The sequence below is a fragment of the Streptomyces sp. NPDC020845 genome, assembly GCF_044334165.1.
Classification (GTDB): Bacteria; Actinomycetota; Actinomycetes; order Streptomycetales; family Streptomycetaceae; genus Streptomyces.
The window spans coordinates 402656-460326 of sequence record NZ_JBIRSJ010000004.1 but is presented as its reverse complement, the minus strand read 5'-3'; the positions used below and the strand labels follow the sequence as shown (position 1 = coordinate 460326).

The window sequence follows — 57671 nt, the reverse complement described above, 5'->3', positions numbered from 1 at the left end:
CGACATCGAGGATCACGTCATAGCCCGCGGGGGCGTCGGCGCCACCGTGGCCGGAGCGGTCCAGCACATCCGTCGCGCCCAGTCGGCGCAGGCGCTCTCCGCGCTCGGCCGACGACGTGGTCACCGCCACCGCGGAGGCGCCTTTACGGGCCGCCAGTTGCACCGCCATGATGCCGATGCTGCCTGCCGCGCCGCGCACGAGCACCGCGTCGCCAGGGGCGAAGTGGGCGTGTGCCAGGCCGAAGTGCGCAACGGCTCCGGGGCTGCCAACAGCGACCGCATGGGCCGGCGACAGCCCTGGGGGCAATGGCAGAACCTGCTCGAGCGGCGCGCACGCCTGCTCCACGTAGCCTCCTCCCGTGCCGGTGAAGGCCCACACCCGGCGGCCGACCCAGGACGCGTCAACCCCCTGTCCGACGGCCGTGACCGTGCCCGCCACCTCACTGCCGGGGACAAAGCCTTCCTCGAAGCCGTAAGCGGCCAGTGCTCCCCTGCGGATCAAGACGTCCACACCGGCGACCCCCACCGCCTCGACAGCGATGACGACCTCCCCCTCGGTGGGGACGGGCGTCGGCAGGTCGACAAGGGCCAGTCCCTCAGGACCTCCGAAGGTCCGGATCTGCACGGCCTTCACGGGTACCTCCACACACGCGATGTCTCGTTCGGACACTTACGCCCCCTGAACCGCCCCACATCGCACCCCGAGGGGTTTGACCTGGCCGGTTCTGCCTCGGACGTTAACGGACGCCCCCGTCCGGTTAACCTAAAGTGAGAGCGTGACCCACGATTTGCCTCACTCTCTGCGATCCGACGCGCGGGACAACCATGAACGGCTCCTCGAGGCCGCCCGGGCGCTGTTCTCGCGGGAGGGCCTGAGCGTTCCGATGCGGGAGATCGCGCGGCGCGCCGACGTCGGACCCGCCACCTTGTACCGGCACTTCCCGACCAAGGAGTCTCTGGTCGCCGCGGCCTTTGCCGACCAACTGCGTGCCTGCCAGGACATCGTCGACCAGGCGAGCGCCGACCCTGATCCATGGCACGGCCTGTGCCAAATGATCGAGAACGTCTGTGAACTGCACGCACGCGATCGAGGCTTCACCGAGGCGTTCCTGTCGGCCTACCCCCGAGCCGCCGGCCTGACCACCAGCCGCGAACACATGCTCAAGGCCATCGCCGACATGGCCGGCCGAGCCAAGCGAACGGGACATCTGCGCCCCGACTTCGTCCTGGACGACCTCGTCCTCATGCTGATGGCCAACAAGGGCATCCAAACGGCATCCCCCACCACCCAGGTAGCAGCTTCCCGACGCTTCGCAGCCTTCGTGATCCAGGCGCTCACCAACGGCCCGCACAACGCACCGCTGCCTCCGCCGGCACGTCTCACCTCAACGGGGGTGGACAACGGACAAAGATGAACGCATTTCCGCGAGCAGAAAGGGCCGCGGCTGACGCTGGTGTACGAACCGGTGCGGGTCCGGGGGCCCGCGCCACGGGGGCCGCTCTCTGTGAGTTTCTGTGAACTACCGGCTGACCAACTCCCGCGACCTGCCGCGTTCCATCGGACGGGACTACCGGTTCGCATGACGCACCCAGACTCGTGCAGATCTGTCCCAGAACAGCGCATCACCGTGAAGGCTCAGGCGATCTCGACCACATAAGGGTCCAGAGAGAAGGCAGAGCGCTTCATGCATGACAGCAGCGTGGGCAGCGTCGACACCAGCAGCGAACAGCCCAGCACCAGAGTGCCCGGCAGCGAACAACACACGAGTTGGAACGGGCGGCTCGTCGGCCAGGTGGCCATCCTGATTTTGGTGAACGCCATGGTGGACACGGTGGTCACGGCGCCGCTCCTCGTCCTTCCGGAGATGCTCGACCACTTCGGCACCGATCAGTCGGCGTGGATCGACGCCAGTTCGCTGCTCGCGGGAGCGATGTGGGCGCCACTGCTCGGAAAGAGTGCCGATATCCACGGCAAGCGCAAAGTGCTGGTCATGACGTTGCTCACCGCCTTGGCGGGCGCCCTGGTGTGCCTTGTCGCGCCCAGCCTCTGGGTGCTCGTCCTCGGGCGCCTGCTGCAGGGAGCGGCCGTGGGGGCCGTCTTCCTCACGGTCGCCCTCATCCGGGACATATGCGCACCGGACATGGCGATGATCGCCACCGGCATCGTGACCTCGGGCTCCGCGCTTCTCAGCATCGGGATGCCCGTTCTCTTCGAGATAACGGCCGCGGAGTTCGGCTGGCGGAGTGTGTTCGTCGCGTCGGCGGTGTTCGCGGCCGTCGCGGCCGTTCTCGTGCACAGGCTCCTTCCCGCGTCCACGCTCAGGACACCGGGCAAGGTCGACATCGCCGGGGCCCTGCTTCTCGGCGGAGGTCTGGCGGCGGTGCTCAGCTATATCAGTCTCGGGTCGGACTTCGGCTGGTTCGCCGTGGGGCCGCTCGCCCTGCTCGTGGCCGGCGCCGCGGCACTGGCCAGGTGGTTCCTGGTGGCGAGCCGGGTTCCCGAGCCTGTGATCGACATCAGGAACCTCGGCAGGCCACTGGTGCTCACGCTTCTCGTGGTCGTCTTCGGTACCGGCGCGTACCAGAGCATGCTCACGCTCTTCGGCCTCATCGCCAAGGTCCCGGCGGATCAGCACCTCGGGTACGGACTCGCCGCCCCGGGAGCGCTGGGCCTGCTGTACGGCGTACCGGCGATCGGAATCGTGCTCGGCGGCACCCTGGCCGGGGCGCTGGGAACACGCTTCGGGCCGGCCGTGACCCTCGCCGGCGGCGTAGCGCTCGGGACGGCGGGCACCGTCGGGATGTTCCTCGGGGACTCCCTGCTGCCTCTCGCGGTGGTGTGCTCCTTCCTGCTGAGCCTCACCGCGGGAACGCTCGTGACATCCGGCTTCAACATGGCGGCGACGCTCGCGCCCCCGGAGCGACAGGGCGTCGTGTCCAGCATGGTGATGGTCATGGTCGCGACCGGGGCGGTGATCCTGAAGTTCGTGGGTTCGGCCGTGCTCAAGTCCACCAACATGGTCATCGACGGCGAAACGGTGAACTCGGCCGCGGGGGTCCACGGTTACATCGCGATGGCGACCGGCGCGTTCGTGGCCGCCGCCGTGCTGACCGTCATCCTGCTGCGAACCCGCCACAGCGCGGCAGAAGATAAGATTCACGCAATTACGGCCATGAACGAGAGTTGAACAATGACGTCGATGGACGACATCCTGAGGGAAATCACCGACCTTCGGGAGGTTATGACGAACCGTTTCAGGCAGGTTGAGGCGCTGACGAATCTCTACGCGATCGTTCCCGTCAAGCACGCGATGCCACAACCCACAAAGTGGACGGCCTCGCCCGACCTCCTGCTGTTCCTGATCTCGCAGATCCAGAAGCAGCGTCCGGTCTCCATCCTGGATATAGGAAGCGGCGCCACAACGGTCTGGATGGCAAACGCGCTTCGCCATTTCGAAATCCCCGGGAAGATCGTCTCGATCGACCACGATGAAAACTTCGGCGCCGAGACAGCCGCCACGTTGCAGCAGCAGGGGCTGGACGCGTATGCACAGGTGCGTATCGCCCCACTGGTCGAGGTGGACATCAAGGGAGAGCGTCGGCACTGGTACGACCCGAAGCGGCTGGACGATGTCGAGAGCTGCGACATGGTGGTGGTCGACGGACCTCCGGGGTTCATGTATCCACTTTCCAGGTACCCGGCACTTCCCCTGCTGGAATCGAAAGTGAGCAGCGAGGCAAGGATAATCATGGACGATGCGAGTCGTCCCGACGAGCGGGAGATAGTCGAGCGCTGGTGCCGCGAGTATCCGGATTGGTCCTCCGAATTCATCGAGCATGAGAAGGGGACGGCTGTTCTCACGCGGCACTGAAGTGCTCGGTCCCGGCGGGGCGGAATACCGGCGATCGGTATCCCGCCCCAGCCTGATCAGAGGAAGCTGACGCCCTGGGCGAGGGCGAGTTCGCTGGAGTAGTTGATGGTGTTGGTGGCCGCGCGCATATAGGACTTCCAGGCGTCGGACCCGGACTCCCGGCCGCCGCCGGTGTCCTTTTCGCCGCCGAAGGCGCCGCCGATTTCGGCTCCTGAGGTGCCGATGTTGACGTTGGCGATGCCGCAGTCGGAGCCGGCGGCGGAGAGGAAGATCTCGGCTTCCTGCTGGTCGCGGGTGAAGATGCTGGACGACAGGCCCTGGGGGACGTCGTTGTGCAGCGCGATCGCCTCGCCGAGGGTGTCGTAGGTGAGTACGTACAGGATCGGTGCGAAGGTCTCCTCCCGTACGACATCGGTCTGTTCGTCGACGCGGACGAGGACCGGCTCGGTGTAGGCCGCCGAGGGCGCGGCCTCCGTCAGGCGCCGGTTTCCGCCGGCCAGGATCTTGCCGCCCTGGGCCTGGACGCGGGTGAGGGCGCCCAGCATGGCATCGAGGGCCGCGGTGGAGATGAGCGGGCCGACGAGCGTGGTGTCGTTGAACGGATTGCCAATGGGGAGCCTGTGGTAGGCGGCGGTCAGCCGCTCGATGAGGGTGCCGGCGATATCGCGGTGGACGATGAGGCGGCGCAGCGTCGTACAGCGCTGGCCTGCGGTGCCGACCGCGGCGAAGACGATGCCCTGGATGGCGAGGTCCAGGTCGGCGGAGGGGGCCACGATCGCCGCGTTGTTGCCGCCGAGTTCCAGCAGGCTGCGGCCGAAGCGGGCCGCGACGCGGGGGCCGACCTCGCGGCCCATGCGGGTGGAGCCGGTGGCGCTGACGAGCGCCACGCGCGGGTCGTCGACCAGCTTCTCACCGATGGCGCGGTCGCCGAGCACGAGGCGGTGTACGTCGCGGGGCGCGCCCACCTCCTCGGCGGCTCGGACGAGCAGGTGGTCGCAGGCCAGGGAGATCAGTGGGGTGAGTTCCGAGGGCTTCCAGATCACGGTGTCGCCGCAGACGAGGGCGATGGCGGTGTTCCAGGACCATACGGCGGCGGGGAAGTTGAAGGCGGAGATGACACCGACCACGCCGAGGGGGTGCCAGGTCTCGGCCAGGCGGTGGCCGGGGCGTTCGGAGGCGATCGTGCGGCCGTAGAGCTGGCGGGACAGGCCGACGGCGAAGTCGCAGATGTCGATCATTTCCTGGATCTCGCCAAGCGCCTCGGAGCGGATCTTGCCTGCCTCGATGGTGACGAGGTCGCCCAGGTCGCTCTTGTGCTCGCGCAGCAACTCGCCGAGTCGGCGGACAAGTTCACCGCGGCGCGGAGCGGGCGTGGTGCGCCAGGTGAGGAAGGCCGTACGGGCGGCGGCGATGGCCTCTTCGGTGTCGGCGTCGGTGGCGGCCGTCAGCCCGAAAAGGCTCTCGCCGGTGATGGGGGTGCGGGCGTGGAAGTCGTTGCCCTCGGGCACGTCGACGCCGATGTTCTGGAGGCTGCTACGGGCGCGGGCGCGCAGGTCGTCCGTGGTGGGCAGGGCTGTGCTGGTCATGGCGGTCCTTGGGGGTGTGAGGGGTCGGGGGTCAGCCGAGGACGCCCGTGAGGTCCAGCTCGCGGGCGACCTGTGCGAGGGAGCGGTTCTGCTGCTGCTCGTAGAGGGCGAACGGATCCAGCACGTCGTGGCCGATCGCGCCGGAGAGCCAGGCGGCGTCGTAGGCGGTGCCTTCGTGCTCGTTGTTGCGGGTGCCCTCGCCGCTGAGGTTGGACTGGAAGATGCCGGCGGCGGAGCGGGGCAGGAAGTCCTCGTAGACGATGGGCTCGGCGCACACCCAGCCCTGTTGCACCAGTTCGCTGACGCTGGTGGGGGGCCGACTGCCGTCGCGTGGCCGGTCCGGGTTGAGCCGGTAGGTGAAGTAGGCGAGTCCCGCTGCGGCGAGTTCCCGTTCGCTGCCGGGCAGGTGCCGCTCCCATACGGCGCGCGCGATATCACTGCGCGCTGCCGAGGGGTTCTGGGACACCTGCTCGTCGATGTGGCCCAGGAGTTCGTCGTGGAGGGCGCGGCCCTTGCGGGTGAGGGCGATGCCGCGGGCCTCGACCTCACCGAAGCGGACTCGTAGGGCGCCGCTGACGACGCTGCCGTCCGGGGTGCGCATCGCGCGGGGTTCGGCCAGCGCCCGGAAGGAGGTCTGCCGCAGCAGGACGTCGGGGCCCTGCCACTTCGGCGGGCCCTGGATGGTGTCGATCATCTCGATGCCGCGCTCGGTCATCCGCCGGTACAACTCGTCGATGTCCAGGACGCGCGGGGTGAGGTGGTTGATGTGGGTGCTGCGGACCCCGCCGATGTCCGCGGCGACGGCGGAGATCCGCTCCAGGGTCTCGTACCACGCCTGGTCTACGGGCTCGGGCGACAGCTCGAAGGCGTGCACGGCGAGTCGCAGCAAGCGCTCGGCCTCCGCCTCGGGCAGCTCCCGCTCCGCCGTGGCACGGTCGGCCAGTGCGAGCAGTTCGGCGGGGAAGAGTTCGCGGTCCGCGAGGAAGGCTTCCACGCGTGAGCGCAGGTCGGCGTCGAAGAAGCGGGGGTCGGCCGGGGTGAGCATGGAGGTGAACACCCGGAAGGGGTTGCGGGCCAGTTCCTCGCCGTCGACCGGCCGGAAGGCGGTGGAGATGACGGGGACGGCGCTGGCGGCGGCCTCCCGCAGATCGTAGAAGCCGACCGGGTGCATGCCCAGGGCGGAGAAGATACGGGCGACCTGCCGCAGTTCCTTCGGCGTGCCGACGCGGATGGCTCCGTGCCGCTCGGCGGTCACCCGGCTGATGGACCCCAGGCGTTCGGCATCGGCTCCCCGCGCGCGCAGGACGTCCTCGTTGACCTCGCGCGAGACGTCCACGAGCGTGGTGTAGGCGGGAACCTCCTGCCCGTACATCTCCGACAGCCGCGCCGCGAATGCGGCCCGCAGCTGCCACTGAGTGATCGTTGACATGGTTCGGCCTTTCGGTCGGGTTCACACCACGTGGGCTTCGGGGCGGATATCGGCGCCGTCGCGGAACCGGTCGGCGCTGAGCGGGGAGATGTCGGTGAACGGCTCGCGCTCCAGGTACAGGTCGCGCATGACCTCGCCGGTCGCGGGCGCCTGAAGGAAGCCGTGGCCGGAGAACCCGGCGGCGTAGAGGAAGTTGGGCAGTTCGCCGGAACGGCCGATCAGCGCGTTGTGGTCCGGCGTGTTCTCGTACAGGCCGGCCCAACCGCTGACGGTCTCCATATCGGCCAGGGCCGGGGCGCGGTGGCGGGCGACGGTACGGAACAGCTCCAGCCACTCCGGGGTCCAGGTGGTGTCGAAGCCGTCTTCCTGGTCGGGGTCGGCCAGTCCGAACAGCAGCCCGTCGTCGCTGTTGTGGAAGTAGCCGGACGAGGCGAAGTCGATGGTGAACGGGATGCGCGGGGCGGGCGGCGCGAGTGGCGCGGTGAACGCCAACTGCCGCCTCACGGGCCGGATCGGGAGGTTGATCCCGACCATGTCGCCGATCTGCGCCGACCAGGCTCCCGCCGTGCAGATGACGGTGGAGCAGGCGATGCTGCCGTGGCTGGTGTGCACCCCGGTGACGCGGTCCTCCGCCGTGTGGATACCGGAGACGGCGGTGTGGGTGGCGAAGACAACGCCGGCCCGGGCCGCGGCCCGCGCGTACCCCTGGACGACCAGTCCGGGGCGGGCATGCCCGTCGGCCGGGGAGTACGCGGCGGCCAGGAGGCCGTCGGTACGGATGTAAGGACACAGGCGCCGGGCCTCGGAGGGGCTGATCATACGGCTCGGCACGCCGAGGCTGTTCTGGAGTTCGGCGCCGGTCTCGAAGTCGCTCACCTGCTGTTCGCTGTCGAGCAGGAAGAGGTAGCCGACGGTGTCGAGCCCGATGTCGGCGCCGGGGCGGTGGGGAAACTCCTGGTAGGCACGCAGGCTGCGGCTGCCGAGCTCGATATTGAGCGGATCGGAGAACTGGGCGCGTACGCCTCCGATCGGCTTGCCCGAGCTGCCGCAGCAGAGGTCGCCGCGCTCGACGACGACGATGTTCTTCACCCCGGCCTCGGCGAGGTGAAACGCGGTGCTCACACCCATGACGCCGCCACCGATGATCACAACATCGGCGGAGGTCGGAACGGTGCGGAAGGCGGAGAAGGACAACGGGCCACTCCCTTCCAGAGGCCACCCCGCCGGACGGACACGGATCGGACGAAGACGAGTCGGATGAAGACGGGTCGGAGAAGGCGGGTCCGTTTCCAGGGGGCGGCGGGGCCGTCAGTACAGAGCGATGCCGAGCACAACCTCCGCGTCATCGTGCAGCAATCCGACCGTTGACGTCCATCTCCTGCGGTGGGTGGGACACCGCACCGCGCGCTCCCCCGCCCCTCGCCTGATGGGGGAGGCATGGGCTCGTTCTAGGATCTTCGGCATGGCGAAGCGCGCGGTACATCGGCGGGCCCGGAAGATCCTGGGCGAGGACCCCGTGGCTCTGGTCTGGTGTGAGATCCACAAGCCCATCCCCACACCGCCCAAAGACGTGCACCGCGCCGCCGGCAGGAATCGACTCAAGCCGGGCCATCACTGGCTGCTGTACGTCGGGGCTGTGGTGTTCTTCTTCGTCGTCATCCCGATCATGCTGATCGACAAGCTGGGCGACCGACTCGACCGGCTGCTCCAGGGGCGACGGCGCCGCGGACCGCGGGCCGGGGGGCCGCAAACTCCGCCGGAGGACCGCTCCTCTGCCTCCAGCCGCGACCGTGCCCGCGATCGTGGGCAGGATCCCACCAACGGTATCTTCGACGGCGACTGGAGCCTGACCGCAGGCCAGTTGCTGTTGCGCTGGTACGGGCACTCCCCCAACCCGAAACGCCTGGTCATGCTGGCCCGCGAGCGTGTCTGCATCGCCACGTCCCCTCGCCGTCGGCTGTCGCCCACGAAGGCCGATGACTTCCGGACCGTCGTGGAGTTTCCCCTCGATCAGGTCCGTGTCGAAGGCGAGGCGGGCCAGCCGCGCGGATTCGCCACTTTCCAGCTCCGCTTCACCGACGGGTCCTGGCTGGAAGTAGGACGGCTGGGCGAACCTGAGGACGCCGACCATTTCCTCCGCACCATCAGCGGCTGAGCACCCCGTCCAGGAGCACCGCTTCCGGGAGCAGCCTGGCGGGTGCCACATTGGACACACCGCATGTCTCTGTACCATTATGTGCATATGAACGCACGCATGCATCAATCAGATGCGGAAGGTTCACACCCGCATGGTTCGTACCCCGCACCGTTCACCCGCGCCGCCCGGGTCGGCGGATGCCGGTGAATGACGAGCAGGCGACCCCGACCAGGTCGCATACGCATCCCAGCGGCGCGGCGCAGTTCTCCACGGCCGCCCATGTCTTCTCGCTGCTCTCCGACCCGACCCGGCTGCATCTGGTGTGGTCCCTCGCCCGGGGCGAGGCCGATGTCAACACCCTCACCGAGGCCAGCGGGGCGGCCCGCCCCGCGGTGAGCCAGCACCTGGCCAAGCTGCGGCTTGCCGGGCTGGTCCAGGTGCGCAAGGAGGGGCGCCGCTCGGTGTACTCGCTGCACGACGGCCATCTGCGACGTCTGGTCATCGAGGCCGTCAACCACGCCGATCACATGGTCACCGGGGCCCCGCCGCACGACTGAGACCCGCCGGGGGGCGGTGGACGGTCATGCGCCACGGCGTACGGCGACGACCTTGGGCTCGGTCATGGCCTCCACGGCGTACCGCACACCCTCACGGCCGACGCCCGACCGTTTGGGCCCGCCGAAGGGCATGGCGTCGATCCGGAAGTCACTGCTGTCGTTGATCATCACCGCGCCCACCCGGAGCCGTTCCGCGATGTCCAGGGCGGTGTCCAGCGCGGTGGTGAAGATACCGGCCTGGAGGCCGTAGCGGGTGTCGTTGGCGCGGGCGACGGCTTCGTCCACCGTGTTGATCGGCTCGACCACCAGCACCGGGCCGAAGATCTCCTCGGTCATCACCTTCGCGTCCGCCGGGACGTCCGTGAGCACGGTCGGCCAGTGGAATGCGCCGTCCCGGCGGCCTCCGGTGTGCGCCACGGCGCCGCGCTCGCACGCCTCCCGTACCCACTCCTCCACGCGCCGCGCCTCGCGTTCGCTGATGAGCGGGCCGATGTCCGTACGGGGATCGGCCTTGCGGCCCACCCGCAACTTCTCGGTGGCCGCGGTCACGTCCCGGAGGAAGGGGGCGGCGATGCGCGCGGAGACGAAGACGCGCTGCACCGACAGGCAGTTCTGCCCCGCCACGCCGAAGGCGCCCGCCACCACGGACTGCGCGGCCGCCCGGGTGTCCGCGTCGTCGAGGACGAGGACGGCGTTGTTTCCGCCCAGCTCCATGAGGGTTTTCCTGGCTCCGGCGGCGCTCGCCACCGCGTTTCCGGTCCGGTGGCCGCCGGTGAAGGACACCAGGTCCACCAGTGGGTGGCTGACCAGGGCGTGGCCCGCGCCGCTGCCCGTGCCGGGGACGACCGCGAGCCGTCCGGCGGGCACCCCGGCGTTCAGCAGGATCTCGGCCAACGCGAGCGCGGTGAGCGGTGTGGCCTCGGCCGGTTTGAGGACGACGCCGTTCCCGCCGGCCAGGGCCGGGCCCACCTTGTGCGCGACCAGGTTGAGCGGGTCGTTGAAGGGGGTGATGGCGGCGACCACCCCGACCGGTTCCCGGGTGTACCAGCCCAGTCGGCCCTCGCCGCGGGAGGTGTCGGAGAACGGCAGGGTCTCCCCGGTGAGGCGGTCGGTCTGCCGGGCCGAGAGCCTCAGGGTCTCCGCGGCGCGGCACACCTCGCCGTTGGCCTCCCGTAGTGTTTTGCAGCCCTCCCGGGAGATCACTTCGGCCAGCCGCTCCCGGTGGCGCAGGACCAGTGCGGCGGCCTCCTCCAGCGCCTCGCGCCGTTTCCAGGCGGGCCAGCTCGCCCCGGAGGCGACGGCGGTGGCCACGTCGGTGACGGCTTGGTGGACCTCGGTGGGGCTGGTGTCCGTGACATGGCCGAGGAGGCGGCCGTCTTCCGGATCGTGTACGGGCATGGTGGACGCGCCGTCCACCCATCTCCCGGACCACAGCGCCCCGGCGGGCGGCCGCCAGGTCAGCGGGGTGGCGGGCGCGGTCTCGACTGTCGTCATCGGCTCGCTCTCTTCGGTCGGGCGGCGCGTCACGCGCTCGGGTAGTGGCAGGAGACGGAGCGGCCGGTGGGGCCCGTGTTCGGTGTGGGCGCCTGGGTGCCACATCGCTCGGCGGCCAGCGGGCAGCGGGGGTGGAAGCGGCACCCGGAGGGCGGGCTGAGCGGGCTGGGCGGCTCACCGCGCAGGGCGCCGAACTCGCCCTCCCCGTCGGATGCCTCCGGCAGCGAGGCGGTCAGCAGCGCCCGGGTGTAGGGGTGGGCGGGATGTTCGAACAGCTCCTCCCGGGAGGCCACTTCGACGATCTCGCCGAGGTACATGACCGCCACCCGGTCGCAGATGTGCCGTACGACGCGCAGATCGTGGGAGATCATCAGCAGGGTCAGATCCAGCTCGTCCTTGAGCTCGACGAGGAGGTTGAGGATCTGGGCGCGGACCGAGGCGTCGAGCGCGGAGGTCGGCTCGTCACAGATCAGCAGGCGCGGCCGGAGCAGCAGGGCGCGGGCCACCACGAGCCGCTGGAGCTGGCCGCCGGAGCATTCGCCGGGGCGCCGGCCGAGGAACGAGGCGTCGAGCCCCACCTGGTCGAGGACCTGGAGAATGCGCTGATGGCGCTCTTCCCTGGTACCCAGGCCGTGCTGGGCGAGCGGTGCGTCGAGGCTGGTGCCCAGTCGCATCCGCGGGTCCAGTGCGGCGAACGGGTCCTGGAAGACCAGTTGCATCGAGCGGCGCAGGGCCTTGCGGTCGCGCCCCCTGGTCCGGGCGACATGGACACCGTCGAAGAGCACGCGCCCGGAGTCGACCGGGGTCAGCCCGAGCATGGCCCTGGCCAGAGTGCTCTTGCCGCAGCCCGACTCACCCACCAGGCCCAGGACCTCTCCGGGGGCGATGGTGAACGACACATGGTCGACCGAGTGGACGGAGCTCTTGCCGCTGAACACCCCGCCCCGCACCGGGAAGTGCTTGACCAGGTCCTCCACGGTGACGAGCGGCTGTCGCGCCGTGGGGTCGGGGGCGCGGTCCGCTTTCGCGAGCGTGGTCATACGCCCACCGCCTCGCCGCGGAGCTCGGTGCCGGGCTGGGAGGCCCAGCAGCGGCAGCGGTGCTCACCACCGCAGGTGTGCAGTGGCGGCTCCGCGCCCGAACACCGGCCGGCGATGCCCAGGTCCTGGGAGAGCGGACATCGGGGCTGGAACCGGCATCCGTGGTCCAAGGCGCGGGACTGGGTCGCGCTGCCCGGGATGGCGAAGAGTTTGCCCTCCTCGGACTGGAGCAGTGATGCCTTCAACAGGGCGCGGGTGTAGGGGTGTTGGGGTGCGTCGAAGACTTCCCGTACCGATCCCTCCTCCACCACGCGCCCCGCGTACATGACGGCCACCCGGTCGGCGATCGAGGTGACGCTGGTGAGATCGTGAGTGATGAGCAGCACGGCCATACCGGACTCGCGCTGCTTACGGCGGAGCAGCCGCAGGATCTGGGCCTGGACGGTGGCGTCGAGGGCGGTGGTCGGCTCGTCGGCGATCATCATGGCGGGGTCGGCGGCGAGGGCCGCCGCGATCATCACACGCTGGGCCATGCCGCCGGAGAGCTGGTGTGCGTACGCCGAGGCTCTGCGCTCGGGTTCCGGGATGCCGACGTCGCGCAGGAGCTCCACAACCCGTGCCCTGGCCTGGCGGCGGCTGAGCCCTCGGTGCAGTCGCAGCGGTTCGGCGACCTGGCTCCCCACCGTGCAGGTGGGGTCGAGCATGGCCTTGGGCTGCTGGAAGAGCATGGCCAGCCGGTGGCCGCGGACGCGGTTCATCCGCTTCGGCGGCAGGGTGGCCAGGTCCTCCTCACCGAGGGTGATCCGGCCGCCGGTGACCCGGGCGCCGGGCGGCAGCAGTCCGATGGCGCTCAGCGCCGTCATGGTCTTGCCGGAGCCCGACTCGCCGACCAGCGCGACGATCTGGCCGCGCCGGACGGTGAGGTCGAGGCCGTCGACCGCGGGGGTGGCGGAAGCGTGGCCGGGCTCTGAGAACTCCACCCGCAGGCCCCGGATCTCCAGCGCGGTGTCGCCGGTGGCCACGGGGGTCGGCGGGGGACGGTATGGCAGGCGCATGTCCGGGGTCCTTTCAGCGGCGTACCGCGCGAAGGCGGTTGCGCACGGTCACGACGGCTTCTTCGAAGTGCTGGGCGAGGGCGGCCAGTGCGGCGTCGACATCGTCGCCCGCGATGAGCCGTGCCAGTTCCCGGTGTTCGTCGAGGAGGTCGAGCCGTGCGGGGTCGGCGTCGGCCTGGAGGTTCAGGCACAGCCGGGTCTCGGCGATCACGGTGTCGAACATGCGGGTCAGGCGGGGGCTGCCGGCCGCCTCGATCACCAGGGAGTGGAACCGCGCATCGAAGTCGGCCACCTTCGACCAGTCGCCCTTACGTGTGGCGCGGGCGAGTTCGTCCACCGTCTCGTCGAGGGCGGCGAGCAGGCCGGGCGGTCTGGGCGAGGTGATGACCCGGCGGAAGGCGGCGGCCTCGAGGGCTTCCCTTGCGTAGTAGATGTCGAGGACGTCGGCCTCGCCGAGCAGCGGTACGAAAACACCGCGATGGGGCTGGCTCAGCAGCAGTCCCTCGTGGACGAGGCGGGCGAGGGCTTCGCGTACCGGGCCGCGGCTGACTCCCAGGGATTCTGCGAGTTCGGCCTCGCCCAGCTGGGAGCCGGGCGGGAAGGTGCCGGTGAGCAGCCGGGACCGGATCTGCTCCACGACCTGTGAGGCGAGCGTCGTACGGTGGACCGAGGTCGCGCGGCGGACCGAGGGAGCCGAGGCTGCCGACGGCGTGGTGTCATGTGGCATCCGTCCTCCTCTTGCGCTTCAGTTCCATGCCATGGCCGATCAGGGTGACGCTCAGCGCCGTCACGAAGATCGCGGCGCCGGGAGCGATCACCAGCAGCGGGAAGCGTTGCATATACGGCTGGGCGTCCAGCAGCATGGCGCCCCAGTCGGAGTCGGGGGGCTGTACGCCCAGCCCCAGGTACGACAGTCCGCCGACGGTGATCAGCTTGTGGCCGAACCGCAGAAAGCCCAGGGAGAGCACGGGCCGCAGCGCGTTGGGGATGACATGGCGGAAGACGATGAACACCTTGGAGCAGCCCAGCGCCTCGGCGGCCTCGATGTACTCGCGGCTGTTGATCTCCAGGGCGAGGCCGCGCATCAGCCGGGCGAAGGGGGTCCACCCGACGATGGTCAGGGCCGCGATCAGCATGCCGTATCCGGTGCCGAAGGCGGCGATCAGGAACAGGGCGACGATCACATCGGGGATGGAGATCAGCAGATCGGTGGTGCGCATGACCACCTCGTCCAGCATCCCGCCGCGCCGCGCGCTGAAGGCTCCGATCACCGTGCCGATCACCGCGGAGAGCAGCAGGGTGACCGCCGCGATGGACACCGAGAAGCGCCCGCCGTACATCAGTCGGCTGAGGATGTCCCGGCCCAACTGGTCGGTGCCGAGCAGATGGTGGGCGCCGGGCCCGGCCAGTCGCTGTCCGAGGTCCTGGTGGGCCGGGTCGTACGGTGCGATCCACGGGGTGAGCAGCAGGACGGTCAGCACCAGGGCCAGGACGACGGCGCCGACGCGCAGCGTCCAGTGCCGGCCGGTGACCGCGCGCAGACCGGTGGCGGTCAGGTGTGCCAGGCGCCGGGGTGCGGTGGAGGGCACGGGGTCGTGGGAAAGAGAGCTAGACAGCGCCATCGCGTACCCTCACGGCCGGGTTGATCAGTGCGTACAGCAAGTCGGTCACGGTGGTGATCAGGACCGCCAGCGCCACGGTGCACAGGATTCCGCCCTGGATCAGCGGGACATCGTGGTTGACCACGGCGCCGTAGACGAGCCGGCCCATGCCGGGGATGGCGAAGATGACCTCCACGACCACCGATCCGCCCAGCAGCCCCGCGAACCACAGGGAGAACAGCGTCATCACCGGCAGCAGGGCATTGCGCAGCCCGTGCCGCATCAGGGCCTGGCCTCCGCTCAGTCCCCGGCTGCGGGCGGCGGTCATATATGGCGATGCGAGGACATCGCTCATCGCCGCTCTGGTGACCTGGGTGAAGTAGGCCATGGGCCGCAGTGCGAGAGTGAGGGCGGGCAGGATGATGGAGGTCGGGTCGCGCCATCCGGCCGACGGCAGCCAGCCGAGGTAGCGGGAGAAGACCAGCACCAGGATGGGGGCCAGCCAGTATTCGGGGACGGCGACGAAGCTCTGCGTCAGCAGGGTCACTCCGTTGTCGACCCGTTTCCCCGGCCGCATCGCGGCGAGCGTGCCCAGGGGCAGGGCCGCGAGGAAGGCCAGCCCGATGGCGATGACGGCCAGGGTGCCGGACACGCCGATGGCGGTGCCCAGCAGTTGGTCGACCGGGGTGCGGCTGGTGAAGGACATCCCGAAGTCCCCACGCACCGCCCGGCCGAGCCAGCTCAGATACTGCACGAGGATCGGCCGGTCGAGCCCGAGCTCGGAGCGCAGGGCCGCGATCGCCGAGGGGTCGAGGGCCTGATCGGAGACTCTGGACCGCAGGATCGTCCGGACGGGGTCGCCGCCCGAGGCGTACGGGATGGCAAAGGTGGCGGCTGATACGGCGAGCAGGGTGATCAGCAGCACCATAAGCCGCCGCACGACGAATCTGACCATCGTTCACTCCTCCTTTCCGGGCTCTTCCGGCAGGTGCGTGGCGGGCTACTTGATGATGTCGAGGGCCCGGTAGTAGGCCCCGGCGAACGGCAGGAACCAGGGCGGACCGAAGTGTCCGGGGACACGCGGGAACTTCATGCCGCGCCAGATGTTCGCCTCGGGCCTGCCGTCCATGACATCGGCCATCTGCCGGCCCATATGGGTGGCCATCTGCACCCCGTGGCCCGAGTAGCCGACGGAGTAGAACAGGCCGTCCCGCTCCCCGGAGTGCACCATCTGGTCGAGGCTGATGTCGACGAGACCGCCCCACAGATAGTCGATGCGCACGCCGTCGAGCTGCGGGAACACCGAGAGCATCCCCTTGCGCAGAATCTGTCCGCTCTTCCGGTCGGACTGGGGATTGGACATGGCGAACCGCGCCCGGCCGCCGAAGAGCAGCCGGTTGTCGGGGGTGATGCGGAAGTAGTAGAGGATGTTCTTGGAGTCGGAGGCCATCCGGCGGGTGGGCATCAGCTCGTCGACCACCTCCTGCCGAAGCGGTTCGGTGACGATGATGAAACTGCCGACGGGGATGATCCGGTTGCGCAGCCAGCGGAACGGTGACCCGGTGTAGCCGCTCGTGGCGACCAGCACCTGATCGGCGCGGAGGGTGCCGACCGGGGTGGTCAGATCGTGTGCCGTACCGCTGACCCGGCGGGCCCTGGTGACCGGGGCCTTCTCCAGGATCCGCACCCCCTGGGCGGCGGCGGCCTCGGCCAGACCGCGGACGAACTTGCCCACGTGCAGACCGGCGCCCTGAGGGTCCGCCATCGCGCCGTGGTAGTGGTCGGATCCGACCTCGGACCTGATGTCCTTCTTGGGGATCAGCTGTGTGTGGTAGCCGATCAGGTCGGCGAGTGCGTCATGGGTGCGGGCCAGCCGCTCGTAGTGCGCCGGCTTGGCGGCCAGGTTGAGCTTTCCGGTGCGGGAGAAGTCGCAGTCGATCTCCTCCTCCACCACCAGCTTCTCGACCGTATCGATGGCCTCGTTGTAGGCCAGGTAGGCCGCCTTGGCGGTCGGGATGCCATAGCGCTCCACGGCGGTGAGGAAGCCGATGGCCAGCCCCGTGGTGCACATGCCGCCATTGCGTCCCGACGCGCCCCAGCCCACGGTCTCCTGCTCCAGCACGGTGACCTGGGCGCCCTTGCGGGCCAGGTGCAGCGCGGCGGACAGACCGGTCAGCCCGGCGCCCACGATCGCCACATCGGTGCGGCCACCGATCTCCACCGCACTGCGGTCGGGGCCGGCCGGGGACGTGTCCAGCCAGTACGGGACGGTCTTCACGGCACTCACAGCCCGAGCAGTGCGGGCAGTTCGGACAGGGCCGACACCTCGTGGTAGCCGTAGTACGGCACGCTGGGCTCATAGCGCCGGTTGACGTACACCTTGTTGGCGATCCGCAGATCGTGGGCCGGGATGAGGTCGTAGCGCAGGCTCGAGGAGACGTGCAGGATCTCATCGGGCGCGCAGCCCAACTGCTCCAGCATGTACTCGAACGCCTGGAAGCGCGGCTTGTACGCACGGGCCTGCTCGGCCGTGTACACGGCGTGGAACGGGGCGCCCAGCTTCTCGACGTTGCCGCCGATCTGGTCGTTCGCGGCGTTGGAGAGGATGACCAGCGGATAGCTCTCGGCGAGGGTGCGCAGCGCGTCCGGCACATCGGGGTGCGGACCCCAGGTGGGCACGGCGGCGACGATGGCCGCGCCGTCCGTGTCGCGGTATTCGATGTTCCACAGGGCGCAGGCTCGCTGAAGCGCGTGCCTGATGACGTCAGGGTAGAGCTGGTAGGCGCCCAGCACCTCGTCGATCCGGTACGCCTCGAAGTCGTCGAGGAAGTCCTCCATCCGGTCGGCCGCGACGCGGTCTGCGAACAGCTCACGGGTGAGGGCGGACATCCCGAAGGCGGTGAGGGTGCCGTAGCAGTCGAAGGTGATGTACTTGGGCCGGAAGTCGATCACAACGAGCTCCTTGGGGTGAGGCGGGGTCACTTCGAGGTGAGGCGGGGTCACTTCGGGCCGAGTCGACTTCGTGCCGAGTACCGCGGGCCCAGTCACTTCGGGCCGAGTACTTCAGGCCGAGTCACTTCGTGGCGAGGGAGAGGTTCGCGGTGAGGGTGTAGTACGGGTGGACGGCGAAGCCCTTGAGGCCGGAGGCGACGGCGACGGACTCGGTCTCGTGGACGAGGAAGACATCCACGGCGCGGGACTGGAGCTCCGCGGCGACCTTGGCGTAGTCGGCGTAGCGGGCTTCGGGGTCCTTCGCGGAAGCGGCCTTCTTGATGAGGGCGTCGGTCTTCGGATCGCAGTAGTGCGAGAGGTTGTAGCTGCCCTTGCAGGTGTAGTCCGCGGTCAGATAGCCCAGCGGGTCGGGCATGTCGCCGAGGTGGTTGCGGGAGAGCAGTGCCGCATCGAAGTCGCCGGAGAGCAGGTCGGGTTCCACCGAGGCGTAGTCGCCGGTGCGGATGCTCGCCTTCACGCCGATGGCCTTGAGTTCTTGCTGGATGATGGCGGCGAGGTCGGAGAAGCCCGATCCCTCGTTGTAGGCGATCAGGGACACCTTGATCGACTCGGGTTTCACCCCGGCCGCGGAGAGCAGGGCCTTGGCCTTGGCCGGATCGGCCTGCACGGGGGCGGCTCCGTCAGGTGTCCAGGGCTCTTTGGGACCGAACGGGCCGACGGCCTGTTGCCCCGCTCCCTGGTAGACGGCTTTGGTGATCGCCTTGGTGTCGATCGCCGCCTGGAACGCCTGCCGCACCTTCTCATTGTCGAAGGGTGCTTTTTTGTTGTTGAGAACGAGTTCCGTGGTTCGCGGAAGCTGTTCGGTCAGCACCTCGACGGAGTTTTTCCCCTTGAGGTCCTGGACACTCGGGACGGAGAGCTTTCTGGCGATCTGGGCTTCCCCGGTCTGTATCTGGGTGGCCCGCTTGGCGCCGTCCGCGATGAACCGCACCTCGGCGGAGGACAGTTTCACCGGACCGTTCCAGTACTTCGGGTTGCGCTTGAGCTGGATTGCCTGTTGGGGGATTTCCTTGGTGATACGGAATGGGCCGGTGCACGTTCCTTGCGGATCGGTCGACGATCCGGTGTACGCCTTCGGGGCGAGGATTCCGGTGTTGGGGGCCGCGAGGCGGTAGGGCAGCAGGGCGTCGGGGGCGGGGGTGGTGATCCGTACGGTCGAACCGTCCACCGCCGTGACGCCGGCGATCGTCTCGGGCGAGAAGCCGGGGGCCGGTGTCTTCGCGGCGAGCGCGTGTTTCAGGGCTCCTGCCACCGCTTTGGCGTCGAGCGGGGTGCCGTCCTGGAACGTCACTCCCTGGCGGAGTGTGAAGTCCCAGGTGGCGGGGCGGGTTTGGTTCCAGGAGGTGGCGAGCATCGGCTTGATCGCGCCGCCTGTCTGGTACTTCACCAGGGTCTCCAGGCAGCCCGCCTTGCTGAGGACGAAGGAGTCGTCGGTCTCCAGGGCCCAGTTGGCTGCCGGTGCGAACGGTTCGTCGACGACGATGGACTGAGCGCCTGTGGCGCCACTGCCGCTGGGGGTCTGGCCGCCCATTCCGCAGGACGTGAGCGTCAGGGTCGTTGCTGTCAGTACAAGTGCCAAGCGCGGTTTGTTCATGGGTCTCACTGATCCGATCGGGGCAACTGAGACTTCCCAGCGTTCGGGGAGTCGGCGCGGCCGAGGATGGCCGGAATCGGGGAGGTGGCGCTTGGTTGACGAAGGTAAGCGCCGATGACGGCGCTGTCGATAGGTTGTCGATGATATTTTGTAAACAACCCATTGCCGTCATGTCACCTGCTCGCCGAAGCCGGAATGGGCGGAAGGCAGCCGATTTTCCGGAAAAGGGCATGCTGCATGAATCCAGGACCGTGACGCCAATTGGTCTGGATGAATACCTGATGTGGTGGCCCCGGCCCTGTCAGCCGGGGCCTGATGTCATGTCATGTGGTGGGCGAGCGCCAGATGAGGGTCGTCCGTATCCGGCCCGAGAGCCGGGTCGGTGTGCACCAGGGCGGCGGTCAGCCGGGGCACCGCGTGAATCAGCGCATGTTCGACGTCGACCGCCACGGCATGCGACTCCCGTACGCTCAGCCCTCCGTCCACCTCGACCGTGGCCTCGGCGCGCAACTTGTGCCCGATCCAGCGCATCCGGAGCTCCTTCACATCGCGCACCCCAGCGACCTCGCGCACCGCGGCCTCGCCCTTGTCGACGAGGGTCGGGTCGACGGAGTCCATCAGACGGCGGAAGACCTCGCGTGCCGCGTCCTTGAGGACGAGCAGGATCGCGGCCGTGATGAGCAGCCCGACGATCGGGTCGGCGAGCCGCCAGCCGAGCGCTGCCCCGCCGGCGCCCAGCAACACGGCAAGGGAGGTGAAACCGTCGGTACGGGCATGCAGTCCATCGGCCACCAACGCCGCCGAGCCGATCTTCCGCCCGACCCGGATCCGGTAGCGGGCCACCCATTCGTTGCCGATGAAGCCGACGACCGCCGCGATCGAGACGATGCCCAGATGGGAGATGTCGCGCGGATTCATCAGCCGGTCGATGGCCTCATAGGCGGCCAGGGCCGCCGAGGCGGCGATGGTCAGGACGATGAAGATCCCGGCCAGATCCTCGGCCCGCCCGTAGCCGTAGGTGAACGTACGGTTCGCCACGCGCCGCCCGAGGACGAAGGCCACGCCCAGCGGAAGCGCGGTCATGGCATCCGCGAAGTTGTGGATGGTGTCGCCCAGCAGCGCCACCGAACCGGAGATGAGGACGACCACCGTCTGGAACACCGCGGTGGCGCCCAGGATCGCCAGGGACAGCCAGAGGGCGCGCATACCCTCGGCGGACGACTCCATCGCGGAGTCGACCTTGTCCGCCGCCTCGTGCGAATGCGGCTTCACCATGTGGGCGACCTGGTGCTTCCAGCGGGACCAGCGGCTCTTGCCGTGCGCATGGCCGTGTCCGGCGTCGTGGTCGTGGTCGTGGCTGTGTCCGTGGTCGTGGTCATGCCCATGGTCATGAGCTGATGTGTGGCCCTTGGGGTGGGCATGCGCCGGGGCCGGGGGATGAGGGTGTTCGTGGGCCTTCATACGTGGCTCACCTCTCAGGAATGTCGCCGCGGAAGAGTGGTGTCAGGGCGCCCTCCTTCTATTATGTGCATACGCGTGCACCAATGCACTTGTGGGATCGCACAGAATGATTTCACGACTACCCGGTGACAGTGGGTGGGCAGTGCGAGTCGGCGGGGACGAGCGAGAGCCGATAGGCGTCCCCATGGGTGACGACGCGGCCGGCGGTGGGGGGTGCGAAGTGGGTGCCCAGGACGAGGGTGTCCGTATCGGCAAGTGAGCGGAGCAGCTTGCGGCGCGAGGCCTCGGACCGTTGGGGGTCGATGTCGACGCAGGCGCCGATGGCGGGGTGGGCGAGCTGTACGGGGTGGTGGATGCAGTCGCCGGTGATCAGCGCCGCCCGGCCACGGCTGGTCAGCTCAAGGGCGACATGGCCGGGGGTGTGGCCGGGCGTGGGGAGCAGGCGCAGGCCCGGGACGATATCGACGCCCTCGGCGGGGACGTCGATGAGGTCGAGCAGTCCTGCCCGCTCAACCGGGATGACGGAGTCGCGGAACATCTGCCGGCGCGCCTCCTCCATGTCGTACGCGGCCCAGAACTCCCTCTCGGTGCGGGAGGTCAGGTAGCGGGCGTGGGGGAAGGTGGGAACCCACTCGCCGTCCACCTCCCGCGTGTTCCAGCCGACATGGTCGGCGTGCAGGTGGGTGAGGATCACCAGGTCGACCGAGTCCGGCGGGAATCCGGCGGCGGCCAGGTGCCGAAGGTAGTCGGTGTTCAGGTTGTGCCAGGCGGGGTTGGCCCGCTCCTTTCCGTTGCCGATGCCGGTGTCCACCAGGATGCGCAGCCCGTCGGCGGTGAACGCGAAGCTGTGGCTGTCGATGCGCAGGATGCCCTGGTCGTCGGCGAAGTGGGGACGCAGCCAGTCCTGCCCGGCAACGACGTCCGGGGTGGCGCCGGGCAGCAACCACGGTCCGGTGGCGGGCGGCAGGGCGACCTCGTCGATGCGGTGGACGGTGATGTCACCCACGGCCCAGGAGGGGATGGCGGCCGGGCCGGTGGCGGGTGAAGCGTTCATGATCGGTCGCTCCCTTGCCTGGAAAGACTAAACGCAATGAATTTGCTTTAGGCGCACCGTAGGCCCTACGGTGCGCCTAAAGCAAACTCTTAGCTTTTGGCGTCAGGGGTTTGCTCCGTCGCTCCAGCCCCGAGGAGAGAACACCCATGTCCGCCGCAGAACTCACCACGCCGGAAGCGGCCCGCTGGGCCGCCCGCGCCGGGTTCCCACTGCCCGCCGATCGCCACGCCGCGGTCGCGGCCGTCGCCGATCACATCCACTCCGTCGTCGCGGTCCTGCGGGAGCTGGACTTCGGGGACACCCCGCCCGCCGCCACCTACCACGCGGGAGAGGAGCAGCCCGGTGCGGCCGTATGAACTGTCCCTGACCGCGGCCGCCGACGCGATCCGGACACGGCAGCTGTCCCCCGTCGAGCTGGCGGACTCCGTCCTGGAGCGCATCGCGCAGGTGGAGCCGCGCCTCCAGGCGTACGTCACCGTCACCGCCGAGCACACCCGCCAGGCCGCGCGTAAAGCCGAACACGACATCGCGGCCGGCCGCCATCGCGGTCCGCTGCACGGCATCCCGATGGGCCTGAAGGACCTGATCGACGTCGCCGGTACGGCGACATCGGCCAGTTCCCGGGTCAGGGCCGACCACCGCGCACAGGCCGACAGCACCGTCGCCGCACGCCTGTCGGCGGCCGGAGCCGTGCTGGTCGGCAAGACGCACACCCATGAGTTCGCCTACGGGCTGACCACCCCGCAGACCCACAACGCCTGGGACCCGGACCGGGTCGCCGGCGGCTCCAGCGGCGGATCCGCCGTCGCCGTCGCCGCGGGCACCGCCACCTTCGCCCTGGGCACCGACACCGGCGGATCCATCAGGGTGCCCGCCGCGCTCAACGGTGTGGTCGGCCTCAAGCCGACCTACGGCCTCGTCCCCCGCCACGGCGTCACGTCCCTGTCCTGGTCCCTGGACCACGTCGGCCCGATCACCCGCACCGTCGAGGACGCGGCCCTGGTCCTGACCGCCCTGGCCGGGCACGACCCCCGCGACCCCGCCTCCCTGACCACACCACCCGCCACGGACTACCGGCCGGCCGCGGGCGCGGACTTGAGGGGGCTGCGGGTCGGCGTGCCGCGCACCTACTACTTCGACCACATCGACCCCGAGGTCGAAGCCGCCGTCCGGCGCGCCATCGACCAGCTTCAGGCCCTCGGCGCACGCCTCGTCGAGGTCGAGATCCCCATGACCAGCTATATCCAGGCCACCCAGTGGGGGCTGATGGTCCCCGAGGCCACCGCCTACCACGAGGGCACCCTGCGTACGGTCCCCGAGCTCTACCAGGCCGACGTCCGCATCCTGCTCGAGGCCGGCGCACTGATGCCCGCCGGGGACTATCTGCGCGCCCAGCGCGCTCGCGCCCTCATGCGGCAGGAATGGGCCCGCATGCTGCGGGACGTCGATGTGATCGCCGCCCCCACCGTCCCGGCGACCGCGGTGAAGGCCGACCAGGAGACGATCACTTGGGCCGACGGCACGGTCGAGGGCGTGTCCGACGCCTACGTACGCCTGTCGTCCCCCGCCAACATCACCGGCGTGCCGTCCCTGTCCGTTCCGGTCGGCCACGACACGGCGGGCCTGCCGATCGGTATGCAGCTCCTCGGACACCCCCTCGGCGAGAGCGCACTCCTGGAGGTCGGCCACGCCTACGAGCAGACCCAGCCGGCCCGCGAGCTCGCGTACGCGGCGTAAACCAGGCCACCAGGCCGTCGAACGGTGGCCCGTTGTTCTCGTGGAGCGGATCACTAGACGCAATGATTTTGCTTTAAGGTGCCTTCTATGAGCAGGCAGATGGTGCGCCCCGGCGGGCGCAGCGCCCGGGTCCAGGCATCGGTGCACGCCGCCGTACGCGAACTCGCCTCCGAGGTGGGCCGGGACGCCCTGACCGTACCGATGGTCGCCCAACGTGCGGGCGTCACTCCGTCGACGATCTACCGCCGCTGGGGAGACCTGCAGGAGCTGTTGTCGGACGTAGCGGTCGAGCGCCTACGGCCCGAAACCGCGCCCGGGGACCACGGCGCCCTGCCATCCGACCTGACGGCCTGGGCCGAACAGTTCCTCGACGAGATGGCCTCCCCCACCGGCCGCGCCTACATCCGCGACGCCCTGCTCGGCGACCCGGACGGCGGCAACGCCGGCCAGTGCTCCGCCTATGCCGCCGAACAGATCGACGTCATCCTCGCCCGCGCGAGCGAACGCGGGGAGAAGACACCCGACGTCGAGACGGTCATCGACCGCGTCGTCGGCCCCCTGATGTACCGCATCCTCTTCCGCCCGGACGGACTCGACGCCGCGTACGCCCGCCGGCTCGTGACAGGAGTCCTCGGCCCGACGACCGGCCGATGACCGGGAGTTCCCGGCTCCGACAGAAGTGGGGTTGGCTCATCGGCTGCTCGCGGTCGCGGCGATGGCAGGCAGGATCGCGAGGGCGAGGACGCCACCCGTGAGGGCGAGGATGGGGTAGCTGGTGGTGGCGACGACGACGCCGGAGGACAAGCCGCCGGTGGCGCCGGCGATGGCGATGGAGACGTCGACCATTCCCTGGGTCTTGGCGCGGGTGGCCAGTGGCGCGGTGTCGGTGATGATCGCCGTGCCGGAGACGAGGCCGAAGTTCCAGCCGAGGCCGAGCAGGGCCAGGGCGAGCGCGAGGAGGGCGACGGAGTCGCCGGGGGCGGTGGCGGCGAGGATGCCGGCGGCCAGGAGGGTGAGGCCCGACGCGGCGGCGATCTTCGGCGGGCCGTAGCGGTCGACGAGCCAGCCCGTGATCGGTGAGGGCAGGTACATGGCGCCGATGTGGATGGCGATGACGAGTCCCGAGGCGGCGGTGCCGTGGCCGTGGTCGTGCATATGGACCGGGGTCATCGTCATGATCGCGACCATGACGAGCTGGGTGAGGATCATGACGACCGCGCCGAGGAGCACGCCTCCCCGGCCTTCGTGTGCGGGGTCGGTGGCTGGGGACGTATCGGTGGCGGAGTTGCCGCTCTGTTCGGCGGCGGCGAAGGTGCGGGCTGTGAGCAGCGGGTCGGGGCGCAGCCAGATGGCGAGGACGAGCGCGGCCAGAGCGTAGGCGGCACCGCCCAGCATGAACGGGCCGGCCAGGTGCGGGATGCCGAGGGTTTCGGCGAGGTCGCCGGTGGGCGCGGCGAGGTTGGGGCCCGCGACGCCGCCGAGGGTGGTGGCGACCAGGACGGTGGACACGGCCCGGGCACGGTGGTTCGGCTGGGCGAGGTCGGCTCCGGCGTAGCGGGCCTGGAGATTGGTGGCGGTGCCGGCGCCGTAGACGAACAGGGCGAGGAACAACAGGACCGGCGTGTCCAGGACGGCGGCGGTGATGACTCCGGCGCTGCCGATGGCTCCGGTGAGATAGCCGGTGGCCAGGCCGGGGCGGCGTCCGCGGGCTTGGGAGATGCGACCGACGGCGACGGCGGCGAGCGCGGATCCGGCGGTGAACAGACCGCTGGGCAGCCCGGCGAGACTGGTGGTGCCGAGCATGTCCTGGGCGAGCAGCGCGCCGACGGTGACACCGGCGGCGAGTCCGGCCCCGCTGAGGATCTGGGAGGCGACCAGGACGCGCAGGACGCGGCGCTGTGCCTGGGCGGTTTCGGTGGGATCGGTGGTATCGGCGGTGTCGGGTTCATCGGGTACGGCGGATATGGAGCCCGAGGTGTCGGCGTCCGGTGCGGGTCTGGTCATGTCTCTTCCGTTGGCGGTGGGTGGGGCGGTGGTGTCTCGGGGCGGCGGCCTAGGGCCTGTCGTCAAAGGGGGCGTCCGGCCGCGAGCGGCGTCTGGCGCGGTGGATCGCAAGGCGGAGCATCGTCCTCGTACTGGGCGTACTCGGGCGGTGCGACAACGCGGCGAGGCGCCGTGCCAGGCGTCGGGAGCAGGGCGCCCCCTTTGACGACAGGTCCTAGTCCCCGGCGTCGACCGGCAGTTCGGCCAGCCGCCACTCCAACATGCTGTCGTTGAGGCGGATGGCCCGCCGCCCGAGGTCGGTCAGCAGCCGTACCGCGTCGTAGGCGAGCACGCAGTACTCGCCCCGGCAGTAGACGACGATCTCCGTCTCCTCGGCAACTCGCCGATCCGGTGGCCAGTTCGTCGATCGGGATGGACACCGCACCCGGGATGTGCCCGGCCTGGTACCCCTCCGCCGGTCGTACGTCCAGCACCACCACGTCCCCGGCCGCCACGCGGGCGCGCAGCTCCTCGTGGCTGACCGCCGCCGCGCCGTCCTGCGACACTCTCTGCGGCACCGCGGTGTCATCGCCCGGAGGCGCGCAGGGCAAAGGGTTCGACGGTTTTCAGCAGCGCCAGTGGGAGAAAGGGGGCGGCGAGCGTGGTGAACGCGTACCGCGAGGCGAAGCCGCGGTCCAGGATCGCGCCGTCGAGCTGTTCGGTGCCCCAGCGCTCCGTGAAGTAGGTGTGCAGCCGGAGGGAGGAGACCCGGGAGACGGGATAGCCGAGCCGGCTCAGCTCACGGTTGAGCCGCAGAGCCCGGACCACGATCCCCTGGGCGCACTCCCAGGCCGGGGTCGCGCGCAGCAGTTCCAGCATCAGGTCGTCGGGCGGTACGCCGGGGGCCCAGCAGAAGCCGCGGACCAGGGCCGCCGCCGACTCGGGCGTCGCCCGCAGGCCGGCCGGGACGCCCGCGCGTTGCAGCGTCGCCGGATCGAGGGCATTGAGCACGTGTTCGCGGTGGAAGTCGGCGTAATCGGTGGCGAAGAGCTTGCAGCAGGTCAGGACGGCTTCGTCCGTCACATGCTCCCCGTCGACCAACTCGCCGCGGAACGAGCGGAGCCATTCGGCCAGGAACACGGTGGGGGGATCGGCCGGGTCGGCGCCTGAGGTCGCCCGGCCGACGCCTGCGGTGATCGGGCCGCTCTCCCGGGCGATGATGCGCAGAAGGAGCTCGGCATCCGCCCGCTTGATGTCGGCGGTGCGGGCCGCGTGTTCCAGATAGGCGTCTTCGTGAGCCGCGATCAGGCCCAGCCGCCGCGCGGCCCGCGCGGCGGTCGCGTGCCGCCGCTGCGGGAACGGCATGGCCGCGGCCGCTTCGACGATGAGCCGTTCGGCCGCCCGGTCCAAGGCCCCGGCGACCCGGGCACGGCGCGCCGCGAAGCGGATGCTGACCAGGGCGTCGCTGAGTGCCACGAACCCGTCGTCGCCGGTGGCGTGCGCGACCGCCACCTCGTCGTCGCGTTCGAGCACCCCGAGGGCGTAGAGCCGGTAGACCACGCCCGCCCCGCGCATCCCGAGCGGCGCGAGCTCCGCGGCGCGCAGCGCGCCCATGCTCGACGCTCCATGAACCGTCACCCCGCGGTCGATGAGATGCAGCAACTCCTTGTGGCGGACGGACGGGCTCTGGAAGAAGGTGCCGTCGACGACGGCGACGGTGTCCCCGGGCCGCGGCGCCAGGCGGAGCAGGTCCCCGTGTTGTACGGGCGGATGGACGTGGGCCGCCGGAAGGAGCCGGCGAATACGGTCGGACGGGATCGTCGGTCCCGCGAAGACGTGCACGGCGGGTTCCGGGGCGGGTTCCGACGCGGGCTCAGGGGCATGTTCCGGCATGGGCTCAGGCATGCGAGAGCTCACGGGCTACGGCGTCGCGGGCGTAGAAGCCGAGGCCGGGTGCGAGAACCTTGACGACGGCCGGCCCGGCCGCGGGCCGCCCGAGCTCGACCAGCACCGGCTCGGTGCCGGTGAGGGCGGTGACGCCCGCCGCGACGGTGCGCAGCTCATCGGCGAGATCGTGGCCCGTCTCCCGGCGCCGGAAGGGCACGGTCCGCAGGGACGGTGCCGGCCGGGGGGCGCCCTTCGCCGGGTCCGCCTGGAGCGCGTAGAGCCGGTCGCTGAGATCGTCCCTGGAACCGCTGATCACGGTGAGCCGTCCTTGGGCGGCCTCGGTGAGCGCCCGGGCGAGCGCCACCTCGGGCGCGCCGTGGCAGCCGGATCCGGGCACGACGACCGGCAGATCGGGCGACCAGACGCTCACGTGGTAGCACGGAACGCCGGTGCCGCCCTCGCCGTGCGGCCAGGTCGCGTCGAACGCGGTGACCGAGACACCCGCCGCACCGAAGCGGTCGAGTAGTTCCGCGCAGTCGGGGTCGTCCACGGAGGACAGCTCGAGACGGGGGCGTTCGGCCCTGGGCAGCGTGGTCAGCCGCGCCACGGCGTCCCGTTCGATCACCTCGTACAGTGCGTGCAGGGCCGCCTCCGCCGTTGAATTCCCGCTGGCCAGGCCGTTGGTGGAGGTCGCGAAGGGGTGGTGCGTCCACTCCCGGCGCACCCGGCCGTCGAGGCGGGCCCAGTCGGCGGGCACCATGGTCGGCCGACCGGTGACCAGAGTGCGCCCGGGCAGCCATTCGAAGACCAGGTCCGGACCGGCCAGGGACAGCAGCGAGCGCCGGGTGGCCTGCAGGTCCTCCGGGCGGTAGGTGAGCAGACCGCGCTCCCGCACCTCTCGCCAGGTTTGCCGCCGGCCGGCCGGGACCTGCTCGGCATGGTGGAGCTCGATGGCCTCCATCACCGCGGAGACCCTGGCCAGGATCGGTGTGACACCCTTCCCCTGCGAGACCGACAAGCTGCGGGACCGGGGGCGGATCGCCTGGAACACCGGTATGCCGATCACATCGAGTCCCGTCACGTCCGCGACTCGGGTGATCCCGTAGGCCCGCAGGAGCGGGGCGACCAACTGCCAGGTCTCCTCCGGCGGAACGGAGCGATGTGTGCCGCGCCGATAGCGCTTGGCGATCTGTCCAGCCATCGACGTCCCTTCTGATCCACCAGATTTCCAAACGCTACAGTGCGGGCCAATCTCGCCGATCCTGCGTTGGCTGTCGCAGGTGTGGCAGGCGTACGGGGCACGGGGTCCCGCAGGGCCGGGTGAACGCCTCGCCCGCACCCCGGCGATGATGGCGAGACCGCTCGGCACCGTGGCATGCCGAGACCGAGAGGATGATCACCATGCGGCCGATTGGCCAGGAAGCCGTCGCAAGCCTGGCGGCAGAGCTCGACGCCCGGGCACTGCCCTGGCCCGTGCCGGCCGCCTCCGGGGCGAACCGCGAAGAGACGGCGACGACGCATGTGCTGTCCGCCCTCGACCGCCGGATCACCGCGGCGTGCCTGACACCGCGTCACCTGAGGCTGCACTCTGCGCACACTGCTGCGGAAGGGACCGGCCTGGACGGCCTGCTGCGCGTCCCCGAGGCCGCCGGCCTGCCCGCGGGAGACCTGGTCAGCCCCCGGTTGCTCGCCACCCGGCTGGCCGCGGGCGACCGGCTCCGGATCACCGATATGTGTCTGCTGTGGCCCGCCCTGCGCGACTGGTGCGCCCGGCAGGAGCATCCAGCGCTGATTGTGGCACGAACACACGGGGCGGGCGCAGCCCTGAAGTTGGAGGCGGCCGGAGAGCGGCGGCCGGCCGGTCCGCCGGCCGCCGCCCGCTCCGGGTTCGCGGCCCTGATGCGGCAGCACTCCGGGCGGGCGGAGGCGCCCGTGCACGACGGCGAGGGCTTCGGCCACCCCGACCCGCTCGCCGCGCTCGTCGGTGACGCCGACGCCTTTCTGAGCGACATCTGGGGCCGGACCACCCGGCTGGTCCGCTCGGCCGAACGTCCCGTCCCCACTGTCCCCTTCGGCCTCGACGACATCGAGTTCCTCATCGACCACGGGCTCCATCCCGCCCTGGTCCGCCCCCTCCTGGGCGGCGTGCCCCGCGACGTCCCACTCTCGGCCACGGACGGCACGGCCGACCCCGCGGAGCTGGCGAAGGCCCTCGCGGCCGGGACCACCATCGCGCTGAACCACATGCACTGGCTGCTTCCGCAGGCGGCGGAGCTCTGCGCGGCCCTCCAGCGCCGACTGCGCCAGCAGACCCAGGCGAACGTCTACATCACGCCGCCCAACGCCCAGGGGCTGCCGGTACACAGCGATCCCCACGACGCGCTCATCCTGCAACTGGTAGGAGCCAAACAGTGGTTCATCGAGGATCCGGAGTCCGGTCCGGCCGCCTTCACGATGTTCCCGGGCGACTTCCTCTATCTCCCGGCGGGCACGCCCCACGAGGCCCGGTGCGACGACTCCGCCGCCATGCATCTGACCGTCGGCATCCGACGGCGCAACACGGCGGACCTTCAGGTGGCGGCCATGAAGCGGATGGCCAGGCACACCCTGGCAGCGGCCCACCCGGGACCCGAGGTGCCCTTCCTCACCGATCCGCGGGAAGTACTGCGCCACGAGGCGGACCTCATTCCCGCCGCCGCCCGGCTGCGCGCCGCGCTGCTCGAGGTACTGGCGGAACAGGACCGGGCCTTTCCGGCCACCGTGCCGGTATCGGCACGCGGTTGCGTCAGCGAGGTTCTGGATGGCCGGAACGGTACGCCCGTTCGCACCCCGCTCGCCGCCGAGATCGACGGCGGCCGGCTGTCGGTGGACGGCCGCCAGCTGGGGCTAGGAGCGGAAGCGCTGCGGATACTGGAATCGGGCCCCGGCGAGACGGCCGAAACGACCCCAGGCACTGCGCTGCTGACCGCGCTGCGTGTGCTTCGCCGCACTCTCCTTGTGGCTGGAATCGACCCGCCATACGCTTCGGCAGACAGGACATGATCGCTTCGGGAGGTCCCCATGGAGCTCAACCAGGACGAGCTGTACGAAATCTTCGCCGGCCCGGAGGAGATCGAGGAGGCTCCGGCAGACATCCACGCCACCCGCATCGCCGACAGCGACTTCGCGGACTGAGTCCTTACGCTGCCCGCTCCGGCGGGCGGCCGGGCAACTCCGGCCGGTCAACTCCGGGTGGGCAAGGCCTGGGCTGCCTCATCCGGTCACGATGTCACGAAGGTCGTCACGCTTCGCGCGGGAAGCTGGCCCGTGAAGGAGCCGTTCGACACGCTCATCGCACCCAGAGACGCGAGGCTCCTGCTCGCGTCCGTCAGCCAGGACGACACGCTGGACGAGGTGTTGTTCACCAGGGTGAACGGCTGACTCACCGGCGAGGTCCCCTTGTTGATGGCGATGATGACCACCTTGGAGTTACCACCCTTGTACGCCGAGACGTAGAGGTTCGACTGGGGATTCGAGGTCGCGTCGATCCGCACATATCCCGGGCGGACGAACTTCGAGAAATGCGCCATGGTGGCGCCGCGCTTGCTGATTCGCCCGTCTTCCCTCATGGGGCCGTAGCTACGCCGGATGTACCACCACACGTACGCCTGGAACTCGGCATCCACCAGGGCATGGTGGATGTGTTCCCCCACGTCGAGCGCTTGGGGCCAGAGGTCTGCCGAATCGCTGCTGTTGGGATAGTAGACCTCGGTCATCCAGAGCTCTTTACCCCTGCCCTTGTCCTTGAAGAGCGGGTAGGGGAAGTTCTGGTACGGCGTGCCGTAGAGGTGAGCCCCGAGAATATCCAGATTGGCGAGCGCTGTCGGGTCGTTGAGAATCGGATCCGAGAAGCTCTTCACATACTGGAAGGACTCCGGCGCGATCACCTTGGTCTCGATCGAGCCGGCGTTCTCGCGCAGGAAGCGGATCATCTCGGCCGGAGTCCACCACGTCCAGTCATGCGCGTAATCGGGCTCGTTCTGCACCGAGATGGCGTACAGGTTCACGCCGTTGTCCTTCATAAACTTGCAGAAGTCGTTCAGGTGCTGCGCATAAGCGCCGTACATGTCGTACCGGAGCCGCTTCGCGTTGGACTGATCGCCATGGACGAAGGTCTCGACCATCTGAGCGGGGGGATTCCACGGGGACGCGATGACGGTCGCCCCGTACTCGATCGCACGCTTCGCCGTCGCCACCTCGCGGCTCCAGTCCGCCCGGTTCTCGTGGACGGGGATTCTCAGCACGGAAAACCCGAGCTGCCCCTCTCCGTTGCCGAATGCCGTGTCCCTCTGGGCAGGTGTCAGATCACTGATCCAGACCGTGTGGTTCATGCCGCCGAAGCCCCGGATCGTCTGCCGTACCGCCGACGGGTCGACGATCACATTGGCAGCCGCCGCTGCGGATGCCCCCACGGCCGGCGTCGCGGCCACGAGGACCGGTAGGGCACTTATCGTCGCCAGAACAGACCTCCGACTCGGGAATTCCGGGCCCCTGGCTGCGGATTCATTCTGATGCAACATCATTGGATGCCGTTTCTTCTTCCGCGTCGAGATTTCTCTGAGTTTGGGAGCGCTCCCATGCAGCGACTATTGGCACGGTAACGGCGTGACTGGCCACCGTCAACCCGCCAGTGAGGGGTTTCCCGGCTGTCCGGCGGACGACGGGTGGTGGCTGAGAAAAACGCTTGGACGCCGCGGGTGTGGTCACGGGACACTGCGCTTTCGGGCCTGTCCGCCACACGACAACCCAGGGGTGGGATGAAATCGCCTGAACCTCGCGAGGTCCCGCCGGGCAAGGGCTCGGTGATCCTCGCGCTTCGTTACTACGGCCGGGAGTTGTCCCGGCTCCGGCGGGTGTCGGTGCCCGCGATGCTCCTGCCGGCGCTGGGCAATATCGGCATCAACTACATCGCGCCACTGATCGTCGCGAAGCTCGTTGCCCGAATCGCCGGCGACGATGGTGTCTCGATCGGCTCGACGCTGCCCTACGTTCTCGGCTTCGTCGGCGTCCTGCTGCTGGCGGAGTTGCTGTGGCGCATCGGCATACATTGTCTGAACCGCGTGGACGCGCATGGCATCGAGCATCTGTACGTGGTCGGCATGGATGAGTTGTTCGCCAAGGACGCGGCGTTCTTCCATGACAACTTCGCCGGGTCGCTGACCAAGCGGGTCCTGAGCTTCGCCACCCGTTTCGAGGAGTTCATCGACACGCTGGCGTTCTCGGTCGTGGGCAGTTGCGTACCGCTGGTGTTCGCATCGGTGGTGCTCTGGAATTACGACCCGCTGCTCGTTGTCGGGCTCTTGGCGATGATCGCGGTGACGGCGCTGTGTGTGGCGCCCCTCATCCGCCGCCGCCAGAAGCTCGTTGATCAGCGCGAGGAGGCGATCGCCCGGGTGGCGGGGCACGTCGCCGACAGCCTGATGAACATGGACACGGTCCGGGCGTTCGCCGCCGAGGAGCGGGAGGCCGCCGAGCATCGGTCCCGCGTCGCGGAGTCGCGGCGGCTCTCGCTGAAGTCGTGGGACTACGGCAATCTGCGCATCGACACGCTGGTCGCGCCGATGTCCGTGCTGACCAACACGCTGGGCCTGCTGCTCGCGGTCGCGCTCGGCGGAGGCAGCCACGGTGTGGAAGCAGTCGTGGTCGCCTTCACGTACTACTCCAACGCGACGCGGATCATGTTCGAGTTCAACCAGATCTACCGCCGTCTGGAGAGCTCGATGACGGAGGCCGCGCAGTTCACCGAACTGCTGCTGACGTCGCCGACCGTACTCGACCCGGAGTCGCCGGAGCCGCTGCTGTCCCAGTCCGCCGACGTGCGCTTCGAGAAGGTGACCTTCGCCCACACGGGCGCTGAGACACTTTTCGACGGCCTCGACCTGGTTGTGCCCAGCGGGACGAAGATCGGTCTCGTCGGCCGGTCCGGCGGGGGCAAGACCACGCTCACCCAACTGCTGCTGCGGATGACGGACGTCGACGCCGGCCGGATCGTGATCGGGGGGCAGGACATCAGCAGGCTGCGCCAGGCCGACCTGCGCAGCCTGATCGCGTACGTGCCTCAGGACCCGGCGATGTTCCACCGCACACTGCGGGACAACATCGCGTTCGCCCGGCCGGACGCCACCGACTCCGATATCCGCCGCGCGGCCGAGGCGGCGCATGTCACGGAGTTCGCCGATGCGCTGCCGGACGGTTTCGACACCATGGTCGGCGAGCGGGGCGTCAAGCTGTCCGGCGGGCAGCGCCAGCGGGTCGCTCTTGCCAGGGCGATCCTGCGCGACGCGCCGATCCTGCTGCTCGACGAGGCGACCAGCGCCCTGGACTCCGAGAGCGAGGTCCTCGTCCAGGAGGCGCTGTGGCGGCTCATGGAGAAGCGTACGGCGCTTGTGGTGGCCCACCGGCTGAGCACGGTCGCCGCCATGGACCAGGTCGTCGTCCTCGACCGCGGTCGGATCGTCGAACAGGGCACACACCAGGAACTGCTCGCGTCGGACGGCACCTACGCGAAGCTGTGGCAGCACCAGGTGGGCGGCTTCCTCGACGACAGCCCCGCATCGGCCGACCTGCACTGAGCCTCGCGTCGGAAGGGCGCCCGGGCCTGTTGGGGGCCGGAGACAGCCGGCCTGCGAAGACGACTTCCGGGCCGCTGCCGCGCCGTGTCATCTGGCCTGATGCGTACGCCACTCGCCGAGGTCCCGTGAACCGGTCAATAAAGTACGTCGACAGGCGGACCGCGGGGAGTGAGGAGGAACACTGCTGTGGAGGCACGGGCGGCGCACGCCGGGTGGCTGGACGAGTTGCTGCACGAGGTGCGGCGGCAGATGGCCCGGAGGACCGGGGCGGATCCGCGGGCGGTTCTCGACTGGCTGAGTCGGCAGATCGACGCCGATGTCGCACTGGTCGGGAGTGCGGGCGCGGTGGAGACGGCCACCGCGCGTTTCCCACGGCAGATCCTGCCCTCGCTCGAACCCACGCTCGCGCGGCTGGCAGGCGGGCAGATGGCCGCGGCAGCCACCGAGGCCGGCGCCCTCCAGGTGCGTCTGGAAGCGCTCGGTCCCCGCGCGCCACGCCCGGTCCTGGTGGTGGCCGGCACCTCGGCGCCCACCCCCGACGCGGCGTCGCTGGTCTCGCACGCCGGGAGCGTCATCGCGCTCCTGGACCGGGCACAGGACGCCGACACCACCTTCCGCGGCTATCAGCACAAGGCGCGGCAACTGCGGTTCGCCGTGTTCAGCGCCCTGCTGGCGGGGGATCTCACGCTGGCCCGCCGGATGACCACCGGCGCCGTCCCCGCGCTGCTGGACGCCGAACGGCTGCGCGTCTATCTGCTGCAATGCACCCCCGAGGACCGTGACCGGCTGGCGCAGATCCACCAGGACGGATCGGGCTATCACGGCACGGGGCTGATGGTGCACTGCCCGGCCTTCAAGGAACACCTCATCTGCCTCGTCGCCGAGGATGCCGACGGGGCCGACGGGGCCGACGCCGGCCCCGAGACGGCCCACGGTCAGGGCACGGTGCTGCGCCGCCTGGTCCGGGAAAACCCGCATTACGCGCTGGGCATCAGCAGCCCGTACCCGCTGGGCGCCACCGCCGAGGCGTACGGGCAGGCCCTCCACGCCCTCGCCGCGGCGCGCCAAACGCCCGAGCGGGTGGGCGCCTACCTCGGCCGGACACCGCTGGTGCCACTGCTGCCCCACGAAGACGCGGGCATCTGGGCCCGCGCCTTCCTCCGACCGCTGGCGTCCACTCCGAGGTCCACCCTCGACATCACCCGGCTCGCCGTCACCTTCCCCAGGTCCGCCGTGGCCCGGCTGCTGGACATCAGCCGCAACACCGTCTCCCACCACCTCAGACGGGTGGAGACGACCCTCGGTCTCGACCTGAGCGACGTCCGCACCCGGGCCGCCCTCGACCTGGCCTTCTGTCTGTCCCCCGGGCCGCAATCAGACAACGGCTCAGGCGGCTCCGTCAGCTCCGGCGGTGCGTACGGACGGCCGACACCCACCCTGGACGAACTGCTGCGCACCGAGCCCGCTCACGCCTGGGCACGGGAATTCCTCCGCCCGCTCCAGGACACCCGTGGCCGCGATCTGCACACCACCCTGTGTGCCTGGATCGACGCGAACACGGACGCCCAGCGGACCGCTCGCCACCTGGGCCTCAGCCGGAACACCGTCAGGGCCCATCTGCGCGCCGCCGAACACCTGCTCAGCCGCGATCTGCTCACCACCGGTTCCGGAATCCACGACCTGGTGCACGCCCTGCACATCACCGGCCTGCCCCCGGCGGGCTGACTGCGCACCGTGCACATCTCGTGGCCACATGGTGCGCACCGTGCACCGTTGTCCGCCCCGCTGATCCGCTTTAGCGTCACTTCTGCCGCACAGCGCGGGAACGAGGCCCCGGCTCCCACCGTGACGACGGCCTGCATCACCACGTGGGGAGTGATCCAGGCCGTCGCCATACGCTGTCTCACAGCCCCGAGGGCTTCTTTCCCTCGCTGGGCGCGTGACGTAGGGAGACGGTTCAGGAACACGGGGGTGACGGTCTCGTCACGCCCGTACTGCCACCCTTCATCGGGGGTGTCGACAGGACACCGAGTTCCTGTCGGCACCGACATGCCGTGGGAGGGTTCCGTCCGATGCCACCGCCAAAGGCTCTCGCGCTGCGGCCAAGGGCGGCGAAGACGACACCTGTCCGCACGCAGGACCGGCCGGACGTACACGGCCCCGCGGGACCCCACTTCCCGCCGTCCAACGCGGCGGTGACGGCCTCATTGGCCGGCGGCCCCGGGCCGGGCGGCCGACACGGACCCACGCCGCTTCCGCCTTTATCGGCTCTCTCAGCCCCGTTGCCGCCCGCTGGGCAGGACATGGTCGGCAACGGCGCGATCGCGGCGGCTCGATCCGCACCTGTGGACACGCCGGAGGCGGCGTCGGCCGCCGCGACCGCCGGCGCCGCGCCCGAGGTACAGGCACGGCCCGGCCCGAGCGCGGATCCGAAGTTCGCGACGCTGAAGAAGGACGTACAGCGCAAGAAGCGATCGGTGGCGAGCTCCCACCCGCCTCCGAAGGCGGAAGCCGGGGCCGCGCAGGATGCCGCCCGGCCGCCCAAGGACGATGAAGAGGCGCAGGGCAAGGCCGCCAACGCCGAGAAGATGAACGAGGCCCAGCCGAAGGACTTCGACAAGGACGGGTTCATCAGGGCGGTCGAGAAGGCGATCGCCGAGAAGGCGCCGAAGAACCTCGACGAGGCGGACAAGTTCGCCGACTCCGGCAAGGCCGATGAGGTGCGGGCCGAGGTGCGCGGCAAGGTCGGCGAGGGCAGGGCGGAGTCGGCCGAGCAGATCGCGACGACGACCGCGGCGCCACCGGACACCTCGGCGGCGGTGCCCAAGAAGGTCGTCCCGATGGCCCCGGACCGGCCCCCCGGGACCCCGGGCACGCCGAATCCAGCGAACGCCGTACCGGACAAACTGCCCCCGTCGGCCACCGACTTGTCCGCCGGCCCCGCAAGGGTCGACCGGCAGATGGAAGACGCGCAGGTCACCGAGACGCAGTTGAAGAAGTCCAACGAGCCGACGTTCAAGAACGCCCTGGGCGAGAAGAAGGCCGCCGAGCGGCACTCCGCGGTGGCCCCCGGCCGGATGCGGGGGCACGAGAAGAAGGAGCTGCGCGCCGCCACCGCCCAGGCCCAGCGGCTCGGCGCCGCCGCCATGGGCGCGATGGGCGCCCAGCGGGTGCGGACCGGGCAGCAGGTCGGTACGGGCAAGACCGGCGCCAAGGGCCGGGACGAGGAGAAGCGGGCCCAGGTCACGGCGGTCCTGCAAGGGGTCTTCGACACGATGAAGAAGGACGTCGAGGCCATTCTCGACGGCCTCGACAAGCTGGTCGACGACCAGTTCGGCAGAGAAGAGAAGGCGGCGCGGGAGGCGTTCACCGCCGAGCACAGGCGGAAGATGGAGGAGTACAAGGACCGGCGGTACTCGGGCGTGATCGGCAAGGGGCGCTGGGTCAAGGACTTGTTCGCCGGGCTGCCCGCCGAGGCCGACAAGATCTTCGAGGAGGCCCGCGACCACTACGTCCGCCGGATGCGGCAGGTGATCTCCGATGTCGCCGACACCATCGGTACGGAGCTGAACCGGGCGAAGCGCCGTATCGCGCAGGGCCGGACCGAGTTGCAGGCCGCGGTACGGGCGCTCCCGGCCGAGCTGCGGTCCATCGGGCAGCAGGCGGCGGCCGAGTTCAGCGACAAGTTCGACGAGCTCACGCAGTCCGTGGACGACAAGGGCACGCAACTCGTCGACACGCTCGCCACCAAGTACACCGATGCGCTCAAGTCCGTGGACGACGAGATCGCCGCGGAGAAGGAGAAGAACAAGGGCCTGGTGGCAAAGGCCGTGGACGCGGTCAAGTCCGTGATCAACACCATCCTGGAGCTGAAGCGGCTGCTGCTGTCGGTCCTCGCCAAGGCCGCGCAGGCGGTCATGCTGATCCTCCAGGATCCGATCGGCTTCCTGCGCAACCTGGTCTCGGCGGTCGGCGCCGGTCTGCGGCAGTTCCTGCAGAACATCGGCCGACATCTGCAACAGGGCATTCTGTCGTGGCTGTTGGGCAAGACGGCCGAGGCGGGTATCGAGCTGCCGTCGAAGTTCGACGCCCAGGGTGTGCTGCGGATGCTCGCCAGTCTGCTCGGGCTGACCTGGCAGAACATCCGCGCCCGGATCGTCCGCAAGGTCCCGAAGATGGAACCGGCGGTCGCGGCGGCCGAGACCGCGGTGCCGCTGGTCGCGGAGGTCCGCAAACGGGGCGTCGCGGGGATGTGGGACGACCTCAAGACGCGCGTGGGCGACCTGAAGAAGGACCTGTTGGACAAGGTCATCGCCTACGTCACGCCGACCATCGTCGTCGCCGGGATCATGTGGGTGATCTCGCTGCTCAACCCCGCGTCCGCGTTTGTCCGGGCGGTGAAACTGATCATCGACATCGTGCGCTTCATCGTCACCCAGGCACGCCAGATCGTCGAGTTCGTGGGCGCCGTGCTCGACGCCGTCATCGCGATTGCCCGGGGCGGCAGCGGCGGCGTACCCGGCCTCATCGAAAGCGCGCTGGCCCGCTCCATCCCGGTGCTGCTGGGCGTCCTCGCCGCGATTCTGGGGGTGGGCGGGATCGCCGCCCGCGTCAAACAGATCGTCCAGGCCATGTCCAAACCGGTGGACCGGGCGGTGGACTGGGTGATCGACAAGATCGTGGGCCTGGTGAAGAAGCTCTGGTCCAAGATCAAGTCCGCCTTCGACCGGAAGAAGCCCAAGCCGAAGCCTAAGCGCCGGCCGGACCGGAAGCGGCCGGGCAGCCCCCGTCGCCGCAGGCGCCCGGCCCAGCGGCGCAGGCCCGACCGGCGGAGGCCGAAGCGGAAGCCCGACCCGAAGAAGAAGCGTCCCGACAAACGGTCCGACGCCGACAAGAAGCGCGCCCTCGACGCCGCTGTACGCGACGCGACAAGCCTGCTCAACGAGGAAGCGGCCACGGTCAAGTCGGTACGGCGCGGCCTCGGCCCGATCAAGCGGCGGCACGGGCTCACCCGGATCCAGCTCAAGAAGATCGCCGAGGGCAAGTACCGCATCAGAGTGACCATCAACCCGAGCGAAGACACGCCGGTCGAGACCCTGTCGGAGGACGAGTTCCCGTACCGGATCGCCAGAGCGCAGGGCCGCATGGACGTCAACAGGTACGGACCGACGGTCGCGCAGTTGCACGAGGTCAGGCCCGCCGGGCAGAGCGACGACCCCTTCATCGGCTTCGTCGTCAACATGGCGGCCATCCCCTCCGAGATCCAGGGCAACCCCGCGGTGGCCTCCCGGTATCTGAGTACGGCGTGGGACGTCCCCGGGGGTGGGTCCGAGGACATGGCGGCGGCCAGGACCGCCGTCGTCATCGGCGTCAACGCCTTCGAGGGCCTCAATCCCGAGAAGAACAAGAGCGAGCTGAGCGCGGCCATCGGCATGGTCAATCCGCCGAGGAAGCTCGTCGCGGCGGTCTTCGGCTTCGTCTGGACGCCCCGGTGGGTCCGCGTCCAGGGCGGGAAGGAGCAGGGCAACGCCTCCCTGGCCGAGGTGCGCGCGAAGTACCGGGGCCTCACCTCGGACGGCAAGCGGGCGCTGGCCGAGAAGAACGAGTCCGGTCTGCGCGACAAGAAGGCGCTTCCCTACGGTGTCTTCCGCCAGCAGGTGCTCGGCTCCTCGTACACGAAGAAGGCGGTGGACATCCTCAGCAAGGCCAACAAGCAGGTCCACATCGTCAGCCAGGACGCCGATACCAGTGTCTCGACCACCAAGGGGATGGGCGTCCTGGCCGCCTACACCAAGGTGCTGGGCGAGATGCGGAGCCACCCGCTGCTCACCATCGGGGGCTACACCTTCGAGAAATTCGACTGGAAGAAGGACGCCGACCCCCGCACCGTCCAGCTGACGACGCTCTCCAACCAGGTGGACCGGGCGATCCGGGAGGCCATCGACAAGCGGTATACGCAGATGCTCTACCCGACCGAGCCGAACATGCTCATCAAGGCGTGGGACAAGGAAGGCTCCCCGGGCATCTTCCAGGATCCCCGCACCCAGGGCCTGCTAGGGGCCCAGGGTGAGCTGTACCCCATCGGTGGTGCCGAGGGCCGGAAACTCAAGATCAAACTGATGGAGCTGTTCGGCGACGGCTTCTCCATCGTCTACGCGCCCCTGGCCAGCACCACGACAAGCCCGGCCCCGGGCGACGACAAGCGCGGTCTCTCCGTGACCCCGCGGAACGTCGTCGGCGCCGAGCGCGGCGAAGGCCTCGATCCGAAGCTGAGCGCGGAGGAGATCGCCCGCCGCAGCCACCGGGCCTACGCACTGGTACTGCAGTCGCAGTCCATGGCCAGCGCCACACGGCTCGCCCAGGAGTTCATCCTGTCCACCCCGAAGCCGCAGGGCGTGAGCAGGAAAGCGTGGGCGAAGCTCCAGGGCCAACTCCAGGACATCGTCTTCGTCCATGTCGAAGAAGTCGTCAAGCTGATGGCCGACGACCCTCGGCGGACCGTGCACAGCGTGGTGATCAGGGCACGCGCCAAGAAGCTCAGAGAGGACGCCAAGCGCCTGGCCCAGACTCTGGAGGAGGCGGGCACGCCGCAGGCCGGGCAGGTGGTCAAGCAGGCCCGGAAGGTGACGCGCCGGATCATCACCGCGCTGACCGCCGACGCGCTCAAGAATGTCTGGGGCGAGCTCGCCCCGCTGCTGAGGAGCATCATGGAGGCCGAGCGGACCGGAGAGGGGCCGGAGTGACCGAGGACGCGCTGCGGCGTCTGCGCGCCGAGTCGTCACGCGACGACTACGCGTCGATGGCACGCCTGGCCAGGGCCCTCTACGCGCAGGGACTCGGGTCCCACGAGGTGGTACGGGAGTGCTACGGCGTCGGCTTCCCCGAGGAGTTCTTCGTGCTCGCCGATGCGGGCCCCCACTCCCTGGACCTCATGGTGGACTTCCCCCTGCTGCCCTGGCGGCTGGCCGTACCCCCCGATCGCGGTGGCCCGTCGGAGCGGCCCGACCCGATGGCGGATATCACGCGCAAGGTCTTCGCCCGCAACCCGGACCTGGTCCCCCTGTTCCTCGGCGTCAACGTCAACCTCGAGCACGGCGGCCGGGTGCACTGCTACAGCCTCGCCGAGCTAGGGGCGGGCCGCACGACCGTCTTCGGGATCTGGAAGGACGTCGAGCCGCACAACGAAGTCGAACGCTGCGGCGATTCCCTGCTCGCCGTCCTGCGCGAGCATCACACGCAGTACGTCGACTGGCTGGAGAACGAGTCATGGGACCCCGCGAATGTGCGGACCGACCCGGTCGACGAGGAGACCGTGGCCGAGATCCGCGAACTGGTCCCGATGATCGAGGGGTTCCAGCGCCGGGCCGCCTCGCGCGGGGGCGGCTGAAGCGCCGGGGATGGTCGTGCGAATCTCTCCGCTCGCCGGGGACCGTACGTATCTCTCCGGTCCCCGGGGACCGGAGGACGGGGCTCACGGCCCGGGAGGGGTGGCCTGCGGCGCGGGCACCATGAGCGGCACCGCGCCCGGCATCGCCCGCAGCGCGGCATGGGCCACGGCCGCGTTCCCCGACTGGTCCTGACCTGCCAGGAGCGAGGACCTCACCGTGGCCGGAGGGTGCGTTGCGCGGGCCACCGTCGCATTGCTCACGGGCGCCGGAGCAGGACTCGGTGCCGGAGCAGGAGTCGGCGCCGGGCTCGGGGCCGGCGCGTGGCGGGTGGCCGTCGCCGTGTCCTGAGTACGGGCCGGGGGGACCGGGGCCAGGAGGCGGTGCAGGGAGAGTGGGGGTTCGGTGGGCAGCATCGGTGTCACCCCTGGGATGCGTCGTCGAGCAGATGGGCGTGTGGGCCGAGTTCCGCCGGGCGGAGCAGCCGGGCCTCGCGTTGGAACTGGCGGGCCACACCCCGTACGACATGGCGCATGGCAATCGTAGGGCCGCCCCCGTCCGCCGCCGCCAGGGCCGCCGCGCGGGCCGCCGCGGTGATGGCGGCGCCCGTCATGTCCAGGCGGGCCAGGGCGTCGAGGTCCACATCGGGGGCGAGCGGGGCCTGTTCGGGGAAGGCGAGGCGCCACAGTCTGCGGCGTTCGGCGGCGGCCGGGCGGGGGAAGTGGACGACGAAGTGGAAGCGCCGGGTGAACGCCGGGTCGATGTTGTCCTTGAGGTTGCTGGTGAGGATCACCAGGCCGTCGCTGGCCTCCAGGCGTTGCAGCAGATAGCCGACTTCCAGGTTGGCGTACCGGTCGGTGCCGTGCTTCACCTCGCCGCGCTTGCCGAACAGGGCGTCGGCCTCGTCGAAGAGCAACACTGCATGGCTCTCCTCGGCCTGCCGGAACGCGGTCTCCATGTTCTTCTCCGTCTCCCCCACCCATTTGGACACGACCTGGGCGAGGTCCACCTTGAGCAGTTCCAGGCCCAGCATGCCGGCGACGATCTCGGCGGACATGGTCTTGCCGGTCCCGGGCTCCCCGGTGAAGAGCGCCTTGACCCCGCCGTGTCCCGCGCGGCGGGCGAAGCCCCAGCTCTCGGCGATCCGGGGCCAGGCGCGGAAGGCGGAGGCGATCTCCAGGATCTGGCGGAACTGGACATCGGGCAGGACCAGGTCGTCGGCGGTGCGCCGGGGGACGATCGAGTGGACGGCGCTACCGCTGCGGCCGCGGGTGACGGTGGCGATGGCGGGTTCGACGTGGTCGGCGACCGGCTGCGGGTGTCCGTTGCCTGCCAGGCGTGCTCCGGCATCGGCGACCGAGGCCACGGCGCGCAGTTCGCCGCCGCTCATCCGGTACCGGACGGCGAGGTCTTCGAGGAGAGTTGTGTCCAGGTCCGGGAGCGCGGCCGACCACATCGCCCGGCGGTCGGTGAAACCGGGGACGGGGACGGTGAGTTCGGCGTACGCGCGGGTGGCGAGCAGGCCCGCCGGGCGCCAGGGCTTCAGACCGGTCAGGCACACCGGCACCCGCGAGCGCGGCAGCGCGGCGGACACCGCGGCGGCGCGCTGCCGCTGTGGCTCGCCGTGCAGATCGTCGGTGGGGATCCACAGCACGGCACCCAGCGCGGCGGCCGTCCGCAGATCGGCCTGGGGGTCGGCCTCAGGATCGGCGGTCAGGGTCCGCAGCGGCGCTCCCGCGGCGCGGGCCAGCGCCTGTACGGCGTCGAGCTGGCCGTCGGGCGGGCAGCCCCACAGCCCGGCCAGGTCGATGTCACCGGAGCCCAGCGCACGGCCCAGCCGGGTGAGCCGGTCCGAGGACAGATACGGGGACAGTACGCGCGGCTCCGGCGGGGCGACCTCGCCGGGGTCGTGGCCCAGCAGGCCGACATCGCCGCCCCAGCCCAGCAGGAAGTCCAGCACCCCGGGGCCGAGGACCAGCTCCTGGGCGAGCCCGACCGCGGCCTCGCCGTGCGCGCGCAGCAGACCGTACCGGCGCAGCGGCCCGGCCGGGCCGAGGGCGCGGCGCAGGGCGAGGCGGGCCGCCGCGCCGTGCGCGCCCACGCTCACCAGCAGTTCCACGCTCGGCAGCCGCCGGTTCAGGTTGTCCACGATGTAGGCGTAGATCCGTTCGTAGCCGCGGTCCAGTTCGACCGCCGCGGCCAGCAGCAGCGCGTCCTGTTCGGCGCGGGTCAGGCCGAAGCGGGTGGCGAGCGCGTCCAGCGGCAGGGTCGTGCCCTCGGCGGACGCGCGCCGCCTCAGGTCCCGTTCGGCTTCCGGCTCCGTCGGCCGGGGCACGTACGGCTCGGCCATGGTGTCGGTGAAGGCGTGCACCTCGCCGAGCAGCACCTCGACCTGTTCGTCGGTCACGCAGTACGGCGTGAGGTCCGGCCGGGTGAGCCGGGCGGCGAGCCCGGCCTGGCGCTCGACGGCGGCCCTGAGGGCTTGGTGCAGGCCCGCCAGCCTGATCCGCAGATGCTCGACGGCCGGTTCGCCCATGGCGCTCACCCGGCCGAGAAGGTCAGGGTCCGGCCGCCCAGCCAGACCACGTCGGGCACATCGGCGAGCAGACCGCCGCGCAGGAGGTCCGCGTGGCGCCGGCCCATCGGGACGCGTACCCGGACGGCCGCGGGCTCGTAGCGCACCGTGGCCTCCAGGTCGGCGAAGCGGGTCAGGGCCAGCAGCGGATCCGGGGTCTCGCGGTCGCGCCACAGCGTCCAGGCGATGGTGGCCAGGCCGAGCGCCGCGGCCAGGGTGCCGGTGCGCTCCAGGCCGCCGTCGGGCGCCAGTGGTGCCGCCCGGCGCTCGATGACCAGCGCGGCGACCAGGTCCGCGAACCGCTGGGCGTGGACGGGGAGTTCCGCGGCGAGGCGTACGTCCGGTGCCGTGCCCGCGGCGGTCCACAGCGGTGTGCGCCAGGGCAGCCGCGCCACCGGATCGCCGCGCAGCGGCCGTACGCCGGTCAGGAACGGCACACCGGCCGCGGCCAGTTCGCGCAGCGTGCCGGGGGGCAGGGGGCCGTCGCAGAGCAGTACGGGCGGCCGCCCGCACATCTGCCAGTACGGCAGCAGCCCGGCGGCTTGCGCGGCCCAGGCGACCGGAAACATGCCGTGGGCATCGAAGAGGAGCAGCCCCTGGTCCGTCCCCGTGATCAGGAGCGGGTCGGCGGGGTCGTGGCCGCGGCACACCGACAGCGCCAGGACGCCGTCGAGGACCGGGAGCGCGGGGCGCACCTGGCGGGCGAAGTCGACCAACCGCTCCTCGGCGACGGGTGGGCTCAGGCCGGCGAAGGCGGCCGCGGCTTCGCTGTCCCGGTCGGCGCGGCGCCAGCCACGTGCGGTCACGCCCAGCGCCTTGTAGGCCAGGGCCGCCGCGAACAGCGGTGCCTGCTCGACCAGTTCGACCCCGGCCAGGGCGGGGCCGATGGCGTCGAGGTACCCGATGCGCGCCAGTGGCCCGGCGAGCAGGAAGGGCAGCGCGGACCACACCCGTACCTCGCCAGTGGTGCGAGCCGTGTTCGTACGGACCTCGCCGGTGGTACGCGGCTCCCCCGGCGGCTCCCCCGGCCGCTCATCCGCGGCGTGGTCGTACGGGGCGCCGGGGCCCAGGGACCGCGCCAGCCGTACCGCCTCCTCGCGGTCCGCCGACGCCAGGAAGTCGGCGAGCAGCCGGGGCAGGTCCGCCGCTTCGGCGCCCGCGACCGCGGCGCGCAGCCGCTGCGGCAGCGCCTCGCCGGACCAGGACAGGTCGGCGGCCAGGCCGTGCGGGTCGGCGGGCGGAGGGGCGGCCGCGAGGGCGCGCCCGACGAGTTCGGCGAGCAGCCGTGCGGCCGTCGCGAAATCGACGCCGAGCAGGGCGAGCAGATACGCCCGCACCGACTCGTCCGGCAACAGTGCCAGCAGCGCGTCCAGTTCCCCGCGCTCGGCGAGTTCGGCGAAGAGCGCGGCGGCGCCCGGGACGGTCCACAGGTCCGGCGCCACCGCGAAGGACTCCTCCAACGACATGGCGTCGGCGCCGGGCGCGTCGACCGGCAGCTCCACCATGGGCACCGGCGCGAAGTGCACCTCGACGGGCGGCCCGCCGCCCGCGGGTCGGCCGGGCCCTCCGGGCCGGCCCGGCCGGACGGTGACGGTCAGCGGCTCGGTGATCTCCACATCCGGTCCGTCTCCCGCCAGCCGCTCGGCGAAGTGGTCGGCCAGCAACTCGGGCAGGGCATCGACCACCTGGCGGACCAGGCCACGTGGATCGGGCCCCCAGCTCCACCCACCGCGCCGGACCACCGTCACGGTGCACCGGTGCACCGTGATGTCACCGGTCTCGCCGACGGACGGGCCGACGGGCGGCGCGGTGGGGGCGCTCATGTCACCGCCGCCTTCTCCAGGTGGCCCGCCCAGCCGGCCGCGAGCACCAGCACCCCGTGCACACTGCCCTTGACGAGGGTCACCGGCAGGTTCACCTGTGCCTGCTGGGCCGGGATCTCCCCGGCGAGCACATGGGTGTCCTGCTCGTCGGAGACCAGGGCGAGGACGGGGGTGGGACGGGCCACGGCGACCTTCACGGTGACGGTGAGCCCGTCCTCGGTCAACGCGATGCCGTCGGTCCACGACGCGAGGCGCACCAGCGCCGGTTTGGGTTTGCCGTCGGACGTCACCTCGACCCCGAAGTCCAACGGCGCGGTGAGGGCCGCCGGTTCGTCGTCCACGGACGCCACGGCGAGATCCCTGGCGCTCAGCGGAAGGGTCGCGATACGGCCTGCGCCCAGGGAGACGCGCAGCGGCAGCGCGCGTCCCACCAGTGCGGCCACATCGGGCGGGGCACCGGCGCCGGTCAGGGCCAGCGCGCCCACGACATGGCCGGTGTCGACCGCGTACACCACGGAAAGAGCCATCGTCAGCCACCGCCGTTCGTTGCCGCGACCGTCGCCAGGACGAGGAAGTCGACCGCCCCGGGCTGTTCGACGACCTTGGCCGGGGTCGCCAGGGGGTCGTAGAGCCGCATCCGGCAGCGGACCCGCCGGTCGCCGTCCACGGTGGCCTCCACCGGGCTGTACAGGGCCGTGTCCGCCAGGGGCGGGGTGCGCGGGGTCAGCTGGACATGGATCACCACGCGGCCGTCGGCGACCTGTTCCGGGGTGACGCCGGACGGCAGCGGCAGCAGCATCCCGTCGGTGGCCGTTCCGGAGGTCACCAGCGTGCTGCCGGCCGGCATCCGGCCGCTGAAGCTGCCCGCGATCGCCAGGTTGCCGTTGGCGGCCACGGTCATCAGCGGAGCGACCGCGCCACCGCCCTGGTAGAGGCCGAAGACCAGGCTCGGCTGGTCACCGCCGGACAGTACGAGCGCGGGCTTGCCCTCCTGGGCCGCCGGGGCCGTCCGCAGGGTCAGCGCGCCCGACCGGGCCACGACGGTGTCCGCGCGCACGCCCGCGAAGCGCACCGCGACCCCGCGCGCCGTGGTCTCGACGCCGCTGAAGTGGCCGTCGGTCCAGCGGATGTAGCCCAGCAGGATCAGCCAGCGGGCGGGCGGATCGGCCGGCGGATCGCCGATCGCGGGCGGCTGCTGCTCGTCGACCAGCCGCTCGTCGCCCAGGCGCCCGAAGAGGATCTGGTACGACTCCTCCACACGGGTCTTCGTCGCGCTCCCGGAGCAGGAGACCGGCCCGGGGCGCTGGGCCGGTTCCCGGTCGGCGGCGGTGAGGAAGACCGGGTAGGGCTCGTCGGTCGGCTGGTCCGCGCCGTTGACCTCCTCGAAGTCGCTCTCGCGCAGCACGGCCGGGTCGGTGACGACCACCTCGCGGCCGGTCCCGTCCAGGGCGACCCCCGCCGCGACGCTCACCTCGACATGGCGGACACCCGTCAGCGGGTCGGTGCGGTTCTCGGTGGCCAGGCCGAGCCCTTCCACGATGCCCCATTCGTGCAGATGGCGCGCGTGCCGGGCGGACTGGCCGCGGGCGTGCTCCACCGCGGCCGTCAGGTCCGCGGCGGCCAGCACCTGGCCCTCGTGGAAGGCGGGGCGCAGCGGGCCCGTCATGGCGTCTCACCGGACTTCCGGGTACGGGGCGACCGGGCGCGCTTGGCCGGGGGCTTGGCGGGCTCGTCCGCCTGGGCCCCTGTCTGGCCCGCTGCCTCGTCCGGTGCCTGGCCCGCTGACTGGGCGGCCTCGTCCGGTGCGCCTTCGAGGTCCGCGAGGCGGGGCCCGAGCCGTTCCGGCAGCTGCTCCGCCAGATGGGTCACCTGCGTCTGCGCGCTGCTCATCTGGGCTCGCAGCCCCTCCAAGGCGGCGGTGAGGTCGGAGACTTGCGTCCTGAGCCTGGCCAGTTCCTGCATGCTGTCGGTGACTTCGCTGGGGGTCGTATAGACCTGTTCGTGCAGCGCCTTGGGCGGCGTCTCGCCGGGTGCGGGGGTCAGCAGCAGGGACAGCATCTCCTCCAGGTCCCCGGTGCGCGGCCAGTCGCCGAGCAGCCCCTCGGCGTATGGGCGCGCCACCGGGCCCTCCGTCGGGAGCGTCGGCTTCTGGTACGCCGGGAGGGGCCCGCAGCACACGCGCTCGGCGAGCTCCCGCAGGCGGTAGAGCTTGGGCAGCCACTCGCCGTACGCCGAGCCGCCCGGCAGCACCTGTTCCCGGGTGGCGGAGCAGACCCGTACGACATCGCAGCCGTCCAGCTCCAGATGCGCGAGCAGGACGTCGGTGTCGGTGCTGTCGCCGCACGGCGGGTTCAGAGTGGCGCATGCGGCGTCGGTCAGGAACCGGCGCACCGCGGTGCCCAGCGCTGCGGCCGCCTCCGCGAGCTGCTGCACCTCGGCGACGGTCGCCTTCTCGGTGCTGTCCGGCGGCGGGGGCGGCAGCAGCGGCGGTACGTCGACGGCGGCGACCTCCGTGCGCAGCGCGCAGTCGGCGAGGTCGGCGGCCTGGTCGAGCCGGCCGAGCAGCCACTCCCGGATCAGGCCGATGTCGGCGCGGAACTCCACCCGCAGCGCGTGGCCGAGCGGTGTGCCCTGGGCCAGCATGCGCACTTCCAGCGGGGCGTCCGGGTCGCCGCCCTCCGGTACGACGCGGGCCGCGGTCTCGGTGACGGCGGCGCGGGCGATGGTGCGGCGCAGCGGGTCCGGCCACACCGCTTCCAGGTCGGCGCCCCTGAGCCGTTCGCACGCGGTGCCCAGGGCCCCGCGGGCCTCCCGCACGGTGGCGAGGTCCGGGTAGTCCCGTCCCAGCTGCTCCCGCCCGGACTGGTCATAGGTGTCGAACCGGGCGACGGCGGCGGCCAGTGCGCGTACGTGCTCGGTCATCTCGCGGGCCGTCGGCGGAGGCGGCGGGCCCTCCCCGCCCGCGTTCGCGCGCAGCCAGGCGAAGGCGGCGGCGTACCGCCGCGCGTCGGCGGCGTCGAAGCGGAAGGTCCGGCCGGTGCCGAGCGACGCGACGAGGAGGGCGTCGACGTACATGCCGAGCCGCCGGTCGCGGATGCGGGCCCGGTCGGCCCGCGCGAGGTCGCCGAGGCTCGCCAGGAGCCGGGTGCCGGGGTTGTGGCGGTGGTCCTCGACATCGTCGGGTCCGACGACGAAGCGGAACCCCTCCTGGATCCTGGAGGGCACGCATCCGGGCGAGGGGCAGGGCTCCTCCGTGGCGTACGGGGCCACGGGCTCGACGGGAAACTCCTGGTAGCGCACGTACAGCCCGTAACGCCGCCCGCCGTCGTCGGCGTCGTTGTCGCAGTTTTCCCCGCAGTCCACGCCGAGCGCGCTGATGCGCCGCTCCCGCACCAGTGCCCGTACGTCGACCCGTTCGGTGCAGGGCACCACGATGTCGTTTCCGGCGCAGTCCAGCGCGTGTCCGGGGTGGACCGCCACCGTTCCGCCGCCGCACGGGTCGCAGCTGACGGCGAGCCCGCAGATGACCCCCGGCCCGTACAGGGACCGGTTGTGCAGTCTGCTCTTCGCCGTCGTGTACTCGACCAGCAGGCTGAGGTCGTCCTCGGTCAGCAGTTGCCCTGCGAAGAAGCGAGGACGTACGAAGGCGGAGGTCGAAGTGGCGTCGCCACCGCAGCCGCATCCGCAGTCTGTTCGCATGATCAGCGCTCCTTCACAAAGAACCAGCTCTCGAACACGTCCCCGCCCGCCCCGGTGCCGGATGTCCAAGGGCCGATGCCCGAGGGCGGGAGGTGGCAGCCACCGTGCGCCGCCGCCGGGGTGGCCTCGGCGTCGATGGTCGGTACGCGTCCGCCGACATGGGTGCCGTCGACCGGGCGGCAGCAGCGGTCGAGGATGAACGCGGCACGGACGGTGATCAGTAAGCGGTCGCCGTCCTGCAGCGTCTCGCGCGTGGTCTGGCGATAGCGGAATCCCTGGGTGAACTCGCCGCACCCGTCGGATTCGGCGTCCGGTTCGGCGAACGCGCCGCCCATGTACCAGGTGGAGGCGTTGCGGCCGCTGCCGCCCTCGATCACCTGGAGCTCCACCACACCGGGCCGCAGCGTGTCGGACCGTACGTCGGCGGAGAACCGTACGACGAGCCCGCCGTCCTCGTCCTGGGTGCCGAGGAGGGCCTTGGCCTCGTCGATGGTGTAGGTGTGTCCGTGGATCCAGTTGATACCGGTGATCACCGTGGGCAGATGGCGGCCGAACGGACGGCGTACGTTCATATGGGTCTGGTCGCGGCGCACCGGTTCGTACCAGTCCACGCAGTCGATCCGGGCCAGCCACAGCACCTTGTGCTCACACGGCGAGCAGCAGGTGTCACAGCGCTCGTCCACCGGTGGCTCGCAGCCGGTGACCCGTACCTTGTGGCACTCCTCCGTCCAGCCGAACTCGCAGTCGGAGGTGTCCGCGCAGGCGTCGTTGTAGACGGCGCGGGTGGGCTCGACGGGCCGCTCGGCGTACTCGACGCCGACCCAGACGGTGTCGGTGTCCCGTTCGTCGGGGGGCAGCGCCTTCCACAGGTCGATCACGCAGCCGCCGCGCACCACGACCTCGTTGCCGTCACAGTCCACGGCGAGACCGGGAGTGATCTGCACCTTGGCCCTGCGCCGGGTGCGCTCCGGCTGGGCATCGCCCTCTGTCACGCTCTCCTCGGGCGGCGCGGTGGCGTCCGGCGGGCAGTCGTCCTCGTCCCGCGGCGCCGGTTCCACATGCAGACCGCACACCACGCCATAGCCGAGCAGACAGCGCATGCGCAGTCTCAACTTCTCGCGGTGGTAATCCTGTTCGCGCTGGAAGTCCCGGGCGCCCAGCATCTGGCCGTGGAAGTACCGCAGCCGGCGCAGCGGTGGCGCGTCGAACTCTTCGGTCCTCGATGTCTCTGTCTCCGTCATCGCCCGTCCTCTCACGACACTCGCGTATGCACACCGACGGCGGAGACCACTCCGACGCCCACCCCTCGCCGCACCCCCCTCGGCCCCGGCCTGAGCACCCCGTCGCGGTTCAGCCGCACGGGCTGCGCGCCGCCCAGTACGGGCGCGGGCAGCGGGACGAACGCGGTGTCCACGCCGACCGTGGACCGCGAACCGACCACGAATCCCGCGCCCCCGGTCCGCACCGACCCCACCGTGTGCGCGGGCGCCTGCCGCTCCACCAGCCGCAGCAGCGCCTCCCCGTCCGCCGATCCGGCGGGCAGAAGCACCCGGAACCGGTGTGCGTGCGCGGTGTACGGATCGCTGTCCGGCGCGCCGAACGCGCGCAGCGGCGCCGCGCCCAGCGCCGAGCCGCCGACCCGGAACCGGCTCGCCGACCGGCCGAACAGCCGTACCGAGCCGAGCCCTTGGTCCTGCTGCGGCTCCGGCCGCTGTCCCTGTCTGGCCTTGCGCAGCTGCGCCCAGCGGCGGTCGGCCGCCAGTTCGTCGATGACCGGGGCCACCCCGAACACGATCCGTACCGCCTCCCGCAGCGCCCACGGCGTGCCCCGGCGCCGGTACAGCTCCGGGGCCGCGGCCAGCAGCGCGCGCCGGGTGGCGGCGTCCCAGCCCGCCTCGTACGACAGACCCAGCAGCCCGGCCAGCCACGGCAGCACCCGGTCCGGGACGCCCGCCGGGTCCAGGAGCGCCGGATACCGCTCGATCACCCGGTCGAGCTGCGCGAGCGTCGCGTCGAACAGCGACAGGAAGCGCTCGGTGAAGTCGTCGGCCGCGGGGTCCTGGCGGAAGGCGGGTGGCAGCAGATCGGCGCTGGTGGCCCGGGGGAAGTCCAGCCGGATCCGGCGGACGGCCGGGGTCGTACCGCCGTCGCCCGACAGCCGTAGCCGCAGCCGCAGAAAGCGGCCGGGCGGCTGGTCGACGAGGAAGTCCGTGGCGCCCGGAGCCGACATCTGCCAGTCGCTCTCCTCGTACCGGCCGTCCTCGCTCACCACGATCTCGACGGCGACCGCCGTCCCGGCGGGCACAGCGGCGTCCACGCGTACGCGGTGCCAGCGGCACCGCGAAATGCCGCTGTCGATCAGGGTGGTGACATACGACCCGCTGGTCACATACGCGTCGGTGACCGGTGGCGCGGCGTCCCTGGGCCGGCCCTGCCAGGTGAAACAGGTGGTCTCGGGGCCGTCGGGGCCTTTTTCGCTCAGGCAGAACCCGTCCTCGTCGGCCGAGGTGAGCGCGGACGGTGGCAGGGCCGCCGCCAGTTCGTCCACGGTGACGGGTTGGAACGGGCGGCAGTGGCCGCCCCGGTAGATGCTGATCCGTCCGCCGTCGTCGGTGAGCAGCCACACGGTCCGCTCCGGTCCGGTGCGCAGGCCGATGACCTCGCCCCGCGCGCCGGTACGGAGCACACCGCGGAAGCCGCCCGTCGAGTCGTACCGCCGCAGGTCCGTACTGCCCTGACAGGCCACCAGAACCTCGTCGTCAGGGCCCAGGGCGGCCCACCGTGGCCGCTCGGCCCGGATCACCCCGGCGAGTTGTTCGCCCTCGCGGCGCCACACCAGGACCCGGTCGGACTCCACCACGGCCAGCCGGTGGCCGCGGGCGGCGACGGAGACCGGCTCACGCAGCGGGGCGGGGTCGCAGCCGGGCGGCCAGACGGGCGCGAAGGCGCCGCTGCAGACATCGCGGCGCAGCAGCCGCCGCTCGCCGGGGACGAGCAGGTACCAGGCGCACGGCCCGCACCCCGGCGCGAGCCGCGGGTCGGGGAACCACGGCAACAGGCTTCCCCTGGTGGGGCCTTCCGGCGCGTCGCCGCGGTAGGCGAGTCGGAGGCCGGCCGGGTCGTCGAAGCCGACGACGCCGATGGTGCCGCGGGCACCCGGCTCGGTCGACTCGTCCCACCCGACGTACGCGTCGAGGAGACGGAAGGTCGCGGGGTGCGGTGCGCATGTCATGACTGGTCACCTACCGGGATCAGCAGCGGGCGCTCCGGCCAGACGAGGGTGTGGGGTGGGAGGGCGTGGTCGGTGCAGGGCGGCCGGCGCACTCCGTCGACGGTGAGCGAGAGCCGGGTGACGGCCAGCACCCCGTCGACCGCCAGGAGCCGCCGGACCAGAGCCGTGTGCCGCAGCGCGCCGCCGAACGGCCAGCCCGCGCCGTCCTCCCCGCCGCGCAGCGGATCCAGATAGGTGCGCACCGCGTCGCCCGCCCGGGCCAGGACCGCGGCCCGGTCGAGGTCCGGGTCGAGCGTGATCCAGGACTCCACCGCGACGCGGTGGTACGGAGCGGGCGCGGCGACCACCGTGACCCCGGCGGGGGCGGCTTCGCGCGACAGGAAGTCGGCGACGGCCCGCAGGGTGGCGGCGGTGGGGACCGGCGGTTCGCCGGGGTCGTCGCCCGAGGATACGGGTGGTACGACGAGGACTCCCACGACGCCGGGGATCGGCGCCCCGGCGAAGTCCGGGTGCAGGCCCGGCACGCCCCGGGCGCGGGCCACCGACGCACCGGGCGCACGGGTGGCGAGCAGGCCGTAGTCGGCCGGGGTCACGGCCCGGCCGCGGGCCCGCAGTTCGCCGACGCCGCGGCGCATGGCGTCGGCGTCGGCCTCGGCGTCCGTTCCGCCGGAGGCCGGGAAGGGGTTGCCGACGCCGGTGACGAACGGCAGCGCGGTCACCACCGCGCCCACCGCACCCGCCCGTACGGCGCCGGCGCTGCCGCCGCCCACGCGGTAGCGCACGGCGCGGACGTTGCGGAAACCCGGGGGGACGGCCGCGCCGTTGACACCGTCCCCGAAGGTCACCTCGCCGCTGTCGTGGTCCACCGTGAACACCCGGTCGTCGGCGCCGTACCCGGCCAGGCTCTCCACCTCACGCCACCGGGACGAGGTGCCGGCGGAGCTTCCGGCCGAGGTGCCGGCCGTGGTACCGAACACGTCGCCGCCCGCGTCGTCGTCGACCTCGATGACCACCGATCCGGCGAGGATGGGCACCTGACTGAGTTTCATACGGCGCCGCCCGCTCGCCGCGGGGTCCTGGACGGGCTGCAGCGGCTCGTCCCGGATGGTGCGGGCGGCGGTGGCGGCGACCACGTTCAGCCGCAGCCCGGACAGCACCGGCCCCGGTCCGGCGAAGGCTCCGTGCGCGATCCGCACGCGCAGCCAGCGCAGCCGGGGCCGGGTGCCGGACGGGGTGCCCGGCTCCCAGGAGCGCTCCACCCGCAGCTCGACGGTCCCGCTGGCGCTGAGCCCGGCCGTGGAGTCCCGTATCAGCTCGGCGGGTACGAGCCGGGTGCCGTCCAGCACGTCCCAGCGCAGCAGCGGCGCGGGCGGCAGCGGGAGGGGCAGCGCCCCTCCCGAGGCCGTGGGCGCGGGGGGAGCGGCCACGACCACGATCCCCAGCGACAGCCGCGGGTAGGGGCCGGCAGGCCCGGCGAGACCGATCCACAGCCCGTTGCCGGGCTCCGGGTCCCGGCCGAAGGGCGCGAAGGGACGGCTGGGCCCGGAAGGACCCAGCGGCAGCGGCTCCAGCGTTCCGGCCTCCTGTACGGCGAGGTCGCCGAGGGTGGCCGGGGTGGCGTACAGGTCCTGGTCCGTCTCGTAGACGACCTGCCCCGCCGGGGTCGATGCCGCGCTCTGGAACCCGGCCGGGACGAGTACGGAGGAGCCGTCCGGCGGGTTCACGGTGAACTCCAGGAGCGCTGCCGCCGCCCCGGCCGGGCGCCGTCGCACGCCCGCGATCGCCAGGTGTTCGGCCAGCGCCTTCTCCGGCAGCCGGTTGACGCGGCCGAGTACGGGTTCGGCCTGGGTGCCGAAGAGGCGGACGAGCGCGACGCCGGCGTCCTGGCGGTCGGGGTCGGTCCAGTCCGGGGTGTAGCCCGCGATCCGGCCGCGTACCTCGGCGCGGACCGCCTCGCGGGTGGCGTCGACCAGTTCGGGCCCGCCGCCGGTCGGTCCGGGGCCGGGCACGATCCGCCCGTCGGCCCGCTCCTGTTCCCGAGCGTCCCGCTCCCACCACACGTCGCCGGTCATACCAGCCCCTCCCCCGGTTCGACGGCGGGCACGATCCGGGTGCGGACCGTCCGCAGGACGGGCAGTGCTCCGGCCTCGAGCGGCACCTCGTCGCACGCCTCGGACGCGTCGGCGCCATCCAGGCCGATCGCCACCGCGGCGATGTCCCCGAGGTCCCCCAGCGCCCGCTGCGCGGCCCGCAGCAGGGCCGAGGGCCGCAGCGGCTGTCCGAACGGCCAGCCGTCCTGGTCCTCACCGCCCACGAGCGGGTCGAGGAAGCGGCGCAGCGCCGCGGTGACCACGGTGGACACGCGGCTGCGGTCGGCCGGGTCGCCCGACAGGTCGACGCGCAGCGCCACTTCGCGATAGCGGGCCGGGCGGACGAAGACCTCGGAGGTGAGCAGCCGCGCCTGTGCCAGTCGGGCGGCGACCGCGCACACCATGCCCGGGTCGGGGAGCGGCGCGGCGACGAAGTCCTCGCGGTCGAGGTCGTCCCGGGGCGCCGCCGGGACGATATGGACGCTCACCGCGCCGGGCACCGTGGTACACGGGAAGCCGGGGTGTTCGCCGAGGGCCGGGTACGCGCGAGCGACGGCGACGCCCGGGGTGGTACGGGCCAGGGTGACGTAGTCGGCGGCGGTGACCGCGCGGGTCACCTCCCCCAGGGACGCGGCCGCGCGGCGGCGCGCCTCGGTGATCGTCTCCGGGTCCGCGCCGCCTTCGGCCCGTACGAGGTTGGCGGCCGAGACTGCTGCTGGCGGGGCCGGAAGGTCCGGGGCCACCGTCCAGTTGCCGGTCATACCGCCGTTGCCGCCCCGGCCGCCGCCGGTCACATACGCGATCTGCGCGTCCGGGTCGGGGCGGGGGATGCGCCCGGTGAGTCCGTCGCCGAAGACCACCGCGCCCTCGGTCCGGTCGAGTACGAAGATCCGGTCGGCCGGTGCGCCGAAGGTGAAGTCCGGCACCGGCTGCCACTGCTGACCCGCCAGCTGCACGGTCGCCTCCAGGAGGCGGTCGGCGGCGTCCGGGAGGACGAGATGCTGGCCGGGCAGCTTGAGCCATGCGTCGAGCTGCTCGTGGAGGTCGGTGCCGCGTGCGGTGCGGCGCCTGAGGTGGTGTGCTGCCGAGACGTTGACGGCGAGTTGGAGGAGTCGGGGCGGTGCCGCGTAGGTGGCGGCCGGGGTGGACACCAGGATCCCGGTGTCCCGTGTGGTCCAGCCGGCCGGGGGGTGCAGCCGGACGACACCGGACCGTCTGAGCCCGGCCGTGCCGTCCTCTACTTTCTCGAATTTCTCGAACTCGCCGGAGACGTCCGTGCCCGGCCGGAACCAGGACCAGGTCAGCTGCGCGGGAGGCGGCACATCGGCGACCGCCCCGGGCAGCCATGACGGCGCGGACGCGGCGGGCGCGTCCAGTTCGACGAGCAGGCAGAGCGGGCCGGGCGCGGGGTGCGCTCCGGTGAGCGGCAGGGTGAACCGGACCTGTGCCGGGGCGCCGTCGGCCGCCAGTAGCGCGACCCCGCGGCGGGCCCGCAGGTCCGCCGTACGGTCGCGGTCGGTCCACACGGTGACCTCGGCGTCCTCGGCGAGCGGGAAGACGGCCACGTCGTCCTCGAGGGTGAAGACGATCTGCCCGGTGGGGTCCCGGGTCAGCTCCGTACCGGCGGGGACGACCGGGACGGCGGTGTCCGCCTGCCGGGCGTCGATGCGCAGCACGGTGGCGGCGGGGCGGGCGGGGCGCGGCGGTTCGAGGCCGAGCAGCCGCAGTACGGCGACGACGAGCGCGTCCGGCACCTGGTCGAGCCAGTACAGCCGTTGCTCGAGGAGGTGGGCGAGAAGTTCGAGGAGGGTGATGCCGGGGTCGACGGGCGCGTGCAGGGTCCAGGTGCCGTCCGATTCGGCGGGGATCCGCCGGCGGATGGCGGCCATCATGTCGGCCCAGGTGAGGTCGTCCAGCTTCGGCGCGGGCAGTGTCATGACGTACCCCCGGTGAGGCCCGTAAGGCCCGTGATGCCGGTGTAGAACGGGAACACCAGGTTGGCCTTGGTGTTGCTGCGCCGGATGCGGTAGACGACCGAGACGGTGATCCGCGACTCGTCGGCGGGGTCGGCCTCGGCGCGCACCTCTTCCAGTTCCACCCGCGGCTCGTGGTCACGGACCGCGGTGGCGATCGACTGCTCCAGGTCGCGCAGGTTCTGCACACTGCCGGGCGCGAACACCAGCTCGTGGGCGCGGGTGCCGAGGTCGGGCCGCATGACCCGCTCGCCGACGCCGGTGAGCAGCAGGGCCCGCAGACAGTGCTCGATGCTCTCCTCGCCGACGGCGTACCCGAGCCGCCCGGACGCGTCGGGCAGGATCGGGAACCGCCAGCCGGTCCCCAGGAACTCCTCGCTCATGCCGTCCTCGCCTTCTTGGCCAGCACGGCGGGGGTCAGCGGCGGGGTCGGCGGGCCGGTCGGCCCGGCGGCGGAGGGGTGGGTGTGCGTATTGAAGGCCTGGAGCAGCGCGTTGCCGAGTACGAGCGGTTCGGTGGCGCCGCCGCCGAGGTCGATGGAGGGGGAATCGAGGGTCACCTTCGGCGCCTTGAGGGTGATGTCGCCCTGCGCGGTCACGGTGACGCTGCCGCCGTCGGCCGCGGTGATCCGGATCGCCTTGCCCTGGTCGTCCAGTTCCACCACATGCCCGGCGGCGGAGGTGATCTTCACGGCGGCCTTGGACTGGGTGTCGTCCAGCAGCACTTCGTGGCCGTGCCGGGTGCGGATGAGTTTCTGGTCGCGGCCTTCGGTGCGGGCGGTCGG

46 protein-coding genes (2 of these 46 running past the window's edge) are annotated in these 57671 nt (G+C 71.1%); 14 read left to right on the top strand and 32 right to left on the bottom strand.

Annotated features, from left to right (window positions below; genetic code table 11):
- Positions 1-634, bottom strand: partial view of a zinc-dependent alcohol dehydrogenase family protein gene (locus ACH4U7_RS11825; protein WP_398527991.1) — the 5' portion only. Its footprint begins 329 nt before the window's first position; the window shows 634 of its 963 coding nt (coding positions 1-634); the start codon lies at positions 632-634; its stop codon lies off the left edge, out of view.
- Positions 635-776: 142 nt separating this feature from the next.
- Here ACH4U7_RS11825 and ACH4U7_RS11820 point away from each other — a divergent pair, with 142 nt between their 5' ends.
- A complete protein-coding gene (locus tag ACH4U7_RS11820) occupies positions 777-1415 on the top strand; it encodes a TetR/AcrR family transcriptional regulator (protein ID WP_398527799.1) in 639 nt (212 codons plus the stop codon).
- Between the two features lie 221 nt (positions 1416-1636).
- Here ACH4U7_RS11820 and ACH4U7_RS11815 read toward each other — a convergent pair whose 3' ends face one another.
- Positions 1637-1822, bottom strand: coding sequence for a hypothetical protein (locus ACH4U7_RS11815; RefSeq protein WP_398527798.1), 186 nt, complete (start codon positions 1820-1822; stop codon positions 1637-1639).
- Between ACH4U7_RS11815 and ACH4U7_RS11810 the strand changes: the two genes are divergently transcribed.
- Both ACH4U7_RS11810 and ACH4U7_RS11805 read left to right on the top strand, forming a co-directional pair.
- Entirely contained in the window at positions 1821-3188 is a 1368-nt protein-coding gene (locus ACH4U7_RS11810) for an MFS transporter (protein WP_398527990.1), read from the top strand. The two genes, ACH4U7_RS11815 and ACH4U7_RS11810, sit on opposite strands and share 2 nt — an antisense overlap.
- Before the next feature lie 12 nt (positions 3189-3200).
- On the top strand, positions 3201-3872 hold the full coding sequence (locus ACH4U7_RS11805; RefSeq protein ID WP_398527797.1) for a class I SAM-dependent methyltransferase: 672 nt from the start codon (positions 3201-3203) through the stop codon (positions 3870-3872).
- A 56-nt stretch (positions 3873-3928) separates the two neighbouring features.
- Here the strand turns inward: ACH4U7_RS11805 and ACH4U7_RS11800 are convergent, their stop codons facing one another.
- From ACH4U7_RS11800 to ACH4U7_RS11790, 3 genes are read right to left on the bottom strand one after another with little or no spacing between them, the layout of a single operon-like run.
- Positions 3929-5458, bottom strand: a complete 1530-nt coding sequence (locus ACH4U7_RS11800; protein WP_398527796.1) for an aldehyde dehydrogenase family protein — start codon at positions 5456-5458, stop codon at positions 3929-3931.
- Between the two features lie 31 nt (positions 5459-5489).
- Positions 5490-6887 (bottom strand): 2-oxoadipate dioxygenase/decarboxylase family protein, encoded by a 1398-nt coding sequence (locus ACH4U7_RS11795; RefSeq protein WP_398527795.1) that lies wholly within the window; start codon positions 6885-6887, stop codon positions 5490-5492.
- A 21-nt stretch (positions 6888-6908) separates the two neighbouring features.
- Positions 6909-8081 carry an NAD(P)/FAD-dependent oxidoreductase gene (locus ACH4U7_RS11790; RefSeq protein ID WP_398527794.1) on the bottom strand — a complete coding sequence of 391 codons (1173 nt, stop codon included), beginning with the start codon at positions 8079-8081 and terminating at the stop codon, positions 6909-6911.
- A 268-nt stretch (positions 8082-8349) separates the two neighbouring features.
- Here ACH4U7_RS11790 and ACH4U7_RS11785 point away from each other — a divergent pair, with 268 nt between their 5' ends.
- The gene (locus tag ACH4U7_RS11785) at positions 8350-9042 is read left to right on the top strand and encodes a hypothetical protein (RefSeq protein ID WP_398527793.1); all 693 of its coding nucleotides are present in this window, start codon (positions 8350-8352) and stop codon (positions 9040-9042) included.
- Positions 9043-9221: 179 nt separating this feature from the next.
- A complete protein-coding gene (locus tag ACH4U7_RS11780) occupies positions 9222-9581 on the top strand; it encodes an ArsR/SmtB family transcription factor (protein ID WP_385610216.1) in 360 nt (119 codons plus the stop codon).
- Positions 9582-9605: 24 nt separating this feature from the next.
- Here the strand turns inward: ACH4U7_RS11780 and ACH4U7_RS11775 are convergent, their stop codons facing one another.
- The 11 genes from ACH4U7_RS11775 to ACH4U7_RS11725 all read right to left on the bottom strand — a co-directional run bounded on the left by ACH4U7_RS11775 (position 9606) and on the right by ACH4U7_RS11725 (position 21892).
- Complete coding sequence (locus tag ACH4U7_RS11775; protein ID WP_398527792.1) at positions 9606-11075, bottom strand: aldehyde dehydrogenase family protein; 1470 nt, start codon at positions 11073-11075, stop codon at positions 9606-9608.
- A gap of 29 nt (positions 11076-11104) precedes the next feature.
- Complete coding sequence (locus tag ACH4U7_RS11770; protein WP_398527791.1) at positions 11105-12115, bottom strand: ABC transporter ATP-binding protein; 1011 nt, start codon at positions 12113-12115, stop codon at positions 11105-11107.
- Complete coding sequence (locus tag ACH4U7_RS11765; protein WP_398527790.1) at positions 12112-13170, bottom strand: ABC transporter ATP-binding protein; 1059 nt, start codon at positions 13168-13170, stop codon at positions 12112-12114. The genes ACH4U7_RS11770 and ACH4U7_RS11765 overlap by 4 nt, the downstream gene beginning before the upstream one ends.
- A 13-nt stretch (positions 13171-13183) precedes the next feature.
- Positions 13184-13897, bottom strand: a complete 714-nt coding sequence (locus ACH4U7_RS11760) for a GntR family transcriptional regulator (RefSeq protein ID WP_398527789.1) — start codon at positions 13895-13897, stop codon at positions 13184-13186.
- Positions 13887-14759 carry an ABC transporter permease gene (locus tag ACH4U7_RS11755; protein WP_398527788.1) on the bottom strand — a complete coding sequence of 291 codons (873 nt, stop codon included), beginning with the start codon at positions 14757-14759 and terminating at the stop codon, positions 13887-13889. Before ACH4U7_RS11755 ends, ACH4U7_RS11760 begins: the two co-directional genes overlap by 11 nt.
- A 19-nt stretch (positions 14760-14778) precedes the next feature.
- Complete coding sequence (locus tag ACH4U7_RS11750) at positions 14779-15726, bottom strand: ABC transporter permease (protein WP_398527787.1); 948 nt, start codon at positions 15724-15726, stop codon at positions 14779-14781.
- 45 nt (positions 15727-15771) lie between these two features.
- Positions 15772-17058, bottom strand: coding sequence for an NAD(P)/FAD-dependent oxidoreductase (locus ACH4U7_RS11745; RefSeq protein ID WP_385610236.1), 1287 nt, complete (start codon positions 17056-17058; stop codon positions 15772-15774).
- Positions 17055-17723 carry a haloacid dehalogenase type II gene (locus tag ACH4U7_RS11740; protein ID WP_089507726.1) on the bottom strand — a complete coding sequence of 223 codons (669 nt, stop codon included), beginning with the start codon at positions 17721-17723 and terminating at the stop codon, positions 17055-17057. Before ACH4U7_RS11740 ends, ACH4U7_RS11745 begins: the two co-directional genes overlap by 4 nt.
- A 121-nt stretch (positions 17724-17844) precedes the next feature.
- Positions 17845-19362, bottom strand: coding sequence for an ABC transporter substrate-binding protein (locus ACH4U7_RS11735; protein ID WP_398527786.1), 1518 nt, complete (start codon positions 19360-19362; stop codon positions 17845-17847).
- Positions 19363-19695: 333 nt separating this feature from the next.
- Entirely contained in the window at positions 19696-20838 is a 1143-nt protein-coding gene (locus tag ACH4U7_RS11730) for a cation diffusion facilitator family transporter (RefSeq protein WP_398527785.1), read from the bottom strand.
- A 118-nt stretch (positions 20839-20956) separates the two neighbouring features.
- Positions 20957-21892, bottom strand: coding sequence for an MBL fold metallo-hydrolase (locus ACH4U7_RS11725; RefSeq protein WP_398527784.1), 936 nt, complete (start codon positions 21890-21892; stop codon positions 20957-20959).
- Between the two features lie 146 nt (positions 21893-22038).
- Here ACH4U7_RS11725 and ACH4U7_RS11720 point away from each other — a divergent pair, with 146 nt between their 5' ends.
- The 3 genes from ACH4U7_RS11720 (at position 22039) to ACH4U7_RS11710 (ending at position 24283) form a co-directional block, all read left to right on the top strand.
- Positions 22039-22248, top strand: coding sequence for a hypothetical protein (locus ACH4U7_RS11720; RefSeq protein WP_398527783.1), 210 nt, complete (start codon positions 22039-22041; stop codon positions 22246-22248).
- The gene (locus ACH4U7_RS11715; RefSeq protein WP_398527782.1) at positions 22235-23629 is read left to right on the top strand and encodes an amidase; all 1395 of its coding nucleotides are present in this window, start codon (positions 22235-22237) and stop codon (positions 23627-23629) included. The genes ACH4U7_RS11720 and ACH4U7_RS11715 overlap by 14 nt, the downstream gene beginning before the upstream one ends.
- An 87-nt stretch (positions 23630-23716) precedes the next feature.
- Complete coding sequence (locus tag ACH4U7_RS11710) at positions 23717-24283, top strand: TetR/AcrR family transcriptional regulator (protein WP_398527781.1); 567 nt, start codon at positions 23717-23719, stop codon at positions 24281-24283.
- A 36-nt stretch (positions 24284-24319) separates the two neighbouring features.
- On the opposite strand, the gene ACH4U7_RS11705 is transcribed toward ACH4U7_RS11710, so the two are convergent.
- The 4 genes from ACH4U7_RS11705 to ACH4U7_RS11690 all read right to left on the bottom strand — a co-directional run bounded on the left by ACH4U7_RS11705 (position 24320) and on the right by ACH4U7_RS11690 (position 28700).
- A complete protein-coding gene (locus ACH4U7_RS11705; RefSeq protein WP_398527780.1) occupies positions 24320-25633 on the bottom strand; it encodes an MFS transporter in 1314 nt (437 codons plus the stop codon).
- A gap of 214 nt (positions 25634-25847) precedes the next feature.
- Positions 25848-26057, bottom strand: coding sequence for a hypothetical protein (locus tag ACH4U7_RS11700; RefSeq protein ID WP_398528003.1), 210 nt, complete (start codon positions 26055-26057; stop codon positions 25848-25850).
- 140 nt (positions 26058-26197) lie between these two features.
- On the bottom strand, positions 26198-27505 hold the full coding sequence (locus ACH4U7_RS11695) for a TfuA-like protein (protein ID WP_398527779.1): 1308 nt from the start codon (positions 27503-27505) through the stop codon (positions 26198-26200).
- A 4-nt stretch (positions 27506-27509) separates the two neighbouring features.
- Positions 27510-28700, bottom strand: a complete 1191-nt coding sequence (locus tag ACH4U7_RS11690; RefSeq protein ID WP_398527778.1) for a YcaO-like family protein — start codon at positions 28698-28700, stop codon at positions 27510-27512.
- Between the two features lie 200 nt (positions 28701-28900).
- Between ACH4U7_RS11690 and ACH4U7_RS11685 the strand changes: the two genes are divergently transcribed.
- Positions 28901-30541, top strand: coding sequence for a JmjC domain-containing protein (locus ACH4U7_RS11685; RefSeq protein ID WP_398527777.1), 1641 nt, complete (start codon positions 28901-28903; stop codon positions 30539-30541).
- Between the two features lie 218 nt (positions 30542-30759).
- Here ACH4U7_RS11685 and ACH4U7_RS11680 read toward each other — a convergent pair whose 3' ends face one another.
- On the bottom strand, positions 30760-31968 hold the full coding sequence (locus ACH4U7_RS11680) for a glycoside hydrolase family 30 beta sandwich domain-containing protein (protein WP_398527776.1): 1209 nt from the start codon (positions 31966-31968) through the stop codon (positions 30760-30762).
- A 327-nt stretch (positions 31969-32295) separates the two neighbouring features.
- Here ACH4U7_RS11680 and ACH4U7_RS11675 point away from each other — a divergent pair, with 327 nt between their 5' ends.
- The 5 genes from ACH4U7_RS11675 (at position 32296) to ACH4U7_RS11655 (ending at position 41690) form a co-directional block, all read left to right on the top strand.
- Positions 32296-34110 carry an ABC transporter ATP-binding protein gene (locus tag ACH4U7_RS11675; protein ID WP_398527775.1) on the top strand — a complete coding sequence of 605 codons (1815 nt, stop codon included), beginning with the start codon at positions 32296-32298 and terminating at the stop codon, positions 34108-34110.
- Positions 34111-34296: 186 nt separating this feature from the next.
- Positions 34297-35835, top strand: coding sequence for a helix-turn-helix domain-containing protein (locus tag ACH4U7_RS11670; RefSeq protein WP_398527774.1), 1539 nt, complete (start codon positions 34297-34299; stop codon positions 35833-35835).
- Between the two features lie 620 nt (positions 35836-36455).
- Positions 36456-40853, top strand: a complete 4398-nt coding sequence (locus ACH4U7_RS11665) for a hypothetical protein (RefSeq protein WP_398527773.1) — start codon at positions 36456-36458, stop codon at positions 40851-40853.
- Positions 40850-41497 (top strand): hypothetical protein, encoded by a 648-nt coding sequence (locus ACH4U7_RS11660; RefSeq protein WP_398527772.1) that lies wholly within the window; start codon positions 40850-40852, stop codon positions 41495-41497. Before ACH4U7_RS11665 ends, ACH4U7_RS11660 begins: the two co-directional genes overlap by 4 nt.
- A gap of 16 nt (positions 41498-41513) precedes the next feature.
- Positions 41514-41690, top strand: a complete 177-nt coding sequence (locus ACH4U7_RS11655; protein WP_398527771.1) for a hypothetical protein — start codon at positions 41514-41516, stop codon at positions 41688-41690.
- A gap of 226 nt (positions 41691-41916) precedes the next feature.
- On the opposite strand, the gene ACH4U7_RS11650 is transcribed toward ACH4U7_RS11655, so the two are convergent.
- The 11 genes in view from ACH4U7_RS11650 to ACH4U7_RS11600 are tightly spaced (at most 11 nt apart) and all read right to left on the bottom strand, a layout consistent with a single transcriptional unit that may run on beyond the window.
- Positions 41917-44031 carry an ATP-binding protein gene (locus ACH4U7_RS11650; protein ID WP_398527770.1) on the bottom strand — a complete coding sequence of 705 codons (2115 nt, stop codon included), beginning with the start codon at positions 44029-44031 and terminating at the stop codon, positions 41917-41919.
- Between the two features lie 5 nt (positions 44032-44036).
- On the bottom strand, positions 44037-45893 hold the full coding sequence (locus tag ACH4U7_RS11645) for a hypothetical protein (protein WP_398527769.1): 1857 nt from the start codon (positions 45891-45893) through the stop codon (positions 44037-44039).
- Positions 45890-46420: a hypothetical protein gene (locus tag ACH4U7_RS11640; protein ID WP_398527768.1), complete on the bottom strand. Its 531-nt coding sequence runs from the start codon at positions 46418-46420 to the stop codon at positions 45890-45892. The genes ACH4U7_RS11645 and ACH4U7_RS11640 overlap by 4 nt, the downstream gene beginning before the upstream one ends.
- Positions 46421-46422: 2 nt before the next feature.
- Positions 46423-47559 carry a hypothetical protein gene (locus ACH4U7_RS11635; protein WP_398527767.1) on the bottom strand — a complete coding sequence of 379 codons (1137 nt, stop codon included), beginning with the start codon at positions 47557-47559 and terminating at the stop codon, positions 46423-46425.
- On the bottom strand, positions 47556-49592 hold the full coding sequence (locus ACH4U7_RS11630) for a hypothetical protein (RefSeq protein WP_398527766.1): 2037 nt from the start codon (positions 49590-49592) through the stop codon (positions 47556-47558). The genes ACH4U7_RS11635 and ACH4U7_RS11630 overlap by 4 nt, the downstream gene beginning before the upstream one ends.
- 2 nt (positions 49593-49594) lie before the next feature.
- Positions 49595-50833 carry a hypothetical protein gene (locus ACH4U7_RS11625; protein WP_398527765.1) on the bottom strand — a complete coding sequence of 413 codons (1239 nt, stop codon included), beginning with the start codon at positions 50831-50833 and terminating at the stop codon, positions 49595-49597.
- Positions 50834-50844: 11 nt separating this feature from the next.
- Positions 50845-52824: a phage tail protein I gene (locus ACH4U7_RS11620; RefSeq protein ID WP_398527764.1), complete on the bottom strand. Its 1980-nt coding sequence runs from the start codon at positions 52822-52824 to the stop codon at positions 50845-50847.
- The gene (locus tag ACH4U7_RS11615) at positions 52821-54896 is read right to left on the bottom strand and encodes a putative baseplate assembly protein (RefSeq protein WP_398527763.1); all 2076 of its coding nucleotides are present in this window, start codon (positions 54894-54896) and stop codon (positions 52821-52823) included. Before ACH4U7_RS11615 ends, ACH4U7_RS11620 begins: the two co-directional genes overlap by 4 nt.
- The gene (locus ACH4U7_RS11610) at positions 54893-56851 is read right to left on the bottom strand and encodes a baseplate J/gp47 family protein (RefSeq protein WP_398527762.1); all 1959 of its coding nucleotides are present in this window, start codon (positions 56849-56851) and stop codon (positions 54893-54895) included. Before ACH4U7_RS11610 ends, ACH4U7_RS11615 begins: the two co-directional genes overlap by 4 nt.
- The gene (locus ACH4U7_RS11605; RefSeq protein WP_398527761.1) at positions 56848-57270 is read right to left on the bottom strand and encodes a GPW/gp25 family protein; all 423 of its coding nucleotides are present in this window, start codon (positions 57268-57270) and stop codon (positions 56848-56850) included. Before ACH4U7_RS11605 ends, ACH4U7_RS11610 begins: the two co-directional genes overlap by 4 nt.
- Positions 57267-57671, bottom strand: the 3' portion of a protein-coding gene (locus ACH4U7_RS11600) for a phage baseplate assembly protein V (RefSeq protein ID WP_398527760.1). 291 nt of this gene lie beyond the right edge of the window; the window shows 405 of its 696 coding nt (coding positions 292-696); its start codon lies beyond the right edge, outside the window; its stop codon occupies positions 57267-57269. The genes ACH4U7_RS11605 and ACH4U7_RS11600 overlap by 4 nt, the downstream gene beginning before the upstream one ends.

Excerpts from the sequence above, each read along its gene's own strand:
- ACH4U7_RS11810 (WP_398527990.1), top strand. The coding sequence starts at position 1,821 with ATGGTGGACACGGTGGTCACGGCGCCGCTCCTCGTCCTTCCGGAGATG.
- ACH4U7_RS11815 (WP_398527798.1), bottom strand. The coding sequence starts at position 1,822 with ATGGCGTTCACCAAAATCAGGATGGCCACCTGGCCGACGAGCCGCCCG.
- ACH4U7_RS11805 (WP_398527797.1), top strand. The coding sequence starts at position 3,201 with ATGGACGACATCCTGAGGGAAATCACCGACCTTCGGGAGGTTATGACG.
- ACH4U7_RS11800 (WP_398527796.1), bottom strand. The coding sequence starts at position 5,458 with ATGACCAGCACAGCCCTGCCCACCACGGACGACCTGCGCGCCCGCGCC.
- ACH4U7_RS11795 (WP_398527795.1), bottom strand. The coding sequence starts at position 6,887 with ATGTCAACGATCACTCAGTGGCAGCTGCGGGCCGCATTCGCGGCGCGG.
- ACH4U7_RS11785 (WP_398527793.1), top strand. The coding sequence starts at position 8,350 with ATGGCGAAGCGCGCGGTACATCGGCGGGCCCGGAAGATCCTGGGCGAG.
- ACH4U7_RS11780 (WP_385610216.1), top strand. The coding sequence starts at position 9,222 with ATGCCGGTGAATGACGAGCAGGCGACCCCGACCAGGTCGCATACGCAT.
- ACH4U7_RS11775 (WP_398527792.1), bottom strand. The coding sequence starts at position 11,075 with ATGACGACAGTCGAGACCGCGCCCGCCACCCCGCTGACCTGGCGGCCG.
- ACH4U7_RS11770 (WP_398527791.1), bottom strand. The coding sequence starts at position 12,115 with ATGACCACGCTCGCGAAAGCGGACCGCGCCCCCGACCCCACGGCGCGA.
- ACH4U7_RS11765 (WP_398527790.1), bottom strand. The coding sequence starts at position 13,170 with ATGCGCCTGCCATACCGTCCCCCGCCGACCCCCGTGGCCACCGGCGAC.
- ACH4U7_RS11760 (WP_398527789.1), bottom strand. The coding sequence starts at position 13,897 with ATGCCACATGACACCACGCCGTCGGCAGCCTCGGCTCCCTCGGTCCGC.
- ACH4U7_RS11750 (WP_398527787.1), bottom strand. The coding sequence starts at position 15,726 with ATGGTCAGATTCGTCGTGCGGCGGCTTATGGTGCTGCTGATCACCCTG.
- ACH4U7_RS11730 (WP_398527785.1), bottom strand. The coding sequence starts at position 20,838 with ATGAAGGCCCACGAACACCCTCATCCCCCGGCCCCGGCGCATGCCCAC.
- ACH4U7_RS11725 (WP_398527784.1), bottom strand. The coding sequence starts at position 21,892 with ATGAACGCTTCACCCGCCACCGGCCCGGCCGCCATCCCCTCCTGGGCC.
- ACH4U7_RS11720 (WP_398527783.1), top strand. The coding sequence starts at position 22,039 with ATGTCCGCCGCAGAACTCACCACGCCGGAAGCGGCCCGCTGGGCCGCC.
- ACH4U7_RS11710 (WP_398527781.1), top strand. The coding sequence starts at position 23,717 with ATGAGCAGGCAGATGGTGCGCCCCGGCGGGCGCAGCGCCCGGGTCCAG.
- ACH4U7_RS11705 (WP_398527780.1), bottom strand. The coding sequence starts at position 25,633 with ATGACCAGACCCGCACCGGACGCCGACACCTCGGGCTCCATATCCGCC.
- ACH4U7_RS11695 (WP_398527779.1), bottom strand. The coding sequence starts at position 27,505 with ATGCCGGAACATGCCCCTGAGCCCGCGTCGGAACCCGCCCCGGAACCC.
- ACH4U7_RS11690 (WP_398527778.1), bottom strand. The coding sequence starts at position 28,700 with ATGGCTGGACAGATCGCCAAGCGCTATCGGCGCGGCACACATCGCTCC.
- ACH4U7_RS11685 (WP_398527777.1), top strand. The coding sequence starts at position 28,901 with ATGCGGCCGATTGGCCAGGAAGCCGTCGCAAGCCTGGCGGCAGAGCTC.
- ACH4U7_RS11675 (WP_398527775.1), top strand. The coding sequence starts at position 32,296 with ATGAAATCGCCTGAACCTCGCGAGGTCCCGCCGGGCAAGGGCTCGGTG.
- ACH4U7_RS11650 (WP_398527770.1), bottom strand. The coding sequence starts at position 44,031 with ATGGGCGAACCGGCCGTCGAGCATCTGCGGATCAGGCTGGCGGGCCTG.
- ACH4U7_RS11645 (WP_398527769.1), bottom strand. The coding sequence starts at position 45,893 with ATGAGCGCCCCCACCGCGCCGCCCGTCGGCCCGTCCGTCGGCGAGACC.
- ACH4U7_RS11640 (WP_398527768.1), bottom strand. The coding sequence starts at position 46,420 with ATGGCTCTTTCCGTGGTGTACGCGGTCGACACCGGCCATGTCGTGGGC.
- ACH4U7_RS11635 (WP_398527767.1), bottom strand. The coding sequence starts at position 47,559 with ATGACGGGCCCGCTGCGCCCCGCCTTCCACGAGGGCCAGGTGCTGGCC.
- ACH4U7_RS11630 (WP_398527766.1), bottom strand. The coding sequence starts at position 49,592 with ATGCGAACAGACTGCGGATGCGGCTGCGGTGGCGACGCCACTTCGACC.
- ACH4U7_RS11625 (WP_398527765.1), bottom strand. The coding sequence starts at position 50,833 with ATGACGGAGACAGAGACATCGAGGACCGAAGAGTTCGACGCGCCACCG.
- ACH4U7_RS11620 (WP_398527764.1), bottom strand. The coding sequence starts at position 52,824 with ATGACATGCGCACCGCACCCCGCGACCTTCCGTCTCCTCGACGCGTAC.
- ACH4U7_RS11615 (WP_398527763.1), bottom strand. The coding sequence starts at position 54,896 with ATGACCGGCGACGTGTGGTGGGAGCGGGACGCTCGGGAACAGGAGCGG.
- ACH4U7_RS11610 (WP_398527762.1), bottom strand. The coding sequence starts at position 56,851 with ATGACACTGCCCGCGCCGAAGCTGGACGACCTCACCTGGGCCGACATG.
- ACH4U7_RS11605 (WP_398527761.1), bottom strand. The coding sequence starts at position 57,270 with ATGAGCGAGGAGTTCCTGGGGACCGGCTGGCGGTTCCCGATCCTGCCC.